The 57,671-nt window shown below is 30.4% G+C and carries 47 protein-coding genes, 7 tRNA genes and 1 other RNA gene (1 of these 55 running past the window's edge); 34 read left to right on the top strand and 21 right to left on the bottom strand.

Features of this window, described 5'->3' with window-relative positions:
• The 3 genes from MAGB_RS02285 to MAGB_RS02275 all read left to right on the top strand — a co-directional run.
• Positions 1-588, top strand: the 3' portion of a protein-coding gene (locus tag MAGB_RS02285) for a lipoate--protein ligase (RefSeq protein ID WP_004024190.1). The gene continues 450 nt to the left of window position 1, outside the view; the window shows 588 of its 1,038 coding nt (coding positions 451-1,038); the start codon falls outside the window, past its left edge; its stop codon occupies positions 586-588.
• Between the two features lie 71 nt (positions 589-659).
• Entirely contained in the window at positions 660-1,706 is a 1,047-nt protein-coding gene (locus MAGB_RS02280; RefSeq protein WP_004024189.1) for a lipoate--protein ligase, read from the top strand.
• Positions 1,699-2,886 carry an NADH-dependent flavin oxidoreductase gene (locus MAGB_RS02275; protein WP_004024188.1) on the top strand — a complete coding sequence of 396 codons (1,188 nt, stop codon included), beginning with the start codon at positions 1,699-1,701 and terminating at the stop codon, positions 2,884-2,886. The genes MAGB_RS02280 and MAGB_RS02275 overlap by 8 nt, the downstream gene beginning before the upstream one ends.
• A 19-nt stretch (positions 2,887-2,905) precedes the next feature.
• On the opposite strand, the gene MAGB_RS02270 is transcribed toward MAGB_RS02275, so the two are convergent.
• The 7 genes from MAGB_RS02270 to dnaA all read right to left on the bottom strand — a co-directional run bounded on the left by MAGB_RS02270 (position 2,906) and on the right by dnaA (position 7,687).
• Positions 2,906-3,724: an alpha/beta fold hydrolase gene (locus MAGB_RS02270; protein WP_004024187.1), complete on the bottom strand. Its 819-nt coding sequence runs from the start codon at positions 3,722-3,724 to the stop codon at positions 2,906-2,908.
• Between the two features lies 1 nt (position 3,725).
• Entirely contained in the window at positions 3,726-4,511 is a 786-nt protein-coding gene (locus MAGB_RS02265; protein WP_004024186.1) for an alpha/beta hydrolase, read from the bottom strand.
• A gap of 80 nt (positions 4,512-4,591) precedes the next feature.
• Positions 4,592-4,666: transfer RNA gene (locus MAGB_RS02260), tRNA-Gln, on the bottom strand.
• A 3-nt stretch (positions 4,667-4,669) separates the two neighbouring features.
• A tRNA-Tyr gene (locus MAGB_RS02255) sits at positions 4,670-4,753 on the bottom strand.
• Between the two features lie 63 nt (positions 4,754-4,816).
• Positions 4,817-5,041, bottom strand: a complete 225-nt coding sequence (locus MAGB_RS02250; protein ID WP_004024185.1) for an RNA-binding S4 domain-containing protein — start codon at positions 5,039-5,041, stop codon at positions 4,817-4,819.
• A gap of 1 nt (position 5,042) precedes the next feature.
• The gene (locus MAGB_RS02245; protein WP_004024184.1) at positions 5,043-6,152 is read right to left on the bottom strand and encodes a DNA polymerase III subunit beta; all 1,110 of its coding nucleotides are present in this window, start codon (positions 6,150-6,152) and stop codon (positions 5,043-5,045) included.
• A gap of 134 nt (positions 6,153-6,286) precedes the next feature.
• On the bottom strand, positions 6,287-7,687 hold the full coding sequence (gene dnaA, locus MAGB_RS02240) for a chromosomal replication initiator protein DnaA (RefSeq protein ID WP_004024183.1): 1,401 nt from the start codon (positions 7,685-7,687) through the stop codon (positions 6,287-6,289).
• 182 nt (positions 7,688-7,869) lie between these two features.
• On the opposite strand from dnaA, the gene MAGB_RS02235 reads away from it, so the two are divergent.
• The 7 genes from MAGB_RS02235 to mgtA all read left to right on the top strand — a co-directional run bounded on the left by MAGB_RS02235 (position 7,870) and on the right by mgtA (position 25,929).
• Complete coding sequence (locus MAGB_RS02235; protein ID WP_004024182.1) at positions 7,870-10,140, top strand: ATP-dependent DNA helicase; 2,271 nt, start codon at positions 7,870-7,872, stop codon at positions 10,138-10,140.
• On the top strand, positions 10,140-10,706 hold the full coding sequence (gene pth, locus MAGB_RS02230) for an aminoacyl-tRNA hydrolase (RefSeq protein ID WP_004024181.1): 567 nt from the start codon (positions 10,140-10,142) through the stop codon (positions 10,704-10,706). Before MAGB_RS02235 ends, pth begins: the two co-directional genes overlap by 1 nt.
• Positions 10,706-11,566: a tRNA lysidine(34) synthetase TilS gene (gene tilS, locus MAGB_RS02225; RefSeq protein WP_004024180.1), complete on the top strand. Its 861-nt coding sequence runs from the start codon at positions 10,706-10,708 to the stop codon at positions 11,564-11,566. The genes pth and tilS overlap by 1 nt, the downstream gene beginning before the upstream one ends.
• Before the next feature lie 71 nt (positions 11,567-11,637).
• Positions 11,638-13,665: an ATP-dependent zinc metalloprotease FtsH gene (ftsH, locus tag MAGB_RS02220; protein ID WP_004024179.1), complete on the top strand. Its 2,028-nt coding sequence runs from the start codon at positions 11,638-11,640 to the stop codon at positions 13,663-13,665.
• A gap of 181 nt (positions 13,666-13,846) precedes the next feature.
• Complete coding sequence (locus MAGB_RS02215; protein WP_004024178.1) at positions 13,847-22,018, top strand: ABC transporter permease; 8,172 nt, start codon at positions 13,847-13,849, stop codon at positions 22,016-22,018.
• A gap of 7 nt (positions 22,019-22,025) precedes the next feature.
• A complete protein-coding gene (locus MAGB_RS02210) occupies positions 22,026-23,099 on the top strand; it encodes an ABC transporter ATP-binding protein (RefSeq protein WP_004024177.1) in 1,074 nt (357 codons plus the stop codon).
• Positions 23,100-23,220: 121 nt separating this feature from the next.
• Entirely contained in the window at positions 23,221-25,929 is a 2,709-nt protein-coding gene (gene mgtA, locus MAGB_RS02205) for a magnesium-translocating P-type ATPase (protein ID WP_004024176.1), read from the top strand.
• Between the two features lie 114 nt (positions 25,930-26,043).
• Here the strand turns inward: mgtA and MAGB_RS02200 are convergent.
• The 3 genes from MAGB_RS02200 to ffs form a co-directional block, all read right to left on the bottom strand.
• Positions 26,044-26,127, bottom strand: a tRNA-Leu gene (locus tag MAGB_RS02200).
• An 8-nt stretch (positions 26,128-26,135) separates the two neighbouring features.
• Entirely contained in the window at positions 26,136-26,531 is a 396-nt protein-coding gene (locus MAGB_RS02195) for a hypothetical protein (RefSeq protein WP_004024175.1), read from the bottom strand.
• Between the two features lie 15 nt (positions 26,532-26,546).
• An RNA gene (gene ffs, locus MAGB_RS04205) (signal recognition particle sRNA small type) lies at positions 26,547-26,641 on the bottom strand.
• 84 nt (positions 26,642-26,725) lie between these two features.
• Here ffs and MAGB_RS02190 point away from each other — a divergent pair.
• Positions 26,726-27,685 carry a LacI family DNA-binding transcriptional regulator gene (locus MAGB_RS02190; protein ID WP_004024174.1) on the top strand — a complete coding sequence of 320 codons (960 nt, stop codon included), beginning with the start codon at positions 26,726-26,728 and terminating at the stop codon, positions 27,683-27,685.
• Between the two features lie 42 nt (positions 27,686-27,727).
• Here the strand turns inward: MAGB_RS02190 and smpB are convergent, their stop codons facing one another.
• The 3 genes from smpB to MAGB_RS02175 all read right to left on the bottom strand — a co-directional run bounded on the left by smpB (position 27,728) and on the right by MAGB_RS02175 (position 30,630).
• Complete coding sequence (gene smpB / locus MAGB_RS02185) at positions 27,728-28,171, bottom strand: SsrA-binding protein (protein ID WP_004024173.1); 444 nt, start codon at positions 28,169-28,171, stop codon at positions 27,728-27,730.
• A 52-nt stretch (positions 28,172-28,223) separates the two neighbouring features.
• Positions 28,224-28,538: a thioredoxin family protein gene (locus tag MAGB_RS02180; RefSeq protein ID WP_004024172.1), complete on the bottom strand. Its 315-nt coding sequence runs from the start codon at positions 28,536-28,538 to the stop codon at positions 28,224-28,226.
• 124 nt (positions 28,539-28,662) lie between these two features.
• Positions 28,663-30,630, bottom strand: a complete 1,968-nt coding sequence (locus tag MAGB_RS02175; RefSeq protein WP_004024171.1) for a DNA topoisomerase subunit B — start codon at positions 30,628-30,630, stop codon at positions 28,663-28,665.
• Between the two features lie 236 nt (positions 30,631-30,866).
• Here MAGB_RS02175 and MAGB_RS02170 point away from each other — a divergent pair, with 236 nt between their 5' ends.
• The 5 genes from MAGB_RS02170 (at position 30,867) to MAGB_RS02150 (ending at position 34,618) form a co-directional block, all read left to right on the top strand.
• Complete coding sequence (locus tag MAGB_RS02170; protein WP_004024170.1) at positions 30,867-32,288, top strand: DUF2179 domain-containing protein; 1,422 nt, start codon at positions 30,867-30,869, stop codon at positions 32,286-32,288.
• Between the two features lie 154 nt (positions 32,289-32,442).
• Entirely contained in the window at positions 32,443-33,519 is a 1,077-nt protein-coding gene (gene prfA / locus MAGB_RS02165) for a peptide chain release factor 1 (RefSeq protein ID WP_004024169.1), read from the top strand.
• A complete protein-coding gene (gene prmC, locus MAGB_RS02160) occupies positions 33,519-34,241 on the top strand; it encodes a peptide chain release factor N(5)-glutamine methyltransferase (protein ID WP_004024168.1) in 723 nt (240 codons plus the stop codon). The genes prfA and prmC overlap by 1 nt, the downstream gene beginning before the upstream one ends.
• 45 nt (positions 34,242-34,286) lie before the next feature.
• On the top strand, positions 34,287-34,514 hold the full coding sequence (locus tag MAGB_RS02155) for a phosphopantetheine-binding protein (protein WP_235750734.1): 228 nt from the start codon (positions 34,287-34,289) through the stop codon (positions 34,512-34,514).
• A gap of 29 nt (positions 34,515-34,543) precedes the next feature.
• Positions 34,544-34,618: transfer RNA gene (locus MAGB_RS02150), tRNA-Trp, on the top strand.
• 63 nt (positions 34,619-34,681) lie between these two features.
• Here MAGB_RS02150 and MAGB_RS02145 read toward each other — a convergent pair.
• Complete coding sequence (locus MAGB_RS02145; RefSeq protein ID WP_004024166.1) at positions 34,682-35,584, bottom strand: DegV family protein; 903 nt, start codon at positions 35,582-35,584, stop codon at positions 34,682-34,684.
• A gap of 61 nt (positions 35,585-35,645) precedes the next feature.
• Here MAGB_RS02145 and tapR point away from each other — a divergent pair, with 61 nt between their 5' ends.
• The 3 genes from tapR (at position 35,646) to MAGB_RS02130 (ending at position 37,621) form a co-directional block, all read left to right on the top strand.
• Entirely contained in the window at positions 35,646-36,248 is a 603-nt protein-coding gene (gene tapR / locus MAGB_RS02140; RefSeq protein ID WP_004024165.1) for a TyrS-associated PheT N-terminal domain-related protein TapR, read from the top strand.
• 10 nt (positions 36,249-36,258) lie between these two features.
• Complete coding sequence (tyrS, locus tag MAGB_RS02135; RefSeq protein ID WP_004024164.1) at positions 36,259-37,494, top strand: tyrosine--tRNA ligase; 1,236 nt, start codon at positions 36,259-36,261, stop codon at positions 37,492-37,494.
• Between the two features lie 53 nt (positions 37,495-37,547).
• Positions 37,548-37,621, top strand: a tRNA-Thr gene (locus MAGB_RS02130).
• A 44-nt stretch (positions 37,622-37,665) separates the two neighbouring features.
• Here the strand turns inward: MAGB_RS02130 and rbfA are convergent.
• Both rbfA and MAGB_RS02120 read right to left on the bottom strand, forming a co-directional pair.
• Positions 37,666-38,007: a 30S ribosome-binding factor RbfA gene (gene rbfA, locus MAGB_RS02125; protein ID WP_004024163.1), complete on the bottom strand. Its 342-nt coding sequence runs from the start codon at positions 38,005-38,007 to the stop codon at positions 37,666-37,668.
• A gap of 82 nt (positions 38,008-38,089) precedes the next feature.
• A tRNA-Thr gene (locus tag MAGB_RS02120) sits at positions 38,090-38,165 on the bottom strand.
• 81 nt (positions 38,166-38,246) lie between these two features.
• Here MAGB_RS02120 and MAGB_RS02115 point away from each other — a divergent pair.
• The 15 genes from MAGB_RS02115 (at position 38,247) to MAGB_RS02045 (ending at position 50,655) form a co-directional block, all read left to right on the top strand.
• Positions 38,247-39,377 carry a DnaJ C-terminal domain-containing protein gene (locus tag MAGB_RS02115; protein WP_004024162.1) on the top strand — a complete coding sequence of 377 codons (1,131 nt, stop codon included), beginning with the start codon at positions 38,247-38,249 and terminating at the stop codon, positions 39,375-39,377.
• 192 nt (positions 39,378-39,569) lie between these two features.
• Positions 39,570-39,806, top strand: coding sequence for a variable surface lipoprotein (locus MAGB_RS02110; RefSeq protein ID WP_036433285.1), 237 nt, complete (start codon positions 39,570-39,572; stop codon positions 39,804-39,806).
• Between the two features lie 11 nt (positions 39,807-39,817).
• Positions 39,818-40,867, top strand: a complete 1,050-nt coding sequence (locus MAGB_RS04375) for a BspA family leucine-rich repeat surface protein (RefSeq protein ID WP_004024161.1) — start codon at positions 39,818-39,820, stop codon at positions 40,865-40,867.
• A 189-nt stretch (positions 40,868-41,056) separates the two neighbouring features.
• A complete protein-coding gene (locus MAGB_RS02100; RefSeq protein ID WP_004024160.1) occupies positions 41,057-41,518 on the top strand; it encodes a hypothetical protein in 462 nt (153 codons plus the stop codon).
• Between the two features lie 79 nt (positions 41,519-41,597).
• Entirely contained in the window at positions 41,598-42,263 is a 666-nt protein-coding gene (cmk, locus tag MAGB_RS02095) for a (d)CMP kinase (RefSeq protein WP_004024159.1), read from the top strand.
• A 2-nt stretch (positions 42,264-42,265) separates the two neighbouring features.
• Complete coding sequence (der, locus tag MAGB_RS02090) at positions 42,266-43,576, top strand: ribosome biogenesis GTPase Der (protein WP_004024158.1); 1,311 nt, start codon at positions 42,266-42,268, stop codon at positions 43,574-43,576.
• 177 nt (positions 43,577-43,753) lie between these two features.
• Positions 43,754-44,041, top strand: a complete 288-nt coding sequence (locus tag MAGB_RS02085) for a 4'-phosphopantetheinyl transferase superfamily protein (protein ID WP_235750733.1) — start codon at positions 43,754-43,756, stop codon at positions 44,039-44,041.
• Between the two features lie 9 nt (positions 44,042-44,050).
• Positions 44,051-44,791 carry a lysophospholipid acyltransferase family protein gene (locus MAGB_RS02080; protein WP_004024156.1) on the top strand — a complete coding sequence of 247 codons (741 nt, stop codon included), beginning with the start codon at positions 44,051-44,053 and terminating at the stop codon, positions 44,789-44,791.
• Positions 44,784-45,545 (top strand): segregation/condensation protein A, encoded by a 762-nt coding sequence (locus tag MAGB_RS02075; protein ID WP_004024155.1) that lies wholly within the window; start codon positions 44,784-44,786, stop codon positions 45,543-45,545. The genes MAGB_RS02080 and MAGB_RS02075 overlap by 8 nt, the downstream gene beginning before the upstream one ends.
• Positions 45,535-46,113, top strand: a complete 579-nt coding sequence (scpB, locus tag MAGB_RS02070) for an SMC-Scp complex subunit ScpB (protein WP_004024154.1) — start codon at positions 45,535-45,537, stop codon at positions 46,111-46,113. Before MAGB_RS02075 ends, scpB begins: the two co-directional genes overlap by 11 nt.
• Positions 46,114-46,124: 11 nt before the next feature.
• Positions 46,125-46,979 carry a pseudouridine synthase gene (locus MAGB_RS02065; RefSeq protein WP_004024153.1) on the top strand — a complete coding sequence of 285 codons (855 nt, stop codon included), beginning with the start codon at positions 46,125-46,127 and terminating at the stop codon, positions 46,977-46,979.
• A gap of 5 nt (positions 46,980-46,984) precedes the next feature.
• Positions 46,985-47,290, top strand: a complete 306-nt coding sequence (locus MAGB_RS02060; RefSeq protein ID WP_004024152.1) for an Asp-tRNA(Asn)/Glu-tRNA(Gln) amidotransferase subunit GatC — start codon at positions 46,985-46,987, stop codon at positions 47,288-47,290.
• On the top strand, positions 47,290-48,603 hold the full coding sequence (locus MAGB_RS02055; RefSeq protein WP_004024151.1) for an amidase family protein: 1,314 nt from the start codon (positions 47,290-47,292) through the stop codon (positions 48,601-48,603). The genes MAGB_RS02060 and MAGB_RS02055 overlap by 1 nt, the downstream gene beginning before the upstream one ends.
• Positions 48,596-50,017, top strand: a complete 1,422-nt coding sequence (gene gatB / locus MAGB_RS02050; protein ID WP_004024150.1) for an Asp-tRNA(Asn)/Glu-tRNA(Gln) amidotransferase subunit GatB — start codon at positions 48,596-48,598, stop codon at positions 50,015-50,017. The genes MAGB_RS02055 and gatB overlap by 8 nt, the downstream gene beginning before the upstream one ends.
• A 161-nt stretch (positions 50,018-50,178) precedes the next feature.
• The gene (locus tag MAGB_RS02045) at positions 50,179-50,655 is read left to right on the top strand and encodes a variable surface lipoprotein (protein WP_004024149.1); all 477 of its coding nucleotides are present in this window, start codon (positions 50,179-50,181) and stop codon (positions 50,653-50,655) included.
• Between the two features lie 21 nt (positions 50,656-50,676).
• On the opposite strand, the gene MAGB_RS02040 is transcribed toward MAGB_RS02045, so the two are convergent.
• The 5 genes from MAGB_RS02040 to mar form a co-directional block, all read right to left on the bottom strand.
• On the bottom strand, positions 50,677-53,094 hold the full coding sequence (locus tag MAGB_RS02040) for a UU173 family protein (RefSeq protein ID WP_004024148.1): 2,418 nt from the start codon (positions 53,092-53,094) through the stop codon (positions 50,677-50,679).
• 104 nt (positions 53,095-53,198) lie between these two features.
• A complete protein-coding gene (locus MAGB_RS02035; RefSeq protein WP_004024147.1) occupies positions 53,199-54,392 on the bottom strand; it encodes an MAGa8260 family lipoprotein in 1,194 nt (397 codons plus the stop codon).
• 139 nt (positions 54,393-54,531) lie between these two features.
• On the bottom strand, positions 54,532-56,376 hold the full coding sequence (locus tag MAGB_RS02030) for a ribonuclease J (protein ID WP_004024146.1): 1,845 nt from the start codon (positions 56,374-56,376) through the stop codon (positions 54,532-54,534).
• 171 nt (positions 56,377-56,547) lie between these two features.
• Positions 56,548-56,623 (bottom strand) — tRNA-Lys (locus MAGB_RS02025).
• A 91-nt stretch (positions 56,624-56,714) separates the two neighbouring features.
• A complete protein-coding gene (gene mar, locus MAGB_RS02020; RefSeq protein ID WP_004024145.1) occupies positions 56,715-57,464 on the bottom strand; it encodes a variable surface lipoprotein promoter DNA invertase Mar in 750 nt (249 codons plus the stop codon).
• Between the last annotated feature and the right edge of the window lie 207 nt (positions 57,465-57,671).

The following is a 57,671-nucleotide window of genomic DNA, read 5'->3' as shown; positions in this document are numbered from 1 at the left end:
ATTTATGGCGGTAACTCTCTTTTATACAAAGTTGACTATGATGCAATGGTTGATTCATTAAAGCCTAATCGTAAAAAAATAGAGGCAAAAGGTGTTAAATCAATAAGACAAAGAGTTGCGCCTTTAAGTGACTATTTTGACGAACCATACCGTAATTTAGATATTTTCGAATTCAAAGACCTTGTTATCAAAAAGCTTTTCGGAGTTGATGATTTAAGCAAAGTAAAACGTTATGAATTAACTGAGCAAGATTGAGCACAAGTTGATGAATTAGTAAATACTAAATACAAAAACTGAGACTGAAACTATGGACTAAGTCCTAGATATGAATATAACCGTGATGCAAGATTGGCAATTGGTACAATTAATTTCTCACTTGCTGTTGAAGGTCAAAGGATTGAAAAAATTAAGATCAGTGGTGACTTTTTTGCTAAAAAAGATATAACTGAATTAGAAAAAGCATTAGTTGGCACAAAAATGACATATGATGACTTAGTTAAGGCTTTTAAAGATGCAAACTTGCAAAGTTATTTCTTTAATGAAATAAATGCTGAAGAAGTAGCAAAAATAATATTGGATGAAGAGTAAAAAAACAGTATTGATTTATGTTTAGTTCATAAATCAATATTTTTGAATATGGCTGTTTTATAGGGGTATATATGATTTTAGTTGAACCTATTAGAAATGGAAAATATATAAAAGATGGTGCTTACTATCTAGCTACACAAATCTGAGCATTAAGTCATTTAAAATTTGATGAGATTGTTGCTTTTCCTGCAGTTTTAGATCCCTATGTGCAGATAGGATATTTCCAAAATCCTGAAGTTGAGGTTAATTTTAAATACTTAAAAGAACATAACATTCCAATAGTTCGTAGAGACACTGGCGGCGGAGCTATTTATATTGATAGTAATCAAATGGGGGTTTGTTATCTAATTCCTTATAAAAATAACGAAAGCATTTTAGGAAATTATGAAAAATTCCTAGAGCCCGCAATAAGAATTATCAAAGAATTAGGCGCTAAAAATGTTGTGCAATCAGGTAAAAATGACTTAACAATTGACGGGCTTAAAGTTAGTGGTGCGGCAATGGCACTAATTGGTGACACAATTTATGGTGGAAATACTTATATTTATAAAATTGATTATGATGCTATGTCACAGGTGCTAAAGCCAAATAGAAAGAAAATTGAAGCTAAAGGAATTAAGTCAGTAAGACAAAGAATTGCGCCTTTAAGTGATTATTTTGATGAGCCGTACAAAAATATGGATATTTTCGAATTCAAGGATTTGGTGGTTAAGAAATTATTTAACGTCGATGACTTGAGTAAAGTAAAAAGATATGTATTAACTGAAAACGATTGAAAGCAAATTGATGAATTAGTAAATACCAAATACAAAAACTGAAACTGAAACTATGGACTAAGTCCTAGATATGAATATAACCGTGATGCAATATTGGCAATTGGTACAATTAATTTCTCACTTGCTGTTGAAGGTCAAAGGATTGAAAAAATTAAGATCAGTGGTGACTTTTTTGCAAAAGCTGACATTAGTGAGCTAGAAAAAGTTCTAGTAGGCGTTAAAATGGATTATGATGAGCTTTATAGTGCTGTAAAACAGGCAAATTTGGAAAAATACTTTTTTAATGAAATAAGTGTTGATGATGTTGTTAAAACAATTTTGAGCGAGGAAGATAATGAATAAATATGCTCCACTTTTTAAACCATTTAAATTAGGTAGCTACACGCTTAAAAATCGTTTTGTTCTCTCACCTATGACTTTAAGTTTGGCAACTAAAGACGGAAAAGTAACAAAGGAAGAAGAAGAGTACTCAGCTAGAAGGGCAAACTGTGCACCATTGCTAATTTCGGGGGGTACATATTTCGATGAATTTGGTCAGCTTTTTGAATATGGGTACAGTGCAAAAAATGACGATGACATTGAATCATTAAAAAAGCTTGCTAATGCAATGAAATCAAAAGGTAATATAGCAATTTTGCAACTTGCTCATGCTGGCAAATTCTCAAAAGCTAGTCTCAAAAAATATGGCTATCTTTATGGTCCATCATATGAAAAAAATCATATACCAGTAGAACACGAAGTCTTTGAATTAAGCGTAAGCCAAATAAAACAAATAGTTAAAGATTACGCAAGTGCAACTAAAAGAGCTATTGCTGCCGGCTTTGATGGAGTTGAAATATCAATGGCTCAAAGGTTATTGATTCAAACATTTTTTAGCTCAATTGTTAACAAACGTAACGATGAATATTCATCAAATACTTTCGAAAACAGATCCAGATTATGCCTTGAAATAGTTGAAGAAATAAGAAAAGTGATTAATGAAAATGCTGGTAAAGACTTTATTTTTGGATTTCGTGCAACGCCAGAAGAAACATATGGCCCAGAATTAGGATATAGCATAATTGATTTTATACAGCTTGTAAATGAAATTATTAAAAAAGGAAAGATAGACTATTTAGCAATTGCTTCATGAGGACATGATATATATTTAAATAAAGTTAGATCAGAAAACGAGTATACTGGACAATTAGTTAACAAAGTTATCTATGAAAAGTTTAAAGGAACCCTGCCTATAATCTCATCTGGTGGGATAAATACTCCACAAAAATGTTTAGATGCTCTTGAATATTCTGATTTAGTTGGCTTAAGTTCTGTTTTTGTAGCTGACCCTGAATTTGTTCAAAAAATTGAAAATAATCAAGAGGACAAAATTAATTTAAACATAAGTTTTTCTCAACTAAAAGACTTGGCGGTTCCTGAATCATCATTTAAAGGCATTGTCGAAATGTTTGGTTTTTGTGAAACCATTCCAACTGAATCATTAAAAACTTTAGAAGAGAATTCTAATTCAGAAGGAAACTAAAAAAGCCGGAATGGCTTTTTTATAATGCTTTTGGTAAATTTTCCGAAGGCTTCTCAATGAATTCCTCGACAATCTTTATAAAGTTTTCTCAGTCTTCTTCAAACATCATATGCCCTGTTTTAGGCATTCATAGTGCTTGAACGCCTTTAACATTTTCCTTAAAATATTTAAGACAAAGCTCTCTATCCACAACTCCATCGTCTTCACCTAAAATTAGTAGAGCTGGAACATTAACAGATTGTAAAGCAAGCTCCAATTTATCATGAAAATAGTTGCTTATTAAATATTGGCCTAAACCAACTATTGTGGGGTTGTTAAAATCATATGGATCAAATGTATTTTTTACAAGTCTCATTCACGATTCGTTTGAAGTAAATTTTGTTACATCATAATATAATGATTTAAAAAAACCAATAAATTCATCAAAAGTTTTAGGAAAGTAATCTCTTAAAAAAGCTTCAGTAACATTTTGCGACGATTTGTTTGTTGGCGCTAAGTAAATTAGTTTTTTAAACAGCTCAGGTCTTTTTTGATAGGCAAGAGAAATTGTTCCGCCTCCCATAGAGTGACCTATTAATATAATGTTTTTTAGCTTATTATCATCTATAAACTTGATTAATAAATCTGAATAACATTCAACAGTGGCTTCATCGCCTTCTTTAATTTCGGTATGATTATTACCTGGAAATTGTAAAGCATAATAATTAGATCTAGTTCAATAGTTTTCGAAAATTTTAAAAGAATTTGGAGATGAATTAAAACCGTGACAGAAAATTATGTTTTCATTTGGATTATTATTGTCTTTGAAAACAAAATCATACTTATAGATTGTGTTCATATTATTTGTCCAAAAATGGTTCTAAAATTTTTATAAACGAATCTCAGTCTTCTAGATACATCATGTGCCCTGTTTTTGGAATTCAGTGAGCCTCAACATCTTTTACGTGCTTTTTAAAGTAATCAATACACTCTTCTCTTAAAATTACGCCGTCTTTTTCACCTAAAATTAATAAAGTTGGAACTTTAATAATTTTTAAAGTTTCTTCTATAGCATTAAAAACATTCATATCTGGCGTTCCTAGCTTAACAATATCAGGATTGTTGTACAAATAAGGATTAAAATTTTCTTTTTGCTCTTTAACTCAATGTGGATCTGATGTGAATTTTGAAATGTCATAGTAAAGTGAACGCATAAGGTCTAAGAAACCTTCATAATCTTTAGGAAAGTAGTCTTTTTTATATCTATCATATAATGCTAAGGCTGGTTTGTTCATTGGGGCTATATAAACTAGTTTCTTAAATAAATCAGGCCTTAATTGATAAGCTAAAGAAATTGTTCCACCTCCAAGAGAATGGCCTATTAAAGTTACATTTTTTAGATTATTTTTTTCAACAAATTTAACTAATAATTTTGCAAAACAAAAAACACTAGGTTCATCGTTTTCTAAAACGGGTGTTAAATTACTTGCTGGAAACTGAAGTGAATAATAATTTGATTTTGTTCAATAATTTTTAAAAATATCAAATCTGTCAGCTGTTGAATTAAGTCCATGACAGAAAATTATGTTTTCATTAGGATTATTATTGTCTTTGAAAACAACATTGTATTTATAAATTGGCTTCATAATAAAATTATACATTTATGCCTATAAAACAAATTAATTAGGAAAAATGAAATAAAAAAATGCTCTCTTTCGAGAACAAATGGCTGCCCCAGTTAGATTCGAACTAACGCGTGACGGAACCAAAACCCGTTGCCTTACCGCTTGGCTATGGGGCAAAATGGTGGAGGGGGAGGGATTCGAACCCCCGAACCGTGAGGAAGTGGGTTACAGCCACCCGCGTTTGGCCGCTTCGCTACCCCTCCAAAAGCTATTTTAAAAAATAGCAAAAATATTATAACACCAAATAAAATAAAAACAATTAATTGCTAAATATCTTGTTCTTTTTTAACAATATAAATGTTGCTGTTAATTGTTAGCAAGTCTCCGTTTTTAACTTTAGAGTTTCTTCCTTCTGGTTTTTTGTTATTAATTAAAACTTTGTTTTTTTCTAGATAAAATTTGGCTCCGCCGCCTGTTTGGATAAGTCCAATTTTTTTTAATAACTGGCCTATTGTAATAATGTTTTCTTGAATAAAAATTTCTGGTTTCATTTTACCTTCTGAGAGGGGTTATTATTTGTTTTGAATTTGGATTGTCTTTTGAAAATAAAACTATGTTTTGAATTTTTTCATCAATTAAAATATAGGTTTCGCCTTCAGTTATTGAAATAGCGTCTTTTAAATAATTAAAATTCATGTCGAAAACAAAAGGTGTTCCTTCAAGCATGAATTTGGTTGTTTTAACGTTGGAATCACCTAGTTCATCTAATTTTGTGTAAATATTTATTTCTTGGTTAGAAATCTTTAATTCAATTCTGTTTTGTTTGTCAGTTGATGAATTTATTCATATTTTGTTTAAAAGGTTGTTGAATTCAGTTTTTTCAATGGTGATTTTGTGTTTGGTTTCTGAGATTGCTTTGTTAAATAGTTGCTCTACATTGTGGTATGGTAAATCAGTGATTCTGGCTGTTATTGTTGTATCATCATATTCAACGCCAAATTTAATTGAATTGTAAAACATTGTAACAGTTTTGGGGACATCTGCTGGAAGTAGTTCCTTGACGTCTTTTGCATTAACGCTGAAGTCAAAATCTTCTAAAATTTGATTTGTTTTTATTGTGTAGTAAGCTAATCTGAATGTATCTGTTGCTGCAAGGTTTAATTTGTTTCCTGAACTTTTGAAATTGATACATTTGTATATTAAGTTAGCGCCGTTGCTTGCTGCAAAAGCAACATTTTTGACAGCTTTTTTGAATTCTTCAGTGTTAATTTGGAATTTCTTAATATTAATGTTTTCATCAATTTGAGGGAATGAACTGATTTCATTTAAAGTTAATGTATATACAGAATCTTGTTGTCTTATTTCCATTTTATTAAAATATGTTTTTATTTCAATAAAACCATTAAGTTTTTTGATTATACCTTTAAAATAGTTAGCTTGGACTAATAACTCGCCGTCTTCTTCAACAATAATTTTGTCATCATCAACTTTAATTTTTCTAACAATGTTTGTTATTTCGTTTGTTGCTTCAAATTTAACAAAATTATGATTTGCAGTTATTTTAATACACCTCATTCCATATAAAGAGCTAAGAGGATCAGAGAATCTTGAAACAACTTCGATAATTTCATCTAAAAAATTTTTATTTACAATAATTTTCATGTTTTCCTTAAATAATAAATATATGTTTTGTTAATTTGTGGATAAGTAGCAAAAAGCACAAATTTAGGTTATTTTTTAGATCTTTTTTGCAATTTTTGTACTTTTTTAATTGTTTAAAACCGTTTTTTAAAATGTTAATTTTTCTTAAAAATCTCGTTGCTTATCTCTGATATAGTTCTTTTGAAGGTTATATCTGATTGCTCGGTTTCTTTTTCAATTTTTCTAACTGCATTGATAATGGTTGAGTGGTCTCTATTGCCAAAAAACTTCCCAATTTGCTCTAAAGAGAGGTCTAATTGTTTTTTGACAATTCAAATTGCTATATGTCTAGCTAAAACAACGTCTTTTCTTCGGCTTTTACCTAATATTTCAGAGCGCGATAATTTATAGTATTTTGCAACATATTCAATAATTACGTCAGGAGTTACTTTTTCTTTAACTTGTTGGATGTCTTTAAGAATTGAGTTAACTATTGCTAATGTGTATCTAGAATTTGTTTTAACAATTTCGGAGTTATAGAACCTTAATCTATTTACAGCACCTATTAAGCTTCTGATGCTGTTTGCATAGTTTTTAACAATAAAATTTTTGGCATCATCTTCTCACAATTCAGGAGTCATTTTGTTAATGTCAATCATGTAGTCCAGAATTTTCAAAAGGTCAGCTTTTTGTGGCTCGTCAATTGAAAGTTGTAACCCCATTGAAAGACGGCTAATTAAACGAGCATCAAATGAATTTTGTAATGAATATATTGGTCTGTCTGAACAAATTATTGTTGTTCTTTTTTGATTTATTCTACTATCAAGAATGTTGAAGATTAGTTCAATTGTGGCTTTTTTATTGCCGATTCCGTAACTTTGGAAGTCATCAAACATGACAATATCAGCATTATCAAAATGATTTCTTATTTGTTTTAGTTTACGTTGGTCATTTTCTTGAAGAAAATACGATATATCTCTTGTGAAAGAATTGGCGTTTATGTACTTAACTGAAACTTCTTTTTTAAGAAGTTCATTGCATATTGCATTTAGCAAGTGAGTTTTCCCTATGCCGGATTTACCATAAATAAATATTGGGTTATAGTCTTCTTCGCCTTCAACAATTAGTTTTGCTATTCTAATTGCTTCCTTGTTAAAGTTGCCTTCAACATAGTTTTCAAAAGTTTTAGTTTTATCAACTTCACGATTTGAAAGCTCAATGTTTTCTATGGCAGCTTCTTTTCTTTCTCTTTTTACCTTCTTTTTAACAGCTGAATCTAGCAAAACAAAGCTAAAAGTACATTTACGTTCAAAAGTTTCATCTAAAGATTTTTGAATACTGCTTTCATAAGCTCTTATAACATATTGTGAGTTTGGGGTTATGTTGGTTGTTCCAATAGTTATGTGACCAATTTTTGAGACGTCTTTGATTTCAAAGTTAGCAAAAAAGTTTTTATAAAGCATCTGGTCGCCTAATTCTTGTCTAAGAATATCTAAAAAAGTTTCTGTATATGACCTTAAAGCAATTTCTTTATCATTTGGACTGTTGATATTCATATTAATATAATAATTAATAAATAATATAAATGATTTATAAAGTGTTTATATAACAAGTTATCCACAATTTTTTGCATAGTTATCCACATAAATATGTTGATAAAAAATGTGGCAAAAAATTTGAAAATATAATTGAACATAATTTAATTTGATAAGCCTTTAATATTCTATAATTAATAAAAATGTTTATAAGTAGTGAAAATAATTCGGAAGCCATTAGGCTAAAAGGAAAGTTTTTAGTTGTAAAGTGAAGCGGAGCTGATAATAACATTGCAAGAGAGCTCTGAATTTTTGAATCAAACCCTGAGAGAGAGCGTTTTTTCATTTACACCAATAAACAAGATATAAAAAGTTCATGTTTTTATGAAATTGAAGTTAAATTAAAAGCCTCAAAACGTTCAAAATATCAAAATGCAACATATGAGTTACTAAGTTGTAAAATTGTAAGCCCCGACAATGATAGTGATATTGAAAAAATGCTAGTAAGTAATGTAGCAGGTCTAGGAGTTAAGGGAATTCAAAGAATAAAAAGCGAGCTAGGATTTTCAAGCATCAAAGAACTATTTGATGATGTTGAATCTGCCCAAAACGTCTTAAAAACAGCCATATATGAAAATTTGAAAAATTTCATAAGTAGCTTTGATCAAAAGGATTATGACTTTTTTGCTGAAAATGGACTCTTGAAATTGTATGACAAGCTACATGCTAGATTTGAAAACAAGGACTTTGTTAGCAGGTATAAAAATAATGGTGATCCATATGAATTGTATGTTGATCATTGAATTGATTTTAAGTTAGTAGACCTTTTTGCACAATGTGTTAATAAAAATATTGAACCATACAAAATAATAAGAGCATTTACTTATAAAATATTAAGAACAAATTTTAATAACATTTGCACAATGTATTATGATGATTTACCATTTTACAAAAGTTTATGAAACTGGTATGAGGATTACAGAAGAGATAATTCGGATAACAGTACACTTTATGAGCAGTCATATGTTGTGTCATTGTTGTCGCTTCTGCTTCAAAAAAGAGACATAAGTGATGATTTAATTATTGAATCGCTAAATGCGATGATTCAGAGGGGCGAAATTTATTTTGATAATGAATCTAGACGCCTTTCATTAAATGAAGTATATGAACAAGAATTATTTGTTGCTAAAAAACTTCTCAAAATAAGAGATAGTGAGTTAAAACAACAAGTTATTCCGCTTCCATCTCAAAAATTGTCAGAAGAGCAAAAAAAAGCTTATGCAAGCGCATTAAATAACCCGCTTTCAGTTATAACTGGATATCCAGGAACAGGAAAAAGTTATTTAATTGCTTATATTGTTGAGACTTTATTAAAAGATAAGCATTATAAGAAAAAAGATATTGCAGTACTGACTCCTACTGGAAGGGCATCCACCATATTAACCTATAAAACAGGCATAGAAGCCAGAACCATACATAGCTTTTTAAAGCTATCTAAACCTGATGAGGACGATTCATTTATTGAATCTTTTGAAAAAGAGAATCCTATTAAAGTTGTTGTTGTTGATGAGTTTTCAATGGTTAGCTTGCCAATTATGTATGAATTATTAAAAACATGTACAAGCATTGAAAGACTTATTTTAGTAGGGGACAGAGATCAGCTGCCTTGCATTGGTAAGGGCAATTTGTTAGAAGATATTATTAACAGCAAGAAGTTTCCTACATTTGTATTAAAAGAAATTCATAGAACTGATAAAATTGACATATTTGAGCATTTTATAGCCATAAACGACAACAGGGTTCCTAAAATTAATACAGAAAATGTAAAGTTTATTGAGCAAAACGGAATACAGTTTTTAAGCAACATTGTTAAAATATATGAAGAAAAAGTAAACAAGTATTCAATTGATAATGTAATAATTTTACTTCCTTCATATTTAGAGTTTGGTCAGCCTGGAATTAATGAAGTTAACAAAAGACTTCAAGAATGAAATATAAAAAGAACAGGTGCTAAGAAAAATTTATCAATTCACAACAATTTAACTTTATTTGTTGGCGACAGAGTTATACAAACCGTAAATGATTATGACAGGAATGTTTTTAATGGTGAAATAGGCATTGTTGAAGAAATAAATACAGACAGCAGAAACACATTTATTGTCGTAGGCTTTGGCCAAGAAAAGAAAGTTAGATATAACAGGAGCGAGATTTTAGAAAACTTGTCACTAGCTTATGCTATAACCGTGCATAAATTTCAAGGGTCAGAAGCAAGCTGTGTTATTTTCGGAATTTTGAAAAACAGAGTTGAACATATGTTTACTAAAAAATTTATGTATACGGCTGTTTCAAGGGCAAAAGAGGAATTATTACTTTTAGGCTCTAAAGACTTATATATTCAAAAAATTCAATCTAGAAATGCTGATTTAAAACACTTTACTAATTTAAAATTATTAATAGAAAAAGAGGCAAAATAATGAAGCTAATTGTAGGTTTGGGAAATCCTGGCAATGAATATAGATTTACAAGACACAATGCAGGATTTTTAGCAATTGATAAAATTTGCGAAAAACTAAATATTTCACTAAACAAAGAAAAATTTAATGGAGAGTTTGCTGTTTCTGACGGTTTTATTTTAGCTAAGCCACTTACATACATGAATAAATCAGGTGATTTTGTTTATTCAATAGCTAGCTTTTATAAAATAAATCCTTCAGATATTATTGTTATTTATGACGATCTTAGTTTTTCAATTGGTCAAGCAGCTATAAAAATTGGCGGATCTAGTGCTGGACATAAAGGAATAGATAGCTTGATGAGTAAGTTCAGCAGCAATGATTTTAAAAGAATTAGAGTCGGGATAGGCGCAAATAACGGCACAACAATAAAAGATTATGTGCTTTCATTATTTACAAAAGATGAAATGATAATTGTTGAAGAAGTACTTGAAAAAGTTGCTGATGCAGCAATATCTTTAGTATACAATGATATCAATTTTGTTATGAACAAGTTCAATACTGAGAATAAAAAGAGAGTTATTTAGTGATTTTATTAGGAATTAGTGGCGGACCAGATTCTATGTATTTGCTAGATTTAATATCTAGCCAAAGAAGTGATATAGTGGTTGCAACTTTAAATTACAATGTTAGACAAGATTCAGCATATGATGTGGAGATAGTTAGAAATTTTTGCAAAGAAAAAAACATAATTTTTGAATATCTTGAAATTGACAAAAAAGCCTGTTTTAAAGGCAATTTTGAAAAATGAGCAAGAGAACAAAGGTTTGATTTTTTTAAAAAGATTTATGAAAAATATAATTGCGAGGCTCTATATTTAGCACACCATAAGGATGACTTTCTAGAAAGTTATTTTATGCAAAAAGAGTCTAAAAGACAACCGGATTTTTTTGGAATAAAGAAAGAAAATTATATTTATGAGATGAAAGTTGTCAGACCGCTTGTTGATAAAGTTTTTAAAAGTGAAATTTTAGAAACTTTGCATAACAAAAAGATTGAATATGCAAATGATTTTACTAATGAATTACCTATATACACAAGAAATAAAGTTAGGAGTTGACTAAAAAGCCTATCAAACAGTCAGAAAAGTCAAATTTTAGATGAAGCAGAAAAAGAAAATAATGAATTAGCAAGAATTGAAAACAAAGCGGTCTTAGAGTATGAAAAATGAAAAAATTCTAGCTTTAGCCAAGATTTATTTTTGACATTGAGCAACAAAGAGAGACTAGTATTCAAGTTTGTGCATGATAATTATTTAAACATAAAACTGTCAGGCGGCAAAATTAAGTCAATAATTGGCTTTATACTGAGCGACAATAGAACAAGCAAATATTTGATAAAAAACAACATTTTTATACAAAAAAAGCACGGGAAATTAGTTTTTTAATTTTTTGACTAATTAAAAAATTACATTAAAATTATAAACATTATATATAAATAAAAAGGAAGGAGAGTTGTATGGAAAATGAAAGAAAGCAAAAAATAACTAAAATAGTTCTCTGAACAATTCTTTCAGCAGTAATTCTTTTAATAATTACATTACTTCTCTGAAACCGTTTTAAACCACAAGTTAGACAAGGTAATTTTCAAGACTTTGTAAATGATATTGTGGCTGCTAGCAAAAGCATTGATGATAATACATATTTAGCAGAAGTAAAAATTGACGGAGTACAAGATATTGCTAAATATACGTTTGTAGAAAACGGAGTAGCAAGGCTTCGTGAAGTAAGCTTAGGCAAAGGTGTTGTTGAAAAAACGTTTTTGCTTCCAGATAAGTTTTATATAGGTGATAAAGAATATATTATTGCTAATTTACTAAAACATCCTGGTGCTGATGCTAATGTTCTATCAACACAATGAAGCACAGTAGGATTAGTATTAGAAAAACCAAATACGTTTGCTAGAATTGCTCTTTCTGTATTGCCAACATTATTATGAATAATTATTCTTTTCTGATTGTACCGTTCAATGATGAAAAGAAGCATGAACATGATTGGTGCTATTGGGGATGAAAAGAATCCAGCGCAAAAAATTAAAAGTGACAAAACCTTTAAAGATGTGGCCGGAAATAAAGAAGCAGTTGAAGAAATTAAAGAAATTGTTGATTATTTAAAAAATCCTAAAAAATACGAAATTGCTGGTGCAAGAATGCCTCATGGTATTTTATTAGGTGGTCCTCCTGGTACTGGTAAGACATTGTTAGCTAAAGCCACCGCAGGTGAAGCTAATGTTCCTTTCTACTTTATTTCAGCATCAAACTTTGTTGAAATGTTTGTGGGTTTAGGTGCTAAAAGAGTTAGAACTGTTGTTGATGAAGCACGTAAAAATGCTCCTGCGATAATATTTATTGATGAGCTTGATGCAATTGGTAGAACTAGGGGTTCAGGTATTGGTGGTGGTCACGATGAACGTGAGCAAACATTAAACCAATTGCTTGTTGAAATGGATGGAATGAAAGAAAACAATGGAATTCTATTCTTTGCTGCAACAAACAGAACCGACGTTTTAGACCCTGCATTAACTCGTCCTGGTAGATTTGACAGAACAATTACTGTTGGCCTTCCTGATGTAAAAGAACGTGAAGAAATACTTAATTTACATGCTAAAGGTAAAAGAGTTTCACCTAATGTTAATCTTGCACAAGTTGCAAAAAGAACACCTGGTTACTCTGGAGCACAACTTGAAAACGTTATAAATGAAGCTGGATTACTAGCTGTTAGAAGAGATTCTGAAATTATCGAACGTGATGACATTGACGAAGCTATAGATAGAGTTATGGCTGGACCTGCTAAGAAAAACAGAGTTATAACTAAGAGTGAGCTTACAATGGTTGCATATCATGAAGCTGGACATGCTGTTGTTGGTATCAAAATGCCTGGCGCAAATAAGGTACAAAAAATTACTATTATTCCACGTGGTCAAGCTGGTGGATACAACTTGATGACACCTGAAGAAGAAAAGTACAACTTAACCAAAAAAGAACTTATTGCAATGATTACAAGTTTTATGGGTGGTAGAGCTGCTGAAGAAATTATTTACGGGAAAGAAAATGTTTCAACAGGAGCTTCTGATGACTTACATAAAGCAACAAAAATTGCAAGAAAAATGGTTACTGAATGAGGTATGTCTGATTTAGGGCCTATTCAATATGAACAAGATGAAGGTTCTCCATTCTTAGGTAGAGACTACTTAAAATCAGCACAATTTTCAGCACAAGTTGCACATGAAATTGATATTGAAGTAAGAAACATAATTACTGAAGCAGAAAAGAAAGCCAAGGAAATTATTGAAGAAAACAGAGAGCTTCATGAGTTAATTAAGACAGCTTTATTAGAAAAAGAAACTATTGTTGCTGAAGAGATTGAGTACATTGCAAAAAATATGAAATTACCTTCAGAAAGCAAAGAAGAAAAAGCTGAAAATGTTAACCTTACAATAGACGATATATTGGATGGAAAATCTGAAGAAAAAGGAGAAACGATGTAGACCATCGTTTTTTCTTTTAATTATGGCAGACGAAAACAAGCATATCTGTCGACTAAAAAAGCTATAAAACATGCTTAAAAACTATTATTAGCAATGTATTGAGCACAAATAATAAATAATATTTTTTCTAAAAATATTAATATAATTTTTACACTTTATAATTAGGAATAATTTTTTTATTATGTGAAGATTATCTAAAGAAGTTTTTAAGTCATTATCTAAAAACAAAATTATGGTTATCGGCTTAAGTATACTTATATTTATTACTTCAGCTGTTTTTACTTTGCTTTCATCATTAAGATCATCAATTGTTACTGGTTTTGAAAATTACAAAAAGTTATCTGTAAAACATGATTTATCTGTGGATTTAAACCTGCCAAGCCAGGGAAGCGCCTTTAATCAAGGCTATTTTGTTAATGGGCAAGTTTTAGGACAAAATGGAGTAAAAGAGTACAAACCAATTAATTATTATTTAGCAAATGGTGAGGGCGAATATAAGGATTCTGTTGAGAATGTTTTGTATTTGCAAAATAACGAATTTATTAGTTTGAGTAATTTTACTGGTATTGACAATAATGGAAATGGAAGCCTTAATAATTACTATATTAAAAAAGATGATTTAGATATTCTTTATTCAATTTATTCTGCCAATCCTAGCAATTCAATTGTTGAGTTTAAATTAGGAAAAGATCAAAATGATGCGGGCAACGCAAGTTTTAAATTAAAAAAAGAAGACAAAAACTTTATTTTTTATGAGAAAAAAGGCAATAAATTTGAAGTTGTTACTGAAAGTAAAAACATACAAAATACTGATAAAGTTAAATTTGATAAAGAGAATCTAACTCTTTCAGATTTAATGATTCTTAAAAAAGGAACAGATCCAAACAAACCAAATCTTGTTTATGCGGAGCAAGTTCAACCTTTATTTATAAATGTTTTGGATAAAAAAATTACCAATGAATACAGTGTCGGTCAAAGATGATTAGCAGAAAATAAAGGTATTATTATTCCTGCAAATGAATGAATTGAAAAGTTTGGTTTTAAAAAGGTTTCAGACAATAATTTTGTATTTATCAATGATGGAAGCAACAGCAATTTATCTAAATTTTTAGAAAAAGGCGAAACATCAACTCAGCCTGCTGGTAGTGCAACAACAACCACCAATAACACTGATTTATTGGATGAAAAGTCAAAAGTAAAAAGCGAATGAACAATTAGTGATTTTTACAATAAATCAACAATCGAAGTTAAGCCAGCAAAAATTTTGACAATTAAAAAAGACAAGGAAATCAAAATAAATAAAGATTTGCTTGCCAAAAAAACTAGAAATGTTTTATTTGAAAGATGAAACTATCACACAACATTTACTGGTGATAACAAGAATCTTTGAACTGGTGCTTTTAAAACCTTTATGGAAGAGCTTGAAAGTAGCAAAAATGATCCTAAATCAGTTAATTATAAAAAATGAAAAGAATTAGCCGAGTTTTCTAACTGAATTAAAAATATTAAAACTGTTTTTGAACCTTATAATAACACTAAATTATCTAAAAAAGAGGTTAATATTAGTGTTCCAATTAATGATGCTGACATAAAACAAAAGATATATAATGCTGATAATTCCAACAATAATATAAATGAATCTAGAACTAATTTCCCAGGCGGAAGATCCTATAAAATAGATAAATCTGGTGCAAAAAGCATTCTTGAAATAGAGACATTTGTAGATAAAAATCAAGCAAACTACAACAAAGCATTGTTAGAAGCTATTAATGACAAAGATTTAAAAAACAAGAGTTTTAATTTAATTAAGCAAGAAGCATATGAAGTAACTAAAAAAATAATTATTGACAAGATTGCTAATGAAGTTGGCGGCAGAGAAAATCTAGGTTTAAGAAAAACTATAACTGTAGATGCAATTGATGAAAAGACAAAGAAGCAAAATGTTTTTCACTTTATAAACATTGGCGATGAAAAAGGTGAAGTTGATGGCATTAAACTTAATGTAGGAAAATTATTTGAAGAGCAAAAAAGAAAGAGTGCTTTAATTCCTTCTAGCAAGTTTGATGATTCGGTTTATAAAGAGAATCAGTTGCCACCATATATTGCATCATTACTTATACAATCAATAGGCAGAAATCTTTTCCCAGATCCTAAGTATGTTGAGCCAATTTATGAATTTGCTGAAGTAACTGATATAAATCCAGTTACAAAAGGTATTAGAAAAGAAAGCTCTAAAATTGTTTTATTAAACAAATATTTAATTGATAGAAATAATAAAAACATTGATTCTAAAACTTTAGAGTCTGAGTATAAGAAACTAAATTTAGGGATAACTTTTAGAGGAAACAACTATAAATTAGTCACTTTAGCAAATTCTGATGGACAGTTATTTTGAAAAACAATTCATATTGATGGAGCTGGAGAACACGGGTTTGATAAAGGCTTATTGACCAAATGAATGGAACATAATAAAGTTACATTAGCAACTAAATTTATTAAAACTGATGATTATGGATGAGCTAAAAAAGATCAATCATTAGCGAATATATCTTATGTTCCTACTCAATTTTTATCTCCTAAAGCCGAATTAATTAATGATATTTTAGCTACAGGAAAAGTTGATTTCTTAGCTGAAGCTATCGAGAAGGAATTGTTAGATTCTGTTTTAGTTAAGGATGAATTTATTTCACAAGAAAATGTGTTTCAAATTACTAAAGCAGTAAAAAAAGTATTAAATAGTAACAATTTTGCTAATGCATTTACTTCATCAAAAATTAATAAAGAGCTGCTTCCAAAAATAGGATTAGATTTACTTTATGAACTAAGCCACAGTGATTCTGGGAATATATTCAAAAGTGTTTTGTTTAACATTTTTGAAAAAGTTAAGGCTAAATTGAATGAAAAAGGTGGTTTAGAAAGTCAGAAAAAATATTTAATTGAAGAAGTAAATAATATTTATTCTTTAATAGCTGGTTTAGCAGGAATTGACATCAATAAATTTTTAAGTGCTGAAGATCTTGTTAATCTTTCTAATGATCCTAAAGAAGTTATAAATGCATTTCAAAATATTATTGGAAGCATTGATGCTTATAATTTTAGTAAGTTAGCTAATGAGTGATACAAGAGTGAATGAAAGAAACAAGTTGAGCATAATAATGAGAAATACACAAATAGATTAAGTTCAGGATTATTAATTGATTGATTATTTAAGTCAGTTGACCAAAAGACCCTTAAAGCAGGCTTAAAAGCATTTATTAACAATTTAGATTTTCAAAAAGTGCTTAATTTAGATGATAAAAACAGTCTGCTATACAAAAAATTAAATGATTCTGTTCCTTCATTAATTGACGGTATCAAAATATTACTCGCAAAAGTAAGTAAAGATGGAAAATTTGAGAATGTTAAAGAAGGATTAAATAGTATTTTACAGAACATTGATTTCAATGTTTTATCTGACTATTTAAGAGAACACTTAACTACTAGTTATTTTGAATATAAGAAGTCTGATTTTGATTACGAATCAAACAAAGAAAAGGTGTTTAAAGAAAAAGTTGCCTTAAAAACCATAAGGCCTAAAGATGGAATGATGGCTTTAATTTACGGATTGTTCTATAATCCAGGCACAAACAGAGAGTTTAAAGCAAATATTATTAAGATGTTTAACTTGTCTGATAAGGTAAGCACATTGAAAACTGAAGACAGTTCAGGCTCAGTGATTACACCTGATTCTGATGATGAGAAACTGAGTTTTAGTGACTTTTTAGCCTTTTTTCCCGCACTTTTAAGCGCTGATCAAAGCAAAGCAATATTCAAAAACCAACAAATTAATAATGATCTTTCTTATGCAAAAGAACATATTCAAAAAGTTATTTCAACTAAAGGCAATTCAGTAGGACTACATGAGTTAGATATTAAAGCCATAGAGATCTTAAAGAAATTTAGCATAATAACTAATGAAATTACCATAGACAAAAAAGTTATTGAAAAACTTGATAGAGTTCAGCGTTTTATTATCCAAACAACCACAAGTTTGGATGAAAAAATAAAGATTGTTTCAGAAAAAAATAAGACACTTGCTGATTTAATTTATGACTTAAATAATTTCAATGAAGGCGATGAAAACTGGAAAACTTGAAAAAGTGTGGTTGCTATATATGGACAGGCAAATGTAGTAAATAAATTTTCACTTGGAGCCCAAGCTTTTGATTTACTAATTCCTTGAATAAACACGTTAACTTATAACAAGAATGTAACGCAAAAAGAAGCCTTACAATTTGTTAAAGATTTCTTGACGTTAAGCATTGATAAAAGTATTTTAGATGAAATCAATAAGCTAGCTCAGGACGAAAACTTGCCAAGGTTTAATAGCACTAATTTTGGACTTTCAATAGCATTACACAGACCTGAACAAGTTACTGTTTTTAATGAATCTAATGGCAAATTTACCAATGCTAAAGTTGAAGAATTAGCAAGTAAAAATCCAAAATTCAGAAGTTATTTATCTAGCCAAAAGCGCAGTTTGATAGAGCTTTTGGGCTTAATTGGTGCTAGCCAACAGTATTCAAAAAATGATAAACAACCAACTGAAGCAGGCAAGATTTATGCACCTAATGGAATTTATTATGAAACCATCAAAAAGGCTGTTGATAGATACTTTGCTACTAAAGATTTTTGAGAAATAAAAGATATTGTTTTATTAATTGCTCGTTCAATGCAAATTAATTTCCCAATTGAATTGTTTGGATTATCTAGAATAATCATAAACCCCGTTTTAAGAAGCATGTATCCACAGTTAATGACTTCATTCCTTTCAACGCAAAAACAAAGTTTAGGAAAAATTAATGGTAATTTAGCTTACATTGTTTCTAATAGAATTGGAAATTTTGAAGAAATTATTAGAGACAACTCTAAAAAGTTAGAATTAGAAGCATATTTTGAGCAAATATGAGCCAATAAAGACACATCATTAGTTCCGCTTGATTATAGTGAAGAAATCACTTTGGCTTTAGATGGCGCTAGAGTAAATAAAATATTCAATGAACAAACCAAGAAAGCAACTATCTTTGGCATAGATTTTCTGAATTTAGCTGGCAAAGTAGTGAACGGAATTGTTGAGCCTAAAGAGTTAAAAGACATTGTGTTTAATGATATAAATAGCTATTATGCTAAAGTTAATTATGCTTACTTATCAAAAAACAATAAAGCTATTTACAATGGTGAGCTTCCAAGAAATAATGTTGAAATGGAAAGTTTACTTAACACAATTTATGACAAATATATTCTGGATGTTAATGGAATTAAGTTTTTAATAGTTGGTGAAGATACAACAGTTGATTATATTTATCCTGTTATTGATGAAAACCATTTACAAGTTAATACACAAAATCAAGCATTAGTGTATTTAAATAATTACGGTTTTTCTAGAATTATGGCCGCTTACCAAGGAAATGTTGTTAAGAAAAATCTTTTAGTTGTTAATGGATCAAAAAACAGTAGTGATGTAGTTAAAAGAAATATTACAAACATAGTTGATAGCTCAATTAGTGATGCGAATAAGCTTAAGAGAGTGTTTTCATATGATGAGCTAGATCCTATTAACCCTGAAAGGGCTTTAAGAATAACAACTATTGAAGGCATGATTAATGTAATTTCAAGTTCAATAATTGCTTTAATGTCACTATTTATTATTGTGGTTTCAGTAGCAATAATATTCATTATTAGAAGATATATTGCTAACAAAGCTAAAGTGTTTGGTATATTGCTTGCACAAGGTTATAGGCCAATTGAAATTGCTATTTCATTATTACCATTTGCAATGGTTACTTCATTAATAGGTGGTATATTAGGATATTCAATTGGATTTAGAACACAGATATTGTTGCAAAACGTGTTTTCTAATTATTGGACGCTACCTAAATCGGCTATACCATTTGACTTCTTCTCACTTTTCTTTAATGTGTTTATACCATTTTTGGGAATGAGCTTGTTAATTATTGTTGTTGCACTTATTTCGCTAAGAAAAAGTTCAATTGACTTAATAACTGGTGTTGATGATGCGCCTAGAGGCAGGCTATTCAACAAGATTAAGAAGAAGTTTATTAACAAGAAAAGTGTTAAGAAACGTTTCAGTTTCACCCTTGCTTATAGTGGTTTTTGGAAACTGGCTTCATTTGGTGGATCGGTGTTATTGACATCAATAGCGACAATGTTTGGGTTAGCTAACTACAAGACGTTCAACAACACAATTAATGACACTTATAAAAATAGAGACTATAGATTTAAGATTGATTTAGAATCTCCTACAACTGAAGGTAAATATTATTCATTGTATAATCCAAGTGAACTAAAAGATCTGATTTATACACCTATTGGTTCATTGAATGAAGGAAATAGAGAGACTGCTGATTACTTTAAACCAGGAAAATCAAGCATAATAAATCCAGATAATACAGCAAATGGAAATCCAGGTGAGTTTGCTCCGCACTTGCTTTCACAATTTAGTGTAAATGTGACTGTGGATGCTGGTGTTGCTGCTGATCCTTGGTTGATAGCATACAATGGTATGCCTGATAGTCAGAAAGCTAAAATTGATAAAATAAGGGATCTAGTTGGACATCAATTAGAATGGACGCAAAGTCTTGATGAAAATGGTAAACTAATAACTGATCCAAATAAGCCTGTAATTAAGGTAGATTCGAACGGTTTGATGTCATATGAAGATGCATCGGGCAAGAAATATGATTTCTTTAAGTATTACAAATCACCAAATGATAAGCAAGGCAGTTTCAGACTTGCACACTGGGATTTAGCTAACAATGAATATGTTATGAAGACAATAAAAACAGGTAATAATGGCGGAAGAAATGAATATAGAGATTTCTTGGTTAAGGCATACCAAAAGAATGATATTGTCAGAATGCAACATGAAAAATTGCTTGCAGAAGGAAAAGAATTAATTAATCCTATTACAAATTGAACTATATCAAGAAGCAATTCTGATTTTTGGTTAGTAGATAAATCTGATTTAGACAGACAATGAGTTAATGACTATTTTATAGGCTTTGGCGGAATTTTATTTGATAAACACTATGATGAAACATATACATATATTAATGGTTCATACAATAATATAAGCGCCAAAATATATGGATATAGAAAGCCTGGCGATATAAAGAGTGCCAAGGTTAAGTTAATTGACAAAAACGGCAATAACTTGTATGATGCTTTATATGACTTTAAGGTCGAAAACAATATCTATCCATTAGTTGTTAATGATGTTTTTGCTAAAAAGCATAAATTAGAAATTAATGATCAAATTGATTTTGTTATTTCGAATAGAGTTGATAGATATAGACAAAAATTATTAGAAAAAATTTATACCAATAATCCTATAAAACAGGATGATTTGAAAAAACAATATAGCAAGAATATTAATGCTAAATTTAAAATAGTTGGTATTAATCCTACATATATTAATGATGAATTAATAACAACACACAGTGCAGCTAATTTATTAGTAGGCTTGCCTGATAATGAAAGTAGCTTTAACGGTGTGTTAACACAAAACGCAAACCCAGTGCAAGTTACTGAATCTGCTGGATTATATTCACCAAGTGGATATTGAGCCGGTCTTGATGGCTTTGATGTTAGTTCGCTAGATCAGGGAACAGTTAAGAAAATGTTTGATGAAATTTTTAAAGTTTCAGATACACCTGAAAAAGGTGGGGTGTTACAAAGCCAACATGGACTAACTAAAGATGAAATTGCTAAGTTCTTAGATCCAAAAGCAGAGAAATTCAGCGAATCACTTTATGAAAGTGCCAAAAATTCAGCTAAGGCTCACATTGAAGACTTTAGTAGGATTTATGAAAATAAATTGTTTATTGCACTAAGCAATTCAATTGATTCAAGAAACATTGAAGTAGGATTTGTGGTGCAAGTTGGACACACAATTGAACAAATTAGCATATTTATAATAGTTATAAACTTTGTTATTTCGCTAATGATATTAATAATAATGTCGTCAATTATCGTTAGCGAAAATGAAAGAAATATTGCTATTTGATCAATATTAGGCTACTCACAAAGAGAAAAATTAATGATGTTTTTTGGAGCATTTATACCGTTCTTGGTTGCTGCATTAATTATTTCAATACCTATAGTGATCGCCATGATAAATGTGTTTGGATCATTCTTGCTTTCATCATCATCTATTGCGCTGTTATTGTCACTAAAATGGTGGCATGTGCTAATAACTTCAGGCTTAATGCTTATCATATTTGCTGTAACATCTATTTCAGTTTGAATTAGTATTAACAAGATGAAGCCAGTTGACTTATTGAAAGGTAAATAATTAACTTATGGATATCAATAACAAAGATAAAGACTTATTTAACATTGATGAGTCATCTGAATTAAATGAAGGCAAAAATGTTGATAGTAAAAGAGCTATAAAGCATACTAAAAAAGCCAAGGGGCATAAAGATAAAAAGAGTAAATCATTAACGTCTGAAGAAATAATCGAAGATAACCTCCAAACCATTGAAATAGGCGTGGACGTCAAAATTACAAAGGACAATTTGTTTGATATTTTGGATCAAAATAGCAAGAAGAAAAACATTATTGTTCCTAGAAAAATAAGATCAATTTTAAATAAAATAAACAGTAAAAAAAGAAAAATTGATGAAGGGTTTTATACAAAAAACTCTCCTGGGCTTGTGATTGAAGTTAAAAACGCAAGTAAATATTATGTTAATGACAACATTGTAACTAGAGTATTAAAAAATGTTTCAATGGATGTTAGACAAGGTGAATTAATGCTAATTTATGGCATTTCTGGTGGTGGAAAAAGTACGCTTTTAAACCTTATTAGTGGCTTAGATAGACCAAGCAAGGGCGATGTAATAGTCTGCGATGAGAACTTGCCTTATTTGTCTAATAATAAACTAACTTTATTTAGGAGAAAGCATGTTAGTTTCATATTCCAAAACTACAATTTGCTAGCTAATTTAAATGCTTATGACAATGTTGAAACCGGTGGATATTTACAAACAGATAAAAGCAAAAAATTAGACATTGTTGAAATGTTTAAAAAGTTCGAAATGGAAGAAGAAATGCACAAGTTTCCATCTCAAATGTCAGGAGGACAGCAACAAAGAGTTTCAATAATGAGAGCACTATCTAAAAATTCTGAAATTATTTTTGCTGATGAACCAACAGGAGCACTTGACGAGAGCACGACCAAAATTGTCTTAAGACTCTTATATGAAATTAATAAGCAAAATAAAACAACTGTGGTTATGGTTTCACATAACCCTGTAATGGCAGCCATGGCCGACAGGATTGTGCATGTTGTTGAAGGAAGAATTTCTAAAATTGAGGTAAACCAAAACCCTATCCATCCTGACCAAATTGACTTATTTAAAGGTGAATAAGAAAAAAAGCACACGGCAGTGCTTTTTTATTTTTTTAACAAGTTTATTCAAGAGAAGTTACAAAAGCAAATAATACATTATAATTTTTTAATATTAGAATATTAAAAAAGAGAGGAGTTATATGTTGAAAAGTAAGAAAAATAAGAGCACCAGCTTATCACGAGCCCAACAAGATCTTATTGCAGCATCAAAAATGAGTGTAAATGAACTTTGTAATAAGTATAACTCCAGTATTAATGGCTTGCTAAGTGATGAGCAAGTTGAAATCAACAAGAGTGAATATGGAGCTAATGTTTTAAGCAAGAAAAGCAAGAATTCTGTTTGAAAAAGAATAGTTGACGCCTTTTTTAATCCTTTTTCTATTATTTTGCTTATTCTTTCACTTATATCATTGGTGGTTGATATCATTTTGCCTTTAAAAAAGGGTGAAAAGGCAGAGCCTGCTACTATCATAATAATTATGTCAATGGTTATAATTAGTGGAATTTTACATATTGTTGAAGATACCAAAAGTAGCTCTTCTGCAGCTAAATTGGTCAAAATGGTACAAACAACTACCAAAGTCGAAAGACAAGGAACTAATTATGAAATTCCGCTTGATGAAGTAGTTGTCGGAGATATTATTCATTTAGCAGCAGGGGATATTATTCCTGCTGATGTCAGAATCATTAGTGCAAAAGACTTGTTTGTGTCACAGTCTTCATTGACGGGTGAAAGCGAGGCAATTGAAAAGTTTGTTTCAATTAATTATGAACATGAGTATCAAAATGTCACAGACAGGCATAATTTAGCCTTTATGGGCTCAAACATTATTTCAGGAAGTGCTAAAGCTATTGTGATCGTAACTGGTGATGAGACATATTTAGGTCAAGTGGCTCAAAAAATTAATGAAAAGCCTGTTAAGTCAAATTTTGAAAAAAGCATAAGTTCGATATCGTGATTACTTTTTAGAATCATGATTACTGTTGTACCAATTGTGTTCTTAATTGCAGGAGTTAAGAATTTTAAAGATGGTCAAAAGTGATTGGAAGCTTTAATGTTTGCAATTTCAGTGGCGGTCGGGCTTACTCCTGAGATGTTGCCTATGATTGTTACAAGTACTCTTGCTAAAGGGGCATCGAGAATGTCTAAAAGCAAGACAATTGTTAAAAGTTTAAATTCTATTCAAAATTTTGGCGCAATGGATGTTTTTTGTACTGACAAAACAGGTACATTAACAATGGATCAGGTTGCACTGGAAATGCACCTTGATGTTTTGGGGAACGAAAACATAAGAGTTTTAAGATATGGATTTTTAAACAGTTATTATCAAACTGGTTTAAAAAACTTGCTTGATTTATCAATAATAAATAAAACTGATGAATTAAGCGATATACATGAAGAGCTAAGAAATATAGAAAATGTATATGAAAAGATAGACGAGATTCCGTTTGACTTCAACAGAAAAAGAATGAGTGTTTTAGTTAAAAATAAAAATAAAAATACTGGCATCGAAATGGTAACCAAGGGAGCTGTTGAAGAAATTCTTTCAGTTTGCAACACGTTAGAATTAAATGGCAATGTTGTTGCTTTAGATCAAGCAATGATTAATAAAGTTTTAGTGCAAGTTGACAAGCTTAATGATCAGGGTATGAGAGTTATAGCTGTAGCTAGAAAAAAGAATCCAAATAAAGCAGGACAGTTTGGCGTTTCTGATGAACATGAAATGACATTAATTGGCTATCTAGCTTTCTTAGATCCTCCAAAAGAATCGACTGCTTCTGCAATCAAAAACCTCTATGAACATGGCGTAGAAGTCAAAATTCTTACTGGTGACAATGCTAGAGTTACTAAGGCAATATGTGATAAAGTAGGCATGAAAACTGAAGGCGTCATTCTTGGCAAAGATTTAATAAATTTAAATGATGAAGAACTTAGAGAAATTGTTGAAAAGCACAATATTTTTGCAAAACTAAGCCCTGATCAAAAGGCAACAATTATTGGCGCATTAAGAGCTAATGGACATGTTGTTGGTTACATGGGTGATGGAATTAATGATGCACCTGCGATGAAAACAGCTGATGTCTCAATTTCAGTTGACACCGCAGTTGATATTGCTAAAGAAAGCGCAAATATTATTCTTTTAGAAAAAGACCTTAATGTATTAGCAACTGGAGTTGTTGAAGGGCGTAAAACATATGCTAATATGAATAAGTACATTAAGATGACATTAAGCAGTAATTTTGGGAATATATTCAGTATTTTGATTGCTGCAATAATATTGCCATTTGTGCCATTATTAGCAACTCAAATATTATTTTTAAACCTTATTTATGACATTATTTGTGGAACTATTCCTTGGGATAAAGTCGATGCTAAATTTATCCAGAAGCCAAGGAAATTTAATACGAAAAGTACAATTAAATTTATGCTGTGATTTGGGCCAACAAGCTCAATTGTAGATATATTAGCTTTTGTGATCTTAAATTGATTATTTATTCCAAAACTATATCCAGATCTTGATCCTAAGTCGGCTGAATGAATTTCGCTATTCCAAACAGGTTGGTTCATAATTTCTATGTGAACACAAAGTTTAGTAATTCATTTTATAAGAACTGAAAAGATACCTTTTGTTCAATCAAGGCCATCTTGAACATTATTATTTGCTACATTTGGTGGAGTGGCTTTAGTGACTGCTACTCCATACATACCAGGGCTAAATACTTTGCTTGGCATAAAAGCACTGAATCCTTGGTTTTACTTGTTGCTAGCATCATTAGTTGTCTTGTATATTGCACTAGTTATGATTGTTAGAGTGATTTATAAAAAGAAATATAAAGAGATATTGTAGGAAGCTACAATATTTTTTATCCTATAAAACAGGCTAATTGGTAAAAACTGAGAAAGCACTAAAGGCAAAATAAAAACAGCATAAATTGCTGTTTGTTGGATGAATTTAATCATATGGTCCCCAAGACAGGACTTGAACCTGCACGGATTTCTCCAGTAGATTTTGAGTCTACGGTGTCTGCCATTCCACCACTTGGGGGAGTAATATTATAATATCACATTATTAGCCTTAGGCTTGGCATATTTTTTAAAGACAACAAATTTAAATAGCAAAATAAGGTTATTTATGTGTATAAATTGGGCAATTACTAACGAAAAGATAATTGAGACTCTAGAAGTTACAAGGTCAGCACTTTGGTAATAATTTCTATAAAACAAGCGCATTGTTATAGTCATAAGTCAAGGATACAACGCACATGTTGAAATTATTACAACAATGACTAAAACACTTATATGCCTATATCATAGACTCATAAGATTTTGGTTTCTATATCACTCTTTTTCTTTAAGCGTAAAAAAGTAAAATATTTTTGCTAGAAAAGTTATAAGCATAAAGACAGTCAAAAAAGTTAAGCTAACTGTTTCAGATGTTTTAATATCCATAAAAACTCCTTTATGCTTTTAAAAAGCTGGCGAACATAACACTTCTTAATATGGCTGCTACATCTCTGTCCTGACCAGGTTATAAGGTTGCTATTTCACCAGCTTTTAAATTATAACAATAAAACGAAATAAGGCGAATAATAAAGTTTTATGCAATGTTTCCATATTTATTTTTTTTTATTATAATAAGTACTATGAAAAATTTTTCTTACAAAGACATAGCTAGATTAGCTCACGTTTCAATTAGTACTGTAAGTCGTTTTTATAATGGCGGGTATGTTTCTAAACAAACTAAGGCAAGAATTCAGGATATTGTTACTAAATATAATTATTATCCAAATCATGGAGCGCGCTTAATTCGTGGCAGTGACAATTCTGTATTTATTATTATGCCTGAACAGTCTCCAAACTATTATCAGTCAATAGTTTTGGGAATTAGTCAGCAAGCTAAAGTGTTTAATGTAAAGACATTAACAATTTATGCTGGGCATGATTTAGAAAAGTACATTGAAACAGTGAGATACGTATTATCTTGAAAGCCATGAGCTGTTATTTTCTTTTTACCAAATAGTAACCAAAATGCTGTACTTGATTATATAGCCAATAATGTTAATGAATGCACAACATTGGTATATCCAACAACAGACAAAAGAGTTAATAATATTGCAATCGACTATACAAAAGCATTTTATGACTTAACAACTAAATTCTCATCATATATCGACAAGAATGAAAAAATTGCTTTTGTAGTTGATTCTAAACTTTCTGATGCTGAGCAAAAACAAAGAAGCGATGGCTTTGAAAGATTTTGTCGTGAAAATGGAATTAATCAACTAAAGATTGAAGTTGATAATAGAAGCGAAAAAGCGACTGTTGATTTTATTAACTTTGTTTATAAAAACAACATTGTTAACTTAATTAATTCAACACATGAATCATTTATAACTTTAGTTGCTTCTAAGGATAAAAACTTGAGGCTAACAGATATCGGTTATACATCTATTTATGACTGAAAAAATAACTATAAGTGCAAGATATTTATTGATTATCACCTTTTAGGATGTCAGATGTTTAAGATCCTAACTGATTCATCATATTCAAATTCAAAAATAAGTAGAAAATTTGAAAACATTTCTATTATAGAAAAGCCTTAAAGCCCTATAAAACAATCATTTGCGTATAAAAAAGTCAAGAGATTATAAGTAGTTGCTCTTGACTTTTTGTATGTATTTTTCGTTGTCTTTTCTCTTCAAATCTTCACGCTTATCAGCCTTATTCATACCTTGAACTAATGCTATTTCAATTTTTATTGTAGACTTGTTATTAAAGTAGATTTTAGTGGGCTTAATTGTTGTAGATGACAAGCGATCTAATTTATTTTTTAGGCGAATTATTTCCTTTTTGTGCATTAGTAGCTTACGGTCTCTATCTTCTTCTACTTTAAGCAACATATATTTTGCAAAATTAGCATTGTAAAGAAAAAGCTCGCCTTTTTTAAAGAAAATATAAGAGTTTGTTAAATTAACTGTTTGAGCACGAGCGCTTTTTACTTCCCAGCCCAATAGAGAAATGCCGGCCTCGTGTTTTTCAATTATTTTATAGCCATAAAGGCCTTTGCGATTCTCACTAATTACTTTCATAATTAAGATTATAAAGAAAATAATAGGAAGTTAATAAAAAAGCCACATGGGCTTATCTTATTGAATCAACAACGTTTTTAAGGTCTTCATATGGAAGGAAGCCGTTGTGAGATACTAATTGTTTTCCGTCTTTGAAAACAAATCATGTTGGGATTGAACGCACTTGGAATTGGCTTGCTAGTTCTGAATTTTCGTCTATATTAACACGGTAAACTAATACATTGTCTTTTTCAGCTAATTCTGATAATGATTCTTTGAACATTCTACATGGACCACATCATAGTGCGTGAAAAACTAATAAATAAGGTTCAGTTACTTTGCCTTCAACTGTTTCTTTGTATTCTTGAGCTGTAATTTCTTTAAGCATAGCTCCTCCTTTATTTGCTGATTGAGTTATTTTATACAAAAAGTGCATTTTTTGGTATAAAAACAGCATTTTTTTATATTTTTGATATTTTAAACTAATTATTAGGAAAAATTATCCTAATGTGCTAAATATCAATATTTTGAACAAATTTAGCATTTTTTTCGATAAATTCACGTCTTGGAAGCACATCGTCCCCCATTAATGTTGTAAAGACTCAGTCGGCTTTAGCTGCATCGTCAATTTGAACTTGATACATTTTTCTATTTTCAGGGTTCATTGTGGTTTCTCAAAGTTGTTCAGGATCCATTTCACCAAGACCTTTATAACGTTGAATGGTAATTTTTGAATCTTGGTTTAGTGATTGAAGAATGCTTTCTTTTTGGTTGTCGTTATAAGCATATGCAATATATTTATTTTGTTGAATTTTGTATAGTGGAGGTTGAGCGATATAGATAAAACCGTATTCAATAAGTTTTCTAAAATAACGATAGAAGAATGTTAAGAGAAGGGTTCTAATATGTGCACCGTCGACATCGGCATCAGTCATAATAATTACTTTGTGGTATCTAAGCTTGTTGATGTCAAATGATTCATTTAAGCCTGTGCCTAAGGCAGTTATGAGCGAAATTATTTCGGCGTTTGATAAAACTCTTTCTGGAGAAACTTTCTCAGCGTTTATGACCTTACCTCTTAGTGGCAGGATTGCCTGAACGTTTCTGTCTCTACCCATTTTTGCTGAGCCACCGGCTGAGTTACCTTCGACAATGTATAATTCACATATTTCAGCATTTTTGCTGGTGCAGTTAGCTAGTTTACCAGGAAGTGATGCTATTGAGTTGTTGCCCATATTTGCTTGTACAGCTTTAGCAGCAGCTTCAGCAGCCAAACGTGATTTTCTAGATTGTAAACATTTGCTAATTATTTCTCTTGCATCAATTGGATTTTCATCAAAGTATCTTTCCAACACAGGAGCCAATATTTCTCTAACAGCAGTACGCGCATCCTTATTATTTAGTTTGCCTTTAGTTTGTCCTTCAAAAATCGGATCTGGGTGTTTTACAGACACAATGGCAACAAGCCCCTTAGAAGTATCTTCTTTGTTTAGTCTTTCATTTTCATTTTTAATTAGGCCATTTTTAAGTGCATATGAATTAATTAATCTTGAAAGAGCATCAAAAAAACCTTGTTCGTGTGTTCCACCTTCGATTGTCACAATATTGTTTGTGTAAGTAGTAATTCTTGGTTGGAAGGTTGATGTATATTGGAGAGCAACTTCAACAGTTATTTTTGAACCTGATTTATCAGAATCATACAATCCTTCAGCATAAATTATAGAATCGTGTACTAATTTTTGGCCTTCGTTTAGTTCATTAACATAGTCAATTAAACCACCTTCATAGTAGAATTCTTCAGAAGTGTTGTTGATTTCATCGACTACAACTAAACGTGTACCTTTAGTTAAGTATGCAATTCTCTTGGCATGGTCAGTTATTGCTTCAACAGAAAAAGGATGCTTTTCTAAGATTGAAAAGTCAGGGTAAAATTTGATTTTTGTGCCTGTTTCACTAGGATCTATGTCATTTATAACAGTTAATGGCTGAACAGTTTGGCCACCGTTTTGGAAATGTGCATAATATGTGTGACCTTCTCTTTTAACCCATACATGAAAGTCAGAACTTAAAGCATTTACAACTGAAGCCCCTACACCATGTAAACCACCAGAAACTTTATAAGCATCGGAATCAAATTTACCACCTGCATGCAGAACAGTTAAAACAGTTTCAACAGTTGATAAGCCAGTTTGGGGGTGCTTTGCTACTGGGATACCACGGCCATTGTCTTCGATTTCAATATAACCATCTTTACAAATAGTTATTTTGATGAAATTAGCATAGCCAGCCATACACTCATCAACAGAGTTATCAACAATTTCTCAAACTAAATGGTGAAGGCCTTTATCAGTGATTGTACCAATATACATACCAGGACGAACTCTGACAGCTTCTAGACCTTCAAGTACTCTTATGCTGCTTGCATTATAGCTATTATTTTTGCTTTGATTATCTTGGTTAGTATTTTCTAGTTTTTCCATACAACCTCCAAAATGATTTATACATTTATGTATAAATAATAATAATTATATCAAAAAAGAGGAAAAATGAGTGTTAGAAAAAACACCAAATTGGCAACATTTCTATATGAAAAAAATATTTTTTTAATTTTTCCCAAATTTATGCTTTTGTTTTATTTTTAAGCCTATTTTAATATAATTTATATGCAATAAAGCATATTTTTTTTATTCTTTATTTGAGTGAAAGGAGGCATACAATGAATAACGAAACAGATGATAAGAAAATTACAAATGAAGCAAGCGATTCTCAAAAAGAGTTTAATGCAAACGAAGTGCTGAATAATAAAACAGAATCTGTGGAAGAAAACTCAACACTTGTAAATCAGTTAGTAGACGAAAACCACAATAAAAAGAAGATTGTGGACAAAAAGAATACGCAATACAGATACACAAAAATGTCTAATTTTGTTCTCCAATTATCTAGGTTTTATGCTTTGATGCCACTTTGAAAATTAGGGCTCATAACTGCGGGATTAGCTATTTTATTTGGGGTTGTAGGTATCTTTTTAGTTAAGAACCCTGGTATTTATAATTTTGGACTAGCTGCCTTTGGACAAGCAATTTCTAAAATTGTTGTAACTAGTTTGCGCAGCAATGCTGCTATTACTAAGCCAATAATGAATGCTATAGACCACTCATTGTTCTGAATTTTGTATTTAGTTTTAAGCATTCCAATATTTGTTTTTGGATGGAAGAAATTAGGTAAAGTATATATTTTACTTTCGCTAGAATTTTTGGTCTTAAGTAGCTTAGTTTCAGCAGGATTAGGGCAAATTCCTGCACTCAACCAATTCACGCTTTTTGGTAAGTTTAATCACCCTGAAATAACTGAAAATATGAAGGCGGCATTAGTTAATCATGCAGGGTGGAATAGCGAAAATATTAATGATTTAATTAAACTATTACCATTGCAATGAAATGATGGCGGGAACACAATTGTTCAAATTTTATTTGCAATTATTTACGGTATTTTATTAGCTTACTTTTTTGCAATTATTGCAATAATTGGCGGATCAGCTGGTGTTACAGGGATAATTGGTGAATATATGTCTGTTTATAAACAAAAGAATTTTGGAACAATAAACGGTTACATAAACATAATAATTATTTTAATTAGTGTTGTTATTGGTACTTATATTCCAGGAAGTATGATTGCTAATGACTTTAAAACAATTAGTGAAGTTGCAGAAGTTAAAAATTCATTAAGTGCTGCTGAATTAGCTACTGTTAAAGCAATTAGCGAGCTTAGATGACAAGCTGATTTATACTTTTCTCCAAACTTTGTGTCAACTTATTTATGTAACTTCATATTTGTAATTTACTTAAATAATTTATTCCCAAGATTTAAGATTGTACAGTTTAAAGTTTACTCACACAAGATGGAAGAAATTAGAAAAGCAATTATTACCGATAAAAGAACAATCAACAGCTTCACATTACAAAATGGTGAAGGAGGTTATTCAGGAAGCAAGCTCCAAATTTTATCTTCTATCACTCTTTATAGGCAAATTCCAAGGCTTATTAAAAAGGTTAGAACAGCAGATGCTGATGCCTTAATTACAGTAAGCAACGTCGCTTCTGTGGACGGAAAGTTATATATTCCAGAGCAAAAGTTTTAGCAATAGATGTAAAAAAAAATTAATTAAAAAATCAGAGCAAAGTATTGCCTGATTTTTTAATTAATTAACCTATAAAACAATGTTTTTAGTAAAAAACTGCCTCTAATTTAAATATTAAAATAAATATTTAAATTTTCAATATAATATAAAAACTATGGAAAAGACAATGTTTAAATCGCTATCTGAAATCAAACAAAGTTATTTAGAATTACTGAAAAAAATTGATGATCCTGAAGTTATTAGCAACATAAAAGAGTACTCAGCAATCAATAAAGAAATTGCAAAAATTAGAGAGATTTCTGAGAAGTTCATTACTTATGAAAATATTTTAAAAGATGTTGAGCAAGCTAAAATTATGCTTGAATCTAAGAATGAAGAAGAGGTTGAGTTTGCTAAAATGATTATTGACGAAAACTCCCTTAAATTAGATGAATTAGAAGAAAAGCTTAAGATTTTAATACTACCGCAAGATGAAAATGATGATAAAAATATCATTGTTGAAATCAGAGGAGCTGCTGGCGGTGATGAAGCCAATATATTTGCTGGAGATTTATTCAGAATGTATAGCAAATTTGCTGATGAGCTAGGGTTTAGGTTAAAAATTTTATCAACTAACAGCGCTAGCGCAGGAGGTTTTTCACAAATTGTCTTTTCAATAAAAGGTGAAAAAGCATATTCAAAATTTAAGTTTGAATCTGGCGTACATAGGGTGCAAAGAGTGCCTGTGACTGAGTCGCAAGGGAGAATTCATACCTCAACAACAACAGTTACTGTTATGCCTGAAATTGATGATTCAGTAGAAATAGAAATTAAGCCAAGCGATCTTAAAATAGACGTTTTCCGTTCAAGTGGTGCTGGTGGCCAATCTGTTAACACAACTGATTCAGCTGTTAGAATTACACATTTACCAACTAATATTGTCGTAACTTCTCAGGATGAAAGAAGTCAGATTGCTAACCGCGAAACTGCTTTAACAATTTTAAAATCGAAATTGTATGATTTAGAAATGCAAAAGAAGGCTGAAGAGGAATCAGGATATAGAAAGTTAGCTGGGCACGGTGATAGAAGTGAAAAAATAAGAACTTATAATTATCCACAAGACAGGGTTACTGATCATAGAATAAGTTTTTCAACTAGCTTAAAACCAATCATGGAAGGTAAGTTAACACCTATAATTGATGCTCTTTTAGCAGAAGAACAAAATCAAAAAATCAAGGAAAGTGGATTTTAATGCCCACTATTGAAGACTTGCTTTTAGAGAAAAAGCGTTATGGACTTGAGTCAAAAGTTAACTCATTAGAGCTTGAAAAATTAAACCAAGGATATCCCATTCAATACATAATGGGATATGTTGAGTATGCAAATGTTAGAATTAATCTAAATCACAAAGTTTTAATTCCAAGATATGAAACTGAAGAGCTAGTTTATATACTTTTGAATGAGTATTTAAAGCCAGGAATGAAGGTGTTAGATTTATGCACTGGTTCAGGGTTTATTGGAATAGCTTTAAAGAAGAATTTTGATTCAATCAATGTCACATTAAGCGACATTGATGATGAAGCTATTATGCAAACCAATGAAAATATAGCGCTAAATTTTGAAGATAAAGCAGGTATACAAGTTGTCCAAAGTGACTGTTTTGCAGGAATAGAAGGCAAATTTGACATAATTGTGTCTAATCCACCTTATTTAGATTATGAAGATAAAGATGTGGGCGAATCTGTGAGAAAATTTGAACCCGAAATTGCGCTGTTTGCTCAAGATTCAGGCTGATTTTTTTATGAAAAGCTTTTAAATGAAGCAAAACAGTACTTAAATGAAAACGGAATTTTGGCTTTTGAAATAAATCCAAAACATATTAATAGATGAAGGCAAATTAAAGGTGCAAAAATTGTAAAAGATATGTCATCAAAAGAGAGATTTGCATTCATTAGCTATGAAAATTTAAGATAGAAAATAAAGTTATTTTGATAATTAAAATTCTTTTATAATATGCGTATGCAAGAAAAAGATTTAAAAGACATAATGGCTAGCATTCAAAAGCTAACCAAAATTAAAATAAATCCTGAATCAACTTTCCAAGAGTTAAAAATTGATTCCTTGTCACTAGCAGAATTAGTTTTTGATTTAGAAGAGAAATATAATGTGATGATTCCTGATGATGATTTAAAAACCATCAAAAAGGTAAAAGACATAGAGCAAGTTTTTAATAAGCTTTTAAAATAATTTAAGTATAATTAGCATACTTAAGTTGTAGGAGTGTAGTTCAACGGTAGAACAACGGGCTTCAACCCCGTGTGTTATGGGTTCGAATCCTGTCACTCCTGCCATTTTTTTATTTCCCTTTTTTTGGAAATAAAAAAATAAGCATTTAAGCTTATTAATTTACTTAATTAACTGTTTCACAGGCCTAGAAGTGTCAGCTTTTCTTTTAAGACATGAATTAATTCAGTTGGGAAAAGCATAAGAGCTAGAAGATGAGTTTCAGGGCCAGTGTGTATTTCTATTACAGGTGAGAAACTAAAAATCATTGGGTTTTTGTTTCAGTATTGGTGCACAAGTTTTTTATATTCGTCCAAATCATTTTTTGGTGCGCCTTGGTGAATAATAATAGGAGTAAGAGTAAAGCCTGAAGGAACTGTGAAACTTTCGTGTTTTTGCATAAGGTTTTTTAAAACAGTCTTTTCAAAGTTCCTGCCAATGTTTTCTTTCATTAGTTGGCCGTCTTCTCATTTAATAATAGGAACTAATTTAAGCATTCTAGCAACAAGAGCTGCTGCAGGATGTAATCTGCCGCCTTTTACTAAGTATCTGTTGTATTTTGGAATAACAGAAACTGAGTGAGCTCACGATGGGTTTTCTAAATGTTTAATGTACTCTTCATATTTAGAAGAGTCAGTTTTAAGCATATGGTCAAATCAAATAACATCTCATAATAGAGGCATCATAACTTGTTTGCTTTGAATAACTCTAAGCTTGTCAAAATCCCTTTCCATGGTTTTAAGAGTTTGATATGAGTTTGATAAATGTTGTGAAATTGGGTAAACAAAAATCATGTCATATTCTTTAGACAAGTTTGTAAACAAATCTATTGCATATTGCATATTAAACATTGATGATTTAACATCAGATTCTAATGTAAATTTTTCAAACAATGTGTCAGATGTAATATCAATTCCATCTGCATAATTTACGCCGTCAATGACTAAATTAAGGGGCAAAAAGTATCAACCTAGTTTTTCAGTTTGTGCCTTTGTGAGCCCGATTGACGAATCAGTTACTATTGCATATTTCATAGCAACATTATATAAGAAAACATATAAATTAAATAATTTAAAGTTTTTATATAATTAAGACATGGCAATTTTATTTAATATAAGTAGCAAATTTGAAAATAATGCTATTGCATTTTTTAATACAAATATAAATGATTCACATGCTGATTTTTACGATGATATGGTTGTATTTCGCGATGAAAATTTTAATGTATCATCAGTAAACTTATTAAACTATAAAACAGCAGATTTGGGCAAAAAATTTAAGATTTTAAATACTGATGAATACAACGAATTAGAAGACTTAATATTAAGCAAGAGCAGTAAGTATAAAATTCAAAGGATTAAGCACTTTATAATAGGGAAAATTCTTAAAAGAGAAGTGCATCCAAAAAGCCAAAAATTATTTGTTTTGGAAGTTGATTTTAAAGAGAATAAAAGACAAATAGTTACTAACACTACATATACAACTGAAGGCAAATATTTTGTTTGATGTTTGCCAGGTTCAATAACTGCAACAGGATTAAAAATTACTGAAGGCGAGATATTAGAAGTTAAAAGCTATGGAATGTTGTGTAGTGCACAAAGCTTAGGATTTAGTGAGATTCAAGCGAAAAAATTGGACGAATTATTGCAAAAATGTGATGATTCATATTTAGGATTAGAAGTTAGCAACTTGTTGTAATAGGAGAGTTATGAATATACTTAAGGATTTGGAAGAAAGACTCATTTTAAAAGATATTAGCAGCAAGGATAAGTTCGCAAATCTTGATCCTAGCACAACTGGAGTATACGTTGGTTTTGATCCAACTGCAGAGAGTTTGCATTTAGGGAATTATATTTTAATCTCTGTTTTATTGCGCTTTAAGGAATATGGCTTTAAAACTTATGCAGTTTTAGGTGGGGCAACAGGAATGATTGGTGACCCCTCTTTTAAAGATTCAGAAAGAGTTTTATTAGACAATGAAAGTGTTAATAAAAACAAGTTAAAAATAAAAGCACAATTAGAATCATTTGGTTTAGAAGTGATTGATAATTATGATTTTTACAAAGATATGAATGTTTTAGAGTTTCTAAGAAGTGTTGGTAAGCTTGTCAATGTTTCATATATGATGGCTAAAGAATCTGTGCAAAAAAGAATTCAAAAAGGTCTTTCATTTACTGAATTTGCTTACCAGCTACTTCAAGGTTTTGACTTTTTAAAAACTTATCAAGAGCTAGGTATTAAAGTTCAGTTAGGTGGCAGTGATCAGTGAGGCAATATTGTCACAGGAATTGATATGATTTCCAAAGTTGTTGGTGACAGGCATGAAGCAGTTGGAGTAACAGTTAATTTGCTTAGCGATGAAAATGGTAAAAAAATTGGTAAGTCAACTGGCGGAGGAGCCTTATGAATTGACAAAAATATGTGTTCGCCATTTAAAATGTACCAATATTTACTTTCACAAAATGATTCTAGAATTAAAGAACTTATATACTGATTTTCTTTTAAAAATGTTAGTGAAATTAATACTGTTTTAGAAAAGCATTTTGCTAACCCATCAGCACAAGAAGCACAAAAATTTTTAGCTAGCGAGGTTGTTCAAAATATTTTTGGCTCTGATGAGCTAAAGCAAGCTGAAAATATTACAAAAATTTTGTTTGATAAGTCTTTTGACACAAATGTTTTAACGTTAAATGATTTAGAAATTATTGAAAACTATTTGCCTACTTGTCCTATAAAACAAGGGGATTCGATAATTGAAGCTTTAATTAAAAATAAATTTATTGCTTCTAATAGAGAAGCTAGAGAGTTTATACAAGCTAAGGCTTTAAAGATTGATAATGAAGAAATTGAATTTGATTCAGTTTATAAACCAGCTCATTTTGGCGGGAAATATGCCTTTTTTAAAAAAGGAAAAAAACAAGTTATTTTGCTCAAAACAGTTTAATTATTTAAATATTTACTAAGATATTTAATACAATTATGTACCTTAGTATTTATGCCAGTTTCGCTTAGTGGTAAAGCAGCTGACTCGTAACCAGCAGCCACGAGTTCGATCCTCGTAACTGGCACCAATAAAGTTAATGAAAATAGCGAAGATTATTCGCTATTATTTTTTTTATTCTTCATTCTTTAATGAATTAAGAATTTGATCAATTTCAAAAGCTTTCTTTTCTACTTCATCAATGTAAAAATGTAGTTCTGGAATTTTTCTTCAGTTAAGAGTCTTTGAAAGCATTTTTCTAATATAACCTGATGCATTTTTAACTGCATCAAGACCATCATTTTCTTTTGAACTAAAAGCTAAGAACACTTTAACATGACTTAAGTCAGTAGAAAGCACAACGTCAGTCACTGTTGGATTGTAGATGTTAGCATTTGTTAGTTCATTAGTTATTATTGTTGAAATAAAATTTTTAATTTGAGACTCTTTTCTTAGCACACTTATACTTTTTTTCATATGATAATTTTATACATTTATTATAAGTTGTAAAAAATAAAAAAAGCGGAAGGCCGCTTGTATGTGAGTCATTCAAATGAAATGGTGCCAACAACAGGAATCGAACCTGCGACCCCATCCTTACCATGGATGTGCTCTACCTACTGAGCTATGATGGCGCAAATAACATTATAGTTGAAATAACTCAAATTAATAATAATTTAGCACTCAAAATACAAATATGCTAAAATTTATTTGTTATGGCAAATAAAGATTACTACAAAATACTAGGTGTTGATAAAAAAGCTAGCGATCAAGAAATAAAAGCTGCTTACCGTAAGCTTGCAATGAAGTACCATCCTGATAAATTAAAAGATGGAACAAGTGATCAAAAAATGCAAGAAATTAATGAAGCGTATGAAGTGTTGTCTGACCCTAAAAAAAGAGATGAATATGACAAATATGGAAGTGTTGGATCGGCAAATAGAGGCTTTAATATGAATGGCAATTTTGCTGATTTTGGTTCAGGGATTAATGATATCTTTAATGATATTTTTTCAACTTTTTCAGGTGGCTTTTCAGGCGGTGGCAGAAGTAGCAGATCATCGCAAAGTGCTATGAAACAGAGAGGAATGGATGTTTATTCGAATATTGTAATAACATTTAATGAATCAATTACTGGGGTTGAGTTTAAAGAGACATTAAGTAAGTATGAAGTGTGTCCTAAGTGTTCTGGAAAAGGTGCTGAGTCTAAAAATATTAAAGTTTGTGACAAGTGTAATGGTAGCGGTAAGGAAGTAGGCAGAAGAAAAACTCCATTTGGAATTGTTGAGATGGTAGGAGCTTGTTCTAAGTGTGATGGCTTAGGTGAAATTATTTTAAGTGCCTGTGATATGTGTAAGGGTGCTAAATATATCAAAAAAGATAAACAAGTAACTATCAAGGTGTCACCTGGCTTTATTAATGGCGATAAAATTAAGTTGCCTGGTTATGGTAAAAAAGGTATTAATGGCGGCGAACCTGGTGATATGTATGTTGTAGTGTCAATTAAGCCACATAAATATTATGTTAGAGAAGGACTTAACTTACATATAGAAAATTTCCCTGTTTCATTTTTAGACATTATTAAAGAAAATGAGATTATTGTGCCAACACCAAGTGGGTTAAAAGCTGTAAGAATGAAACATTCATATAATGATGGCACTAAGATTAAGGTTAAAGATGGCGGAATGTGAGACAAAAGCGGTCACAAGGGTGATTTAATAATAACTCTTAGCGTTAAGATTCCTGAGTATTCATCTTCTAAATTTAAAGAAGTTGCTAAAGTGCTAGAAGGCTTTAGTGACGATGTAAATAAAAGCTTTGTTGAGGAGTTTAAAAAAGCACAATAGAGCGAACACAAGCGAATTAGCTTGTGTTTTTATATCTATAAAACAGCATTTTAGGAAATTATTTAATAAAAATTAAAAATTTTTAAAAAATAAAAAATTTGCTATATTTTTTGTAATATTTTTAAATATTAAAAATAGTTTCGATTGTTTAAATTTAAAATACAAACAGTAAGGTAAAAAAGTAAGGATAATATGAACAAGAAAATTAAATTTTTAAGTGGTGCTTTTTTGTCAATCGCAACAATTCCTTTGATTGCAGCATCATGCGATAATAAAAGTAATAATAATGCAGAAATAATTAAGAAACCACAAACTGATCATCTGGACGGTGGTGATGGAGATAATAAAAATATGACCCCCCCCATTCTGAAAGGGAGCAAGGTGATCAACCTGGTGGAAATACAGAAGGCAATCATTCAGCTGACATAAATAAAGAAAAAGTGGAAACTGAAGAGGAAAAGAAGGCTAATAAGGAAAATGCTGAAAAGGTAAAGAAAATTGTTGGAGAACTAAAAGATGCTTTTGCTACTTTTCACTCACTTCAAGACTTCTATGATCAAGTTAATGTCTATGCAAAAGAAGAAAAAATCAACAATTTGGAATTAGCAGAAACTAACAAAAGTAAATTTCTGATTGAAGATAATCGTGGTGGTAAAAATAAAATAAAACTTAAATTAGGATCAACTGTGTTTGAAGTTGCCCTTGGATCTGTTCTTAAAGACAAAGTTGTAACGAAATACACAATAGAACGTAATGATTCAGACTTAAGGATCAGCAATGACAACAAATTTGAAGATCTAAATAAGAGCGGTAAGAAAATATTTATTAGGCAAATTGGCTATTCATTAAAGGATAATGTTGTCACCATTGCCACAATGCCAAAAAACACTGTTGAAGTTCCAAAAAATTTACCACTTAAAATTCAATCTTTGCGCCAAGCCTTTTATCAATTAAATTCTTCAAGAATTAATAATATTGAGAAATGGAATATAACAAATGTAAGCGACATCTCTGAAGCATTTTCGTATGCGTCAGAATTCAATCAAGATGTTTCATCATGGAATACTACAAATGTTAGAAATATGGCTGGATTGTTTGCCGATGCTACAAAATTCAATATGCCATTAAATAGTTGAGATGTTTCAAATGTAAGACAAATGTCTAATTTGTTTGCTGGGGCTGCAGCTTTTAACCAAGACTTAAATTCATGAAATACAGAAAATGTTATTGATATGGAATCTATGTTTCACACCGCTTCATCATTCAATGGTAACATTGACAATTGAAATGTTAAGAATGTGAACACAATGTCTGAAATGTTTGCTCATACTGAGTCATTTAACAAAGACTTAAGCAAGTGAAAGCTTAATCCTATTTTTAATGTTGTGGGTATGTTTACAGGGAACACAAAAGTAGATGTAGAAAAATTAGCAAGTGTTTGGAAAATATCTATTGATAAATTTGGAAGAATTGACTACAATAGAAAATAAAACAAAGATCATATCCGTAATGGAACCGCAAACCCCCAATAATAAAACATATTGTTTATTAACTTTTAATCAATTATTAAAAAGCACTTACACTTTTAAGTCTGCTCAAGCAGGCTTTTTTATATTTTTAAACAGCAAAAGCTAAAAAAACGTATTAAGTAAAAGTGTAAATAAAAATATAATTTAAATATGAGTGAAAATAAAGAAAAACTTGCCCCAGATGTGCTTGATCTATCAGCATATAGTGAAAAGGATATGTTTAATAGTTTATTAAAAGAAAATAAAGAACTGGATACTCACTATCGTATTTTTAACCAATTAATGCCAAATTATGACTTGTTTGGTCATGTAAAAGAGAGTATAAAAGTACCAAATATTGAAGTTAATAATTTAACTAAAAACACTATAAAACAGGTTGATATGAACAACATAAACAAATATTTGATAGATGTTAATTATTACAAAACTAAGAGTGATATGCCTTTTGAATTAAGAAGCATAAGTAAAAATATTTCATTTTCATCAAATGAATTATTGTCATTATTAGATGTAAAAGATGATGATTTTTATGATGGCGGATCATCATTTACTGAAGACACAATTTCATTTACTAATACAACAGAAGTTGTAATTAATAAAGCTGAATTTTAGCTATTTAATTGTCTTTATAGTGCATAAGAGCGTTATTTAATTTATAATTAAATAATGTAATTTAAGACAGGGAGTTTTTATGAGCAACAAAATAAATATAGCAATAGATGGGCCATGTGGAGCCGGCAAGTCCACTGTTGCTAAAGAGGTGAGCAAGAAGTTAAAATATGTTTTTATAAACAGTGGTAGTGTTTATAGGGCAATAGCACTTAGTGCAATAAGAATGGGTGTTGATTTTGATGTTGAAAATGAAGTATTTAAGATGCTTAGCAAGATTGAAATTGATTTAGATGAGCATGAAAACATTTTTCTTAATGGTGAAAATGTATCTGAGACAATTAGGGACGACAAAGTTGCTAAGGCTGCTTCAAAAGTTGCTCAATATCCTTTAATTAGGCACTATGTTGTTGAATTTATTCATAAGATAACTAAAAAATCTAAGGGTTATATTATGGACGGTCGTGATACAACCTTTAAGCTAATGCCACATGCTGAATTAAAAATCTTTCTTACCGGAACTCCTGAAATAAGAGCAAGAAGAAGAGCACTTGAGAATAAAGACAAAGGTTTTGAGACCAACTATGATGTTGTTTTAGCAGAAGTCAAAGCGAGAGACTATGCTGACCAGCACAGAGAAACTGACCCGCTTCATATTACTGATGATGCAATTGTAATTGATTCAACAGATATGAATTTTGATCAAGTTGTAGATAAAATTGTTAGTTTAGCAAAAGAAAGAATGTAGTTATGAAAAAGAATGTAATTGCAATTATCGGAAAACCTAATGTTGGTAAAAGTACCCTATTTAACAGGCTTGTTGGTAAAAGGAGTTCAATAACTTTTGATAGACCTGGAGTAACTAGAGATAGACTTTATGAATCGTTTACATGAAATGGCAAAGAGATTAATGTAATTGATACTGGCGGTATCCAAATTGAGAAAAAAGACTTCCAAGATCAAATATTAATTCAAGCCAAGATAGCTATTGAAGAAGCAAACGTTGTTATTTTTATTGTTGATGGACAAGCCGCTATTACTTCTGATGATAAGATGATTTATAGCATGTTACAAAAGTCTGGCAAGCCTATTATTGTTGTTGCTAATAAGCTTGATAATATTTCAAAATTTGATTATGGATGATATTCATTAGGCGCTGATCATGTTTTTAGAATTAGTGCACTTCATGGAAACGGAATTGGTGATGTTTTAGACCAATGTCTTAAATATTTAAATTTTGACACCGACAATGTTAGTCCTTATTTTAAGCTTTCTATTATTGGGCAACCTAATTCTGGAAAAAGCTCACTTTTAAATGCTATTACTCATGAAAATAGGTCAATTGTGTCTGATATTGCTGGCACAACAAGGGATAGCGTGAAGAGTGTGGTTGAGTTAAGAGGTCACAAAATTGAGATAATTGATACTGCTGGAATTACTAGAAAAAGCAAAATTGATGACACTGTTGAACATTTAGCCCTTAAAAGAGCAATGTCATCTCTTGACGAATCTGACTTGTCTATAGTATTAATTGACTCAACTAGAGAGTTAGCTCACTTTGATGCTAGAATAATTGGATATGCGCTAGAAAACAATAAACCGATAATTATTTGTGTTAATAAATGAGATTTAATTAATAAGACACAAGACACAATGAACGAATATAGAAAAAAACTTAAAAATCGTTTTCATTTCGTGCCTTGAGTTCCTGTTGAGTTTATCTCAGCTAAGACAGGTTCTAGAATTGACAAACTTATTGACATTGTTTTAAAAGTTAAAGAAAACTTAGAAAGAGAAATTAAGCCTTCAGTCTTAACAAACTTGATAAGAGAAAGCCAATTAATTCAGCCAGCCCCTCCATATAATGGTGGAAGATTAAATATTTATTTCGCTAGAAAAACAGAAAACAAAATTCCTACATTTATCTTTTTTGTTAATAACAAAAAATTTGTCCACTTTAGCTACCAAAGATTTTTAGAGAAACAAATTAGACAAAATATTGAGTACACTGGATGCCCAATAAACATTATTTTTAAAAATAAATCAAACGAATTTGAATAAGACTAAATTTCCTAATTTGCCTATAAAACAGGCAAATTATTTTTTTATTGTAAGCTGGTATTTATGAATTAGACGGCTTATTAAAATTTAAATAATATATGCTTTTTGTTTAATAGAGAAATAAAATTTCATTTAATTTATAATTTTATTATGTTTAATCATAATATAGGCTTAGATATGACAAAAATAAGCCGTTTTCAAGAGCTTAAAAAAAGCACAATTATACGTATTTTAAGCGCTGAAGAGTTTATTGAGTTTGATGAATTAAAATCGGATTATGAAAAACAAAAGTTTTTAGCTACTCGTTGGTGTATCAAAGAGGCTATGTTTAAGGCTGACAATGCAATACCTGCTTTTGATAAGATAACGATTATAAAAAAGCAAGGAGCTTATATACATTCTGATTTTATGATATCAACAACAGACGAAGATGACTTGATAATAGCAGTAGTAGTGAAAAAATAGGAGTGTTATATGTTTATAATAAAAATGATCTTTCTTTGATGATTAGTTTTATGATACTGATGAAGAATAAATGCTTTTGCTAGAAAGTATAAAAAAGATCCAACATTTTATCATCCACAGCAAAGAAGTGACTGGCTTTTGAAAAAAGCTAGATTTTTCCTATGACTTTTTGGTGTTAAATTAGTTGTTGAAGGGTATGACAATATTCCCAGAGGTGCTGTAATATTGGCTCCAAATCATAAATCAAACATTGATCCAGTTTTGGTTTTATGCGCACTTAGAAAGCAAACTAAAGAAGAAAGTGCTAGAAATAAAATTCCAACATTTTTAGCAAAAGTGGAGCTAAGCAAGAAAAGAACTATCAGAAATTTACTAAGCCTAATTGACACAATTTATGTTGACAGAGACAATCCGCGTGATGGCATTAAGAAAATAAATGAATTTGGAGCTTTTGTTAAAAAGAATTCTACTTGTGGCGTTGTTTTCCCTGAAGGAACTAGAGTTGAAAATGATGAACTAGGTGATTTTAAAGCAGGAGCATTTAAGATAGCTGTAAGCAATTACTTGCCTATTGTGCCTGTTGCTATTTCTGATTCTCGTGATGGTTTGAATGTTAAAAGAATGAAATCAATTAAGATTAAGGTTACATTCTTGCCTGCTCTTAAACCAGCATCATTTATTACAATGGAGCCTGTAGTTATTGCTGAAAATGTAAAAAGTATGATTAAAGGAGCATTAAGAAATGAATAATGAAGCCTTGCAATCAAACAGTGAGAATAAGTTTGACATTAAGTTAGAAAACTTTGATGGGCCTTTAGATTTATTACTGGCTTTAGTTCAAGAAAAAAATGTAAACATAATGGATGTTGATGTTTTTGAATTAGCTACTGCTTACTTAAAAATAATTGAAGATTTGCAAGAAAATGAAATTGATGTTGCAAGTGATTATTTAGTCATGGCTGCAACATTATTAGCACTTAAAACCAAAATGCTTTTGTTTACCCCTGAGCAAAAACCAGAAATTGAAGAAGACAAACGAGAATTGCTTCGTAGGCTTTATGAATACCAACAAATTAAAGAGGTTACTAAAGTATTGCGTGAGCAAGAAGAGTCTAGAAAAGAGATTTTTATCAAAAGTCCTAGTAACATTGATGAGTTTTTGGTTGATGATGATAAAAGTGCGCTTGATGGCTCAAGCAATCCGCTGAAGCTAATTACTGTTTTAAGAAAAATGTTTGAAAGAACATATGCACAACAACTTAGAAGGACAAAATTAGAGACTTTTAATCTAACACCTAAAGACCAAATACCGTTTATTTTAAATTTGTTCGATTCATGTGACAAAGTTACATTTGAAATGATTTTTAGGCAACCTAGTTTGAATCATTTTGTAATTACATTATTAGCTGTGCTTGATTTATCAAGAAGACAAATTATAAGAATGTATCAAGATAATCAATTTGGTGAAATTAGGTTTGAAAAGGGGCCAGAGTATGAAAAATAAGATTTTGGAAGCATTATTATATGTTCAAGGCGACGAAGGTCTTACTTTAGAGCAAGTTAAGGACATTTTTGGATTAAACACAATTTCAGAAGCTAGAAAAGTCATGAATGATTTTGTTAGAGCATATAATGACGAAGACAGAGCACTAAAAGTTGTTAATTTCAATGAAGTCTTTAAGCTAGCAACCAGAGAGGCTTACAAAGAATATATAAACAAAATGGTGCAAGTTGTTAAAAAACACCGTTTATCAAATGCTGCTATCGAAGTGGCTGGAATTGTAGCTTATAAACAACCTGTTACTCGTTCACAAATTAACAATTTAAGAGGTGTTGCTAGTGAGCAAGTATTAAACACTTTGCTAACTAAAGGAGTTGTTGAAGAGGTTGGAATTAGTCCTACGCCGGGGAATCCAATCCTTTACGGCGTGACAAACAAGTTTTATGATTATTTTAAATTAAAGTCAACTTATGAGTTGCCTAAGTTAACTGAATTTAACTATTCTGATGGAACAGAGAATGAAGCAAAAGACTTTAATTTATTTGACGGCATAAGAGTTGATGTTGAATAAGGAGGGGTGCTGTGCATAAGTTCATTGCCCAAAGCAGTGATAATGGAAGAAAGTTAATAAAATATATTAGCTCTCTTTTTAAAAATTTACCAGAAAGCCGAATTTATAGGCTTTTTCGTCAAAAGAGTATTAAGGTAAATAATAAAAGAATTGCTGACAGTAATTATGTTGTCAAAGAAGGTGATGAAATAATTATTTATGGCATAAAGGATGAGGCATCATTCATTATCTATGATAATTCATGAAAATTGGATTCTGAAATTGTGTATGAAGATGACAATATTTTGCTTATTAATAAAAAAGCAGGGATTATAGTGCACGGGGATTCTAATTGCTTGGATAATCAAGTTATCAGTCATTTAAAATTTAAGCAAAACTCAGCTTTTAGGCCTAGTCATGTAGGCAGGTTAGATAAGTGAACCAGCGGACTTATAATGTATGCTAAAAATTATCAAGCATTAGCTGAATTAAACCATAAAACAGAGTTTTTGGACAAAATTTATGTTTTAAAAAGTGATTATAATCCCCATGATGAAATTGTTTCTGTTTATATTCATCATGATGAATTGCAACAAAAAATGGTTGCAACTAAGAATATGCAGCATCCTGATGATAAAATAGCCAAAACAAGGTTTTTTAAAAAAGATAATAAATTATATGCACAATTGTTCACTGGCAGAAAACATCAAATTAGAGCCACGCTGGAATATCTCGGATATCCAATATATGGGGACATAAAATATGGTTCAAAAGTAAAAGGAGCCAAAAGAGTTTATTTACACTGCTATAAGCTAAAATTTAATAATTTATCAAAGCCATTAGAGTATTTAGATGGCAAAGAATTTGAATGCAGAGAAGAATGGTAGGCTATATGAAAGACAATATTAAAGAAGAGTTAAGAGAAATAGCATCATCATTAATGTTTAAAATTGATGACAAGGTTATGGACGACATAATGGCGCTTTGGGCAGACTTAAATTCTAGAATTGCGTGATTAAAAGATATTGATACAACTAATGTGTTGCCTCTAAGTCATATAAATGAAGAAAAGTTCACTGATTTTCTAAGAGAAGATGTTGAAAACGAGTCAATTGTTACGATTGAAAAACAAGAGTTGTTAGCTAATGCTGCTGATTATGATAGTGACTACATATTGACTAATAAGGTTGTAAAATAATGGAATTAGTAAATAAAGGCAATTTTGAAAAAGCATTTGAAGAGTTAAAAAACAACAAGAATAATTGTGTTTCTAGTTTGTATGATGAAAAGAAAAAAGTTGGCAACGGTATCTTAAATGAATGTGTGTTTACTATTAAAGATAACTATGCTACAGAAAGTAAAAAAGCTACTGCTTCAAGCAAAATTTTGGAAAATTTTATGCCTCACTATAATGCAACTGTAGTTCAAAAATTATTAGATGCGGGTGCAGTGCCAGTTGCTAAAGTTCACTGTGATGAGCTAGCCTTAGGAGGAACAGGAAAGCATAGTGCTTTTGGATTAATAACTAATCCATTTGATTCAAGTAGGTTAGCAGGAGGATCATCTAGTGGATCTGCAGCGACATTAACCAAAAATATTGCATTTTCGCTAGGTTCAGACACCGGAGATTCAGTTCGTTTGCCCGCTAGTTATAACGGAATTGTTGGATTTAAACCAAGTTATGGAGCAATAAGCAGATTTGGATTATTCGCATTTGCTTCTAGCTTAGACACTGTTGCATATTTTGCTCATAATGTGAGTGATATAGCTACTTTGTCACGCGTAATGTTTGGCAAAGATCCTAGAGATATGACTAGCTTAGATATCAAGATTAATGATGTCAACAAGCTCAAGCCACAAAAAATAGGAATGCTGAATGTTCACGGACTTGAAGAGTTTGTTGATAAAAAATATAAAAAATTAATGAGTCAGCTTTCAAAGGAAACTAATGTTGAATTAGTTGACATTGATGAGACTCTTTTTAAAGCTATCAAACCTGTTTATGAAATTATTTCTTATTCTGAGGCTTCAAGCAACCTTGCAAACCTAAATGGTATTGCTTTTGGGTCTAGAAAAGATGGAAGCAATTGAGAAGAAATAATGACAAACACAAGAGCAGAAGGCTTTGGCGAAATGGTACAACTTAGGCTCGCACTAGGATCATTCTTTTTACATTCTAAAAATCAAGAAGAAATGATTTTAAAGGCGCAAAAAGTTAGAAGATTAATTAAAGAGCATATTGATAATATTCATAAGCAATTTGACATCGTTATTTATCCTTGTGCTGCTGATTATGCGCCTTATATTGATGATTCAAAAAATAAATCGCATGGCTATATGGACTATATTTTAACCGGAGCTAACCTTGCCGGGAATCCTTCATTGTCGATTCCTTGAATTAAGGATGATTTATTTGTTAACTTATCAATTGATTCAAAAATTTATGAAGATGAAAAGTTGTTGTCGCATGCATTATGAATTGAAGAGTTTTTAAAGGAGAATAATGAATAATTTTGAAGCAATTATTGGAATTGAAATTCACCTTGAGCTCAATACTAAAACAAAAATGTTTTCACCTTCAAAAATTGACTTTAATGCTGAAGCCAATAGTACTGTAAATCAGATTGATTTGGGATATCCTGGCACTCTTCCATTGCTTAATAAAGAAGCAGTTATTTCAGGGATTAAGTTAGCTAAAGCATTAAATATGATTATAGATAGTGAGCTACACTTTGACAGAAAAAATTATTTTTATCCTGACTTACCTAAAGGTTATCAAATAACCCAGTTTTATAGGCCTATTGGTTCAAATGGATATGTTGAAATAAATACTGATTTAGGCACTAAAAAAATAAGTATTGAAAGAATTCATTTGGAAGAAGATACAGCTAGACAGTATCATGGTGAAAAAACCAAATTAGATTATAACCGTGCAGGAGTTCCACTAATTGAAATAGTTTCAAATCCAGTAATAAGTAGTGCTGATGAAGCTGTTGCTTATGTGGATATGATTAGAAAAATTGCTCTTTCATTAAATATTTCTAGTGCAAAAATGGAACAAGGTTCACTAAGAGCAGATATTAATATTTCGCTTAGGCCAAAAGGATATAGTAAATTTGGAACCAAAGTTGAAATAAAAAATATGAACAGCTTCAGGGGCATTAAGAATGCAATTGAATATGAAATAAAGTTACAAGAGCAGAAGATTTTGACTAATGAGCCTATTTTACAGCAAACAAAGCGATATGATGAAGAGACTCAAAGCACAATTGTAATGCGTACTAAGACTGGAGCAATTGACTATAAATACTTTCCAGAACCTAATATTCCATTTATTAAATTAAGCGATGAATTTATTAATAATGTAAAGCTAAATGAACTTCCTTGAGAGAAGGAAAACAGATACAAAAAAGAAGAAATTCAAGACATTTATATCAAAAGCTTAACTAATGACATTGAGTTAGCAAACTATTTTGATTCTATTAAGTATGCAGATAGAAGCAAATTAAGCAAACTATTTTTTGCTGAAGTTGTTTCGTTAGCTAACAGCAAAAATATTAAGGCATATGAATTAAATATAAAAACAAGTGATTTAGAAAAAGCAATTGATTTGCTGGACAAAGAAATAATTTCTGGCAAGTCATTTAAAAAAATAGTGCCTTTATTAGTTAATTTTGATGATGATATAAACCAATTAATAAAAGAGCATGATTTAGAACAAATCAGTGATGAAAACATCATAACTAATTGAGTTAATGAAATTATTGCAAAGAATGAATTGCTTGTGTCCGAGTATACTGAACGCAGTGAAAAAGTAATTAAATTTGTTTTAGGAAACATAATGAAGGTTTCGGGTGGCAAAGTTAACCCACAAAAAGCAAATGAAGTGTTACTAAAAATTTTGAATGAAAAATTTAAACAATAAATCTGGTCTTCCAGATTTTTATTTTTTTAAATGTGTATGGAAACATATTGCTATAAATATGAAATGCATTCCATACTAAGATATTGATAAATGTGTTTTCAGTATACTAATTCGCGGACTTAGTAAAGTTCACTATTCTATATTTTGATTTGAGAGGACAAATGAAGAAAAACAAATTAATGCTGTTAGCAGCACCTGCAACTTTATTTGCTGCACCAATAGTGGCTGCATCATGTACTGACAACACAGCAGAAATGAACAAAAAAGTAGAGAAAAAAGAAGAAAAGAAAATGGACATGACTCCTAAAAAGGAAGTAATGGAAAACACTGAAAACAAAATGGAAGGAAAGGATAATAAATCTTTAACAGCAACACCTGAGAAGAAAATGGAAGAATCTCCAATGACTCCACCAAAGCCAAAAACAGTGGCAAATCATTTATCATCTAGTGATAGCATTTTTGAATCGTGATATACTGGTGAAATTGTTAAAGAGGTAAATTCAAAGAAAGACAAGAAAACAAAAATGGCTTCTTCAGAAGAAGTTAAAATCTTCGATGGCTTATACCCAAGTTTAAAGATCAAAGATGAACCCAAAGCCAAAGTTGTTGATCCTTGAACAACTTGAGAAATAATTTAATATGAACAATAAAAGAGCATCCTATTTCTTGGTTGCTCTTTCTTTATAGTTAACAACTTCAATTTGCCATTTATGCCTGTTTAATAGGTATTGACGGTTGCTGTCGAATGTATATTTTAATTCGTTTATTTCTGGGAAAATGTCACCAACAATTTTTTCAATGAAATTAAAAGTCATGATCATTGCTAAAACGTCATTGTGGCAATATTTCTTTAAGTTTGAGAGATTGTCTTCTCAAACATTGCCATCAATTAAGTTAGCATATCTTTTTATGGCTATTTCCATGGCTTCAGAACCGTTATGAACTTTTTTAAGGTCAGGATAAGGCGTTATCATATGTTCTAAAAGAATCTTTTTAGCTGTTATTAAATGCTCAACTTTTTTAATAGATCCCATGCCCTTTAAATCTTTCAAAAACACATTTAAATTAAGAATTGATGACATTGCTGAAGTTTGAACTTCAGTAAGATTTTCGAGTCCTTTTATGGTTTGATTATCAACATCATTAATTGTAAAGTTAATAAATTGTTTATCAACTTTTGGTTCTATAATAAAGCCTTTTTGGCTAAAAGTAGTGACTGGATTATGCTTGCTTTTTACATTCGAATTAAGTTTTGATTCATCTATTGCTATATGAATATTTTGGTAAATTTTACTATCATCAAATTTCATTTTCTTACTTGGTCTTGAAAATAACTCATATAAATCTATGGTTCTGCTATTGATATAGTTAGCAAAAGTCATAACATCATCAGGCTTTATTGATAGTGTTTCATTTAGTTCTTTAATAAAACTCTTATCAGAATTATGATTTTGAGCTCAAGTAGCTATTTCCATATTGCGTGTATTTTCGAAACCTTTGTTATAGACAATATATCTATCTCCCTGTCTGTCATATAAATTTTTTAATATTGAAATTAAGTTATAAATTGATATGTTTTTAGGGTCATAAACTATATCTTCTTGAGTATTTTCTATAATTTTTCCATTAATTGTGTCAATGATTGATACCTGGTTAACTATTTGTGAATAAGGTGAAAAATCATCAATTACTGGAAGTAAACTCATAAATGATTCATAGTCATATCAAACTATTTTTTGGTCTTTAATATGTAGCTCACTGAGATATTTTTCAATAACAAGTGATTTGACAAAATCGCCTGTTTTATAGGCTTGTTGAACTTTTTCGATAAAGTTTTCTTTAGCTTTATTAAATGTTCTGCCAGCTTGATTATTGGCTATAAGATTAATTCTTAAGTCAGAAAAAATTTGCCTGTTAAAAATGTTTTCTTTGCCTAGTGAAGCTATCAAATAGTCTTTAGCCAAAAGATCATTTTTGCCAAAATGATTATAGTCACTATTAAGAGCAGTATTATCATCAGTTTCTATATCAAAAAAACTTAGATCAGGTTCAGTTACATAATATGCTCTAATGATTTTGTTGATTATTTTGTCAAAATCACCTAAATATAGTTCTGAATCAAACGATTCATCGACATCAAATTTAAAAAAGTTATTTCTTTTGTCAGCATTCTTAATTGACTTTAAACCATAATTTTTTCTAATACATTCGGAATAATTAAATGTCTTAGACAGTTTACCATTGTGCTGATTAAAACTAAGCTCATTTTTAACTAGTGCTCAGCCTTGATTCATATAATTAAGAAAGGCTTTTCTGTCTTTGAAGCAAGGGTTAATTTTGTCATTCAAAGCCTGTTTTATAGTATCTCAGGCATCTTTATCAAAAGTATATTTGTTCCTTGACATATGACATAATTCAGTGCATACAAATTTACAAACACCTTGAGTTTGTGGCATTTGTGAATCAACAATAATTAAGTAAGCATTATTTACAAGTATGTTTTGTTTTTTAAATATTTCATATGAAAATTTTAATGATAAAAGCGAGTCAATTTTAACATGTGTTGAAAGTTTGGAAAGATATAGTTTGTTTTGTAATTTATTGAAAGCAAAAGGGTTTGTATAAATGACAAATTCGCCTGTTTCATAGCCAAAATAGCCATTTATAATTACATCACATGAAGAATCAGCAAGCAATTTATTTGTTTCATTTATTCTAGCTTTTAAGTCACCTTTAGGTGAAACAATTTTGTATTTTAAGCCACTAAATAATTCGCTAGTTGCTCATAAATTAAGTTGATTTTGGATGCTTGCAAAAATATTTGATTGTGCATTAACAGTTTGCACACTTGTGTCTAAATTTTCATTAATAAGCTTATTTCAAATTGAGCTTCCTATATCTGATTCATCATATTCATCATCCTCTAATAACTCATCTTTTTCATTTGGCAAGATTAAAGGATTTATATAATCTGCCTCAAATTCCTGAGCACTGTGTCATAAAAAGTAGTCTTGGTTAAAGTAAGACTTAACAAATTTAGTTTCATTAATGATTTTAGGCTTGCTTGATTCTGTCATGCTTATCTCCATTAAAATCATAGATTATTATTTGCAATTATGTTATATAAACTAATTAAGTTTGGGAATTAAAAAGCGCAAGCTGTGCTTGCAAATTAGTTTAATTAAGTAAGCCAAGAACGCCTTCAATGTGGAATTACATTTTCTACTTTTTCGGAAATGTCTGGAATTAAGTCATCATATGGGGCTTCTGCTTCTAAAGTAAATGTTATCTTAGGTTTGCCGCTTGTGTCTCGATCAATATTTGTATATATATCTTGGATTCCAGCATTTACAGTAAGAATTATTTTTACTTTTAACATGTCTTTTTTATCAGCATTTTTATAAAGATAAACTTTTAAATTATCATCAGTTGGATCACTGTAGATGTTGCGGTAGTCCTCGAACAAACCAAAAAATGGATAGACTATTGCACCATGTTTATGTGATATTATGTCACTAAGAGTTAGCTTTTGGTTGTTGGTTTTATATATCTCAAGATAATCATTTGCATTGACAGATATTTGTTTTGATGCATTTGGCAAAGCAAGAAGTCTTTTAAGAACTGTTCAGCCATTGCCATTAATTTCAACTGGTGTAGGGCTATCGTTTACATAGTTTCTAAGTACTTTTCTTGCAATATATTCGTAAAGACTAGTTCCTCTTTCATAAGATTTTAGCAAGTTTTCCTTACCATAATGTAGATTTATAACATTTTTATTGCTATCCGATGCATCGAATTTCTTAAATCCAGTAAATTCAAGTTTCTGAAAGTATTTGTTGCCTTCATTGTTCTCAATATTTGATTCGGGTTTATGAAGAATTTGAACAACAAGAGTCAAGGTACCTTCTAGGTCATTAAAGCCAGCGCCAACTATTTTAGCTTCATATCTAGAAGTGTACTCAGGATTTAAACTAAGGAAGATTTGCTCCATTCCATTAGCAAAAGAAGGAACCCCGCTTGCAAAAAGATCTTTTTGATTTTCAATAATAAAATCAAAGCCATCTTTAGATTCAGATTCAAAAGCGCTTGATTCAGACTTTTCTTTCTCACTTTTTTCTTTTGCTTCTTTTGCCTTCTTCTCTTTTTCAATATTATTCAAGATTAAGCCACCAAACATTGAAGGAAACATGTTTAAAATTTGGCTTGATAAGCTTGCTTGAGTAACAAATTTATGTCTTGCATCTGAATCATGAGTGTTACTGCTACTTATTAATGATGAGTTATTTTGATTTTGACAGCGAGCTGATAATAAAGGCAATGATATAGGTAAAGCAACAATTGATGATGATAGTACTTTAGTTACAATTTTGTTCATTTACATCCTTAAAATAAGCACAAAAGTAATTTATGATAATTATATATATTTAGCTTTCTTAGATATTAATAATGGAAAAACAAGATAATTTTTTTCAAAAAAAGCACCCCAAAATGGATGCTTTTATAAGTAAATAATATTATTCATCATCAACTTCATCTCTAAAGTCTTCAGTGAATTCATTTGAGGTTCCAAAAATCTCTTCTTGGAGTTCTCTAAGAACTTTTTGGTTAGCCTCTCTTTTCTTAGAATCAATATTTTTGTTTTCAAATTTAATTGTTGCTTTTTCAAAAAGAGGGTCTGTTTCTTCTTTAGTAAATAAGAAGGTAGGAATAATAATTGGTCTACGACGTTTTTCCTTATAAAAAAGGGATTCTAGTCGATCTATTATCAATTGTTTTAGTTCAACAATGTTTCAATTTTGGCTATTTTTAATATGGTAAAGTACAGCGCCATGAGCTATACGTTTAGCCTCTTCAACTAGGGCTAAAGAAGTTTTTACATAAAAGCTTCCCCGACTAATAAGATGTGGTCTGCCGACTATTTCATTTTTTTCTTTGTCAATTGTCATGATGATGTTAACAAAACCGCTGTTAGCTAATTCATTTCTTTCTTTTAGTGTGCTGCCTGTTACACTTAGTGTGGTTGTGCCATCAATATAAATTGGGCCGTATTCAATTTTTTCAGTTGTAGGAACAATTTGGTTATCAATCATATTGAATACTTGACCAATTTCAGGAATAAAAATGTTGTTTTTGTTGACACCATTACGCACAGCGCTTTCACCATGTGCCACACACATTCTATATTCACCATGGTATGGTATAAAGAATTTAGGTCTAGTTAGCTGGAAGATTTTATCATGTTCATGTTTGTAAGCATGACCAGAAGTGTGCAAGTAGCCATCAGGGCCGTTTTCTTTGATAATGGCTCCTAGTTTTGCTAAACGGTTAATAAGAAGTTCAACAACCATTCTGTTACCAGGAATAGGGTTAGATGAAAAGATAACCATATCGCCTTTTTCTATTTTAATATTAGCATGCTTACCATAGCTCATTCTTGATAATGCAGCTAATTGCTCACCCTGACTACCAGTTGTTAAAACAACTAATTGATTTTCAGGAACTTTTGATATTTCTCTTTTTTCAACAAAAATACTTGCCGGAGCCTTTATGTTTCCTAATTTACGGCCAATTTTAATACCTTGAACCATTGAACGACCAAAACAAGCTACTTTTTTCTTTAATTTAACAGCAAGGTCAATGATAGCTTTTACTCTAGTTAAGTTAGAAGCAAAAGCAGTGACTATAATTTTTCTAGTAGCAGAACGCATGTGGCGTTCAATATCTATTAAGATATCGTTTTCACTAGGCGAGTGAAAAGGACGCATAGCATTAGTTGAATCAGACAATAGGACTGTAAGGCCTTCTTTTCCGATAGCATCTAGCTTAGTAAAATCGGTATAGATTTCACCAATAGGGTTATAGTCGAATCTAAAGTCACCAGTACACATAATTGAACCATTAGGTGTAGTAACTCTGATACCAAAAGCATCAGGAATTGAGTGCTGTGCTGTTCAAAAGTCTACTTTTACCTGACCATTGCCAAATTCATGGACAGCTGATTTTTCAATTTCAATAAATTCTACTTTGTGAGTGATTTTGTGTTCTTCAAATTTAAGTTTTAAATATTGAATTGCTATTTTAGGGGCATAAATTCTTTTTAGATGAACTTGCTTAACTAAATAAACAACACCACCAATATGATCCTCGTGGCCGTGAGTAATAAAAAGACCTTCAATGTTGTCTTTTCTTTCTTTTAAGTATTTATAATCAGGAATTATTCCTTTGATACCTGTTGTTGCTGTGTCAGCAAATTTAATACCTGCGTCAATGATTACAATATGTTTGCCGTGCTCAATTATTAAAGTAGATTTTCCTATTTCTTGTACTCCACCTATTGGAATTATGCGTGTAGGCGTCATATAACCTCCGTTGTTAAATATATAATTAATGGTTTGAATTTGATAGAAATTATTGCTTATTTTGTGCAAGCAATAATATTATTCAAATAATACCAAAAAATAATTTTTTACAATAAATTAAAACAATCAACATTTTTGTTGATTGTTAAGGTTCTTATTATATTTAAGATATGGTACGTCGTACAGGGCTCGAACCTGTGACCCGCTGGTTAAGAGCCAGCTGCTCTACCAACTGAGCTAACGACGCATAACAAAAATATTATAAATTAAATTTTATGATTGCAAAATAAAATTGATGATGTATGTTTGAGTAAAAAATTATATTTTTCTTATAAAAATTACTTGCTATTAAGCATTATTTTTCTGTAAATTCGATAGTTTTCATTTTCATCTAATTGTTGGTATGCAAACGTAGTTGCTATACTAGAGTGCCCCATTTGCCTTTGCACCATTTTAGGCAATGCTCCTTTTTTTAGCATAAATGAAGCAAATGATCTACGCAGTGAATGTGGACTATATTCATTGCCTAAAAAGTGCTTAATAGCCTTTGAAACAGTGATATACGACACTGTTTTGATTCTGTCTTTAAACATTTTTAAGTTTTCATAAGTTTCGGCATTATAAAAAACCTGGCGGTTTTTATTGCCCTTGCCATTAACATAGATTCGTTTATCTTCTTCATTAAGTGATTTAAGTTCACCTATTCTAATTCCTGTTTCGAACATAAAACGAATAAGCAGTTTGTAAAACACTATTTTTGGTTTATCTTTATGCATAATATTAGTTCTTCTATATACTTGAGCTTTTGTAAGAACAGGCCTATAAATAGACTGCATAGGTTTTACTTTTAGCACTGTTATATCTTTATAGTTTCTCTTTTGATTACTAAATTTTAAGTATAAAGCATACACTTGTCTGTAAAGACGCTGTGTGTTTGCTTTAAGTTGCTGATTTGTTATTATTTTCATAATAGCAAGATGTTTATTTGTTTCAACTGACAAAATATTTGAAAGAATATTTTTGTAAGCTTCAATTGTGCTTTTTGCTAAATTCTTACGTTCGCAAAATGTAATAAAGGTTTCTACCATATTGACTCCTCTGTTTTTTGTTTTATTAGACTCTAATATTGATAGCCCATTTATATAAATAAGATTATGAATTGTCTAGAAAAATAGTTGATGAATGCTCCATAATTAGAGCCCAATAATTATCTTATTTTAAACTTTGTTATAGTTTGCAATCACCTTTTTGCACATTGGGTTGAATTTAACAGCAGAACTTATCATAAATTCATT

Source organism: Mycoplasmopsis agalactiae 14628, from assembly GCF_000266865.1.
Classification (GTDB): Bacteria; Bacillota_I; Bacilli_A; order Mycoplasmatales; family Metamycoplasmataceae; genus Mycoplasmopsis; species Mycoplasmopsis agalactiae_A.
This window is presented reverse-complemented; position numbering and strand designations above follow the sequence as displayed.